At 64.5% G+C, this 46,473-nt stretch carries 41 protein-coding genes and 1 pseudogene; 29 read left to right on the forward strand and 13 right to left on the reverse strand.

The features are described from left to right. Positions 1-247 precede the first annotated feature (247 nt). On the reverse strand, positions 248-694 hold the full coding sequence (locus tag QMB55_RS04595) for a c-type cytochrome (protein WP_497587496.1): 447 nt from the start codon (positions 692-694) through the stop codon (positions 248-250). Positions 695-771: 77 nt separating this feature from the next. Then, positions 772-1,362 carry a flavin reductase family protein gene (locus QMB55_RS04600; RefSeq protein WP_497587497.1) on the reverse strand — a complete coding sequence of 197 codons (591 nt, stop codon included), beginning with the start codon at positions 1,360-1,362 and terminating at the stop codon, positions 772-774. 187 nt (positions 1,363-1,549) lie between these two features. Here QMB55_RS04600 and mutY point away from each other — a divergent pair, with 187 nt between their 5' ends. Then, positions 1,550-2,641 (forward strand): A/G-specific adenine glycosylase, encoded by a 1,092-nt coding sequence (gene mutY / locus QMB55_RS04605; protein WP_497587498.1) that lies wholly within the window; start codon positions 1,550-1,552, stop codon positions 2,639-2,641. A gap of 37 nt (positions 2,642-2,678) precedes the next feature. On the opposite strand, the gene QMB55_RS04610 is transcribed toward mutY, so the two are convergent. Further along, complete coding sequence (locus QMB55_RS04610; protein WP_497587499.1) at positions 2,679-3,458, reverse strand: FadR/GntR family transcriptional regulator; 780 nt, start codon at positions 3,456-3,458, stop codon at positions 2,679-2,681. Between the two features lie 264 nt (positions 3,459-3,722). On the opposite strand from QMB55_RS04610, the pseudogene QMB55_RS04615 reads away from it, so the two are divergent. The 8 genes and pseudogenes from QMB55_RS04615 to garD all read left to right on the forward strand — a co-directional run. Continuing rightward, positions 3,723-4,985: pseudogene (locus tag QMB55_RS04615) on the forward strand (MFS transporter); the annotation flags it as partial. Between the two features lie 69 nt (positions 4,986-5,054). Further along, the gene (locus QMB55_RS04620; RefSeq protein ID WP_497587500.1) at positions 5,055-6,452 is read left to right on the forward strand and encodes an enolase C-terminal domain-like protein; all 1,398 of its coding nucleotides are present in this window, start codon (positions 5,055-5,057) and stop codon (positions 6,450-6,452) included. A 21-nt stretch (positions 6,453-6,473) separates the two neighbouring features. After that, on the forward strand, positions 6,474-7,823 hold the full coding sequence (gudD, locus tag QMB55_RS04625) for a glucarate dehydratase (protein ID WP_497587501.1): 1,350 nt from the start codon (positions 6,474-6,476) through the stop codon (positions 7,821-7,823). A gap of 23 nt (positions 7,824-7,846) precedes the next feature. Further along, positions 7,847-8,617: a 2-dehydro-3-deoxyglucarate aldolase gene (gene garL / locus QMB55_RS04630; RefSeq protein ID WP_497587502.1), complete on the forward strand. Its 771-nt coding sequence runs from the start codon at positions 7,847-7,849 to the stop codon at positions 8,615-8,617. Positions 8,618-8,664: 47 nt separating this feature from the next. Next, positions 8,665-9,558 (forward strand): 2-hydroxy-3-oxopropionate reductase, encoded by an 894-nt coding sequence (gene glxR / locus QMB55_RS04635; RefSeq protein ID WP_497587503.1) that lies wholly within the window; start codon positions 8,665-8,667, stop codon positions 9,556-9,558. A gap of 29 nt (positions 9,559-9,587) precedes the next feature. Continuing rightward, entirely contained in the window at positions 9,588-10,853 is a 1,266-nt protein-coding gene (locus QMB55_RS04640) for a glycerate kinase type-2 family protein (protein WP_497587504.1), read from the forward strand. Between the two features lie 29 nt (positions 10,854-10,882). Beyond that, positions 10,883-11,683, forward strand: a complete 801-nt coding sequence (locus QMB55_RS04645) for an aldo/keto reductase (protein ID WP_497587505.1) — start codon at positions 10,883-10,885, stop codon at positions 11,681-11,683. A 22-nt stretch (positions 11,684-11,705) separates the two neighbouring features. Further along, positions 11,706-13,259, forward strand: coding sequence for a galactarate dehydratase (gene garD / locus QMB55_RS04650; protein ID WP_497587506.1), 1,554 nt, complete (start codon positions 11,706-11,708; stop codon positions 13,257-13,259). A 7-nt stretch (positions 13,260-13,266) separates the two neighbouring features. On the opposite strand, the gene QMB55_RS04655 is transcribed toward garD, so the two are convergent. Continuing rightward, positions 13,267-14,985, reverse strand: coding sequence for a response regulator (locus QMB55_RS04655; protein ID WP_497587507.1), 1,719 nt, complete (start codon positions 14,983-14,985; stop codon positions 13,267-13,269). Positions 14,986-15,132: 147 nt separating this feature from the next. Between QMB55_RS04655 and mnmG the strand changes: the two genes are divergently transcribed. From mnmG to QMB55_RS04720, 13 genes are all read left to right on the forward strand, one after another. Continuing rightward, complete coding sequence (gene mnmG, locus QMB55_RS04660; RefSeq protein WP_497587508.1) at positions 15,133-17,043, forward strand: tRNA uridine-5-carboxymethylaminomethyl(34) synthesis enzyme MnmG; 1,911 nt, start codon at positions 15,133-15,135, stop codon at positions 17,041-17,043. Then, entirely contained in the window at positions 17,040-17,714 is a 675-nt protein-coding gene (gene rsmG / locus QMB55_RS04665) for a 16S rRNA (guanine(527)-N(7))-methyltransferase RsmG (RefSeq protein WP_497587509.1), read from the forward strand. The genes mnmG and rsmG overlap by 4 nt, the downstream gene beginning before the upstream one ends. Before the next feature lies 1 nt (position 17,715). After that, a complete protein-coding gene (locus QMB55_RS04670; protein WP_497587510.1) occupies positions 17,716-18,525 on the forward strand; it encodes a ParA family protein in 810 nt (269 codons plus the stop codon). Further along, a complete protein-coding gene (locus QMB55_RS04675; RefSeq protein WP_497587511.1) occupies positions 18,522-19,370 on the forward strand; it encodes a ParB/RepB/Spo0J family partition protein in 849 nt (282 codons plus the stop codon). Before QMB55_RS04670 ends, QMB55_RS04675 begins: the two co-directional genes overlap by 4 nt. Before the next feature lie 102 nt (positions 19,371-19,472). Further along, a complete protein-coding gene (locus QMB55_RS04680; protein WP_497587512.1) occupies positions 19,473-19,859 on the forward strand; it encodes an ATP synthase subunit I in 387 nt (128 codons plus the stop codon). A gap of 2 nt (positions 19,860-19,861) precedes the next feature. After that, positions 19,862-20,725 carry a F0F1 ATP synthase subunit A gene (atpB, locus tag QMB55_RS04685; protein ID WP_497587513.1) on the forward strand — a complete coding sequence of 288 codons (864 nt, stop codon included), beginning with the start codon at positions 19,862-19,864 and terminating at the stop codon, positions 20,723-20,725. A 50-nt stretch (positions 20,726-20,775) separates the two neighbouring features. Beyond that, the gene (atpE, locus tag QMB55_RS04690) at positions 20,776-21,024 is read left to right on the forward strand and encodes a F0F1 ATP synthase subunit C (protein ID WP_497587514.1); all 249 of its coding nucleotides are present in this window, start codon (positions 20,776-20,778) and stop codon (positions 21,022-21,024) included. A gap of 39 nt (positions 21,025-21,063) precedes the next feature. Beyond that, positions 21,064-21,534, forward strand: a complete 471-nt coding sequence (locus QMB55_RS04695) for a F0F1 ATP synthase subunit B (RefSeq protein WP_497587515.1) — start codon at positions 21,064-21,066, stop codon at positions 21,532-21,534. Positions 21,535-21,539: 5 nt separating this feature from the next. Next, positions 21,540-22,076 carry a F0F1 ATP synthase subunit delta gene (locus tag QMB55_RS04700; protein WP_497587516.1) on the forward strand — a complete coding sequence of 179 codons (537 nt, stop codon included), beginning with the start codon at positions 21,540-21,542 and terminating at the stop codon, positions 22,074-22,076. An 8-nt stretch (positions 22,077-22,084) separates the two neighbouring features. Next, positions 22,085-23,623 carry a F0F1 ATP synthase subunit alpha gene (gene atpA, locus QMB55_RS04705; RefSeq protein WP_497587517.1) on the forward strand — a complete coding sequence of 513 codons (1,539 nt, stop codon included), beginning with the start codon at positions 22,085-22,087 and terminating at the stop codon, positions 23,621-23,623. Between the two features lie 13 nt (positions 23,624-23,636). Beyond that, the gene (atpG, locus tag QMB55_RS04710; protein ID WP_497587518.1) at positions 23,637-24,503 is read left to right on the forward strand and encodes a F0F1 ATP synthase subunit gamma; all 867 of its coding nucleotides are present in this window, start codon (positions 23,637-23,639) and stop codon (positions 24,501-24,503) included. A 33-nt stretch (positions 24,504-24,536) separates the two neighbouring features. Next, positions 24,537-25,937 (forward strand): F0F1 ATP synthase subunit beta, encoded by a 1,401-nt coding sequence (atpD, locus tag QMB55_RS04715; RefSeq protein ID WP_497587519.1) that lies wholly within the window; start codon positions 24,537-24,539, stop codon positions 25,935-25,937. Between the two features lie 66 nt (positions 25,938-26,003). Further along, positions 26,004-26,426: a F0F1 ATP synthase subunit epsilon gene (locus tag QMB55_RS04720; protein WP_497587520.1), complete on the forward strand. Its 423-nt coding sequence runs from the start codon at positions 26,004-26,006 to the stop codon at positions 26,424-26,426. A 112-nt stretch (positions 26,427-26,538) separates the two neighbouring features. On the opposite strand, the gene QMB55_RS04725 is transcribed toward QMB55_RS04720, so the two are convergent. Both QMB55_RS04725 and QMB55_RS04730 read right to left on the reverse strand, forming a co-directional pair. Then, a complete protein-coding gene (locus tag QMB55_RS04725) occupies positions 26,539-27,882 on the reverse strand; it encodes a GntP family permease (protein WP_497587521.1) in 1,344 nt (447 codons plus the stop codon). A gap of 46 nt (positions 27,883-27,928) precedes the next feature. Continuing rightward, the gene (locus tag QMB55_RS04730; protein WP_497587522.1) at positions 27,929-29,074 is read right to left on the reverse strand and encodes a glycerate kinase; all 1,146 of its coding nucleotides are present in this window, start codon (positions 29,072-29,074) and stop codon (positions 27,929-27,931) included. A 133-nt stretch (positions 29,075-29,207) separates the two neighbouring features. Here QMB55_RS04730 and QMB55_RS04735 point away from each other — a divergent pair, with 133 nt between their 5' ends. After that, the gene (locus tag QMB55_RS04735; protein WP_497587523.1) at positions 29,208-30,356 is read left to right on the forward strand and encodes a sugar diacid recognition domain-containing protein; all 1,149 of its coding nucleotides are present in this window, start codon (positions 29,208-29,210) and stop codon (positions 30,354-30,356) included. Positions 30,357-30,383: 27 nt separating this feature from the next. Here QMB55_RS04735 and QMB55_RS04740 read toward each other — a convergent pair whose 3' ends face one another. From QMB55_RS04740 to QMB55_RS04755, 4 genes are read right to left on the reverse strand one after another with little or no spacing between them, the layout of a single operon-like run. Next, complete coding sequence (locus QMB55_RS04740) at positions 30,384-30,968, reverse strand: ubiquinone biosynthesis accessory factor UbiJ (RefSeq protein ID WP_497587524.1); 585 nt, start codon at positions 30,966-30,968, stop codon at positions 30,384-30,386. 13 nt (positions 30,969-30,981) lie between these two features. After that, positions 30,982-31,851 (reverse strand): Tim44 domain-containing protein, encoded by an 870-nt coding sequence (locus QMB55_RS04745; protein ID WP_497587525.1) that lies wholly within the window; start codon positions 31,849-31,851, stop codon positions 30,982-30,984. 19 nt (positions 31,852-31,870) lie between these two features. Next, positions 31,871-32,611 (reverse strand): bifunctional demethylmenaquinone methyltransferase/2-methoxy-6-polyprenyl-1,4-benzoquinol methylase UbiE, encoded by a 741-nt coding sequence (gene ubiE / locus QMB55_RS04750; RefSeq protein WP_497587526.1) that lies wholly within the window; start codon positions 32,609-32,611, stop codon positions 31,871-31,873. A 60-nt stretch (positions 32,612-32,671) separates the two neighbouring features. Beyond that, entirely contained in the window at positions 32,672-33,100 is a 429-nt protein-coding gene (locus QMB55_RS04755; protein ID WP_497587527.1) for a gamma-butyrobetaine hydroxylase family protein, read from the reverse strand. A gap of 139 nt (positions 33,101-33,239) precedes the next feature. On the opposite strand from QMB55_RS04755, the gene phoB reads away from it, so the two are divergent. Beyond that, positions 33,240-33,929 carry a phosphate regulon transcriptional regulator PhoB gene (gene phoB, locus QMB55_RS04760; RefSeq protein ID WP_497587528.1) on the forward strand — a complete coding sequence of 230 codons (690 nt, stop codon included), beginning with the start codon at positions 33,240-33,242 and terminating at the stop codon, positions 33,927-33,929. Next, on the forward strand, positions 33,929-35,305 hold the full coding sequence (phoR, locus tag QMB55_RS04765) for a phosphate regulon sensor histidine kinase PhoR (protein WP_497587529.1): 1,377 nt from the start codon (positions 33,929-33,931) through the stop codon (positions 35,303-35,305). The genes phoB and phoR overlap by 1 nt, the downstream gene beginning before the upstream one ends. Here phoR and QMB55_RS04770 read toward each other — a convergent pair. The 3 genes from QMB55_RS04770 to QMB55_RS04780 form a co-directional block, all read right to left on the reverse strand. Continuing rightward, positions 35,251-36,876: a cyclic-di-GMP receptor FimW-related protein gene (locus tag QMB55_RS04770; protein ID WP_497587530.1), complete on the reverse strand. Its 1,626-nt coding sequence runs from the start codon at positions 36,874-36,876 to the stop codon at positions 35,251-35,253. The genes phoR and QMB55_RS04770 overlap by 55 nt on opposite strands. After that, positions 36,873-37,322 carry an HIT family protein gene (locus QMB55_RS04775; protein ID WP_497587531.1) on the reverse strand — a complete coding sequence of 150 codons (450 nt, stop codon included), beginning with the start codon at positions 37,320-37,322 and terminating at the stop codon, positions 36,873-36,875. Before QMB55_RS04775 ends, QMB55_RS04770 begins: the two co-directional genes overlap by 4 nt. 205 nt (positions 37,323-37,527) lie before the next feature. Beyond that, on the reverse strand, positions 37,528-41,397 hold the full coding sequence (locus QMB55_RS04780; RefSeq protein ID WP_497587532.1) for a DUF3683 domain-containing protein: 3,870 nt from the start codon (positions 41,395-41,397) through the stop codon (positions 37,528-37,530). A 151-nt stretch (positions 41,398-41,548) separates the two neighbouring features. Between QMB55_RS04780 and QMB55_RS04785 the strand changes: the two genes are divergently transcribed. From QMB55_RS04785 to QMB55_RS04800, 4 genes are all read left to right on the forward strand, one after another. Beyond that, positions 41,549-43,747 (forward strand): type I secretion system permease/ATPase, encoded by a 2,199-nt coding sequence (locus tag QMB55_RS04785; protein ID WP_497587533.1) that lies wholly within the window; start codon positions 41,549-41,551, stop codon positions 43,745-43,747. Further along, positions 43,744-45,174, forward strand: a complete 1,431-nt coding sequence (locus QMB55_RS04790; protein ID WP_497587534.1) for an HlyD family type I secretion periplasmic adaptor subunit — start codon at positions 43,744-43,746, stop codon at positions 45,172-45,174. Before QMB55_RS04785 ends, QMB55_RS04790 begins: the two co-directional genes overlap by 4 nt. A gap of 2 nt (positions 45,175-45,176) precedes the next feature. Further along, entirely contained in the window at positions 45,177-45,788 is a 612-nt protein-coding gene (locus tag QMB55_RS04795; protein WP_497587535.1) for a helix-turn-helix transcriptional regulator, read from the forward strand. Between the two features lie 116 nt (positions 45,789-45,904). Beyond that, positions 45,905-46,473 (forward strand): retention module-containing protein (locus QMB55_RS04800; RefSeq protein WP_497587536.1); only part of this gene is annotated, 569 nt, incomplete at its 3' end.

The following is a 46,473-nucleotide window of genomic DNA, read 5'->3' on the forward strand; positions in this document are numbered from 1 at the left end:
ACCGCCCACCGATTCGGCGGCGCCGGCAGGGGAGGCCCATCCGGGCCTCCCCTTCTTTTTTTATGGGTGGGCAGAATCCGTGTCCATTTTTTTGCCACAGAGAATCCGCAGTGGGTACGGTGCTGTTCTTGATGCGGTTGCCGGTGCGGCGGCAGTCAAGATGCCTGCCCACTGCTGCAGGGGATTTCCAAGACGATAAAAAGGGAGGCCGCAGCCTCCCCGTTTCTTGGTCTCGCCGCAGCGAGGGCTACTTCGACTTGCTGACGATGTATTCGACGGCAGCCTTGAGTTCTGCGTCGGTGAGGTCGGCGCCGCCGCCGCGTGCCGGCATGCCACCCTTGCCGTTGAGCGCCGTCTTGAGCAGCGCGGCGCTGCCGCTGGCAATGCGCGGAGCCCAGGCAGCTTTGTCGCCGGTCTTCGGCGCGCCTGCGAGGCCGGCGGCATGGCAGGTCTGGCAGATGGCGGTGTAGACCGCTTCACCGCTGCGCGGCTTGCCATCGCTGCGGACCACGGGGGCCTGGCGCATTTCGACGCGGGCTACGGGTTGCACGCGCAATTCGGCCTCGTCGCCGCCGGGGGCGCTGGCGTCACCCTTGCCGAGCTTGGAGAGCGGCCAGACGAGCAGCGACAAAAGGATGGCCACGCCGAGGGTGATCAGCATGATCGAACGGGATGAGTGCGGTTTCTTATCCATGAAAATCCCTTGAGGAGCGTTGTGTTCGGGATGGCGCACGTAGCAAAGGCAACATCGTACAGCTTTCGGGCGTTGATTCAATCCTGCGCTGCGCCATGCGCGGCCACCCGGGCATAGGCGCCGGCATGAAAAAGCAGCGGGGCCAGGCCGGGTTGCGAGGCGAAGCGCTCGACGCGGCCGACGAAAATGAGGTGGTCGCCGCCCGGGTAGATGGCCTCGTGCCGGCATTCGAACCAGGCGCAACAGCCTTCGAGCAAGGGGGTTCCCGAGAGACCGCTGCGCGTGTCGACACCCTCGAAACGGTCGGACAGGCGCGAAGCAAAGCGATTGGAGAGGGCTTGCTGGTCGGCGGCAAGAACATTGACCGCGTAATGGCTGGCGTCGCGGAAGGTCGGCAGGCTCGGCGAGTCGAGCGCGAGACTCCAGAGAATCAACGGCGGGTCGAGCGAGACGGAATTGAAGGAGCTGATCGTCATGCCGCGAGCGTGGCCTTCGGCATCGAGGGTGCTGAGCACGGTGACGCCTGTGGCGAAGCAGCCGAGCGCGCGACGGAAATCCCGGCAGCACAGGCCCTGTGCGGTCAGCGTGGCGCCGCTCGGACAGTCGGAACAGGGCGAGGGGCTTTCGGCCTGGGGGACGCGTGCGGCGGAATCTTGGGTGTGGGACATCGTGAGGTCTGGGGCTGAGCGAGGATGCTAAGATCGGAGCCAGGCCCGGAAGTTCAGGAACCGGCAAAAACCAAGTTCTTCCGGTTGTTTCAGGCCGCGCGTAGCCGGCGGAAAACGACCGGGGTACTCAGGATTATGGGCGCGGCATGCGACGCTGTCGAGCGGTGGGCCGCGAGAATGGAAGAGGATGAACGAAGCGTCGAACGGCGCGGCCCACCTTGCCGTGGACAGCGCTCAATTGCATGGATTTGCTGCACGCGTGATCGCGTGGCAGCGCAGCCAGGGACGGCACGACCTGCCCTGGCAAGGCTCGCGCGATCCTTATCGAGTCTGGCTTTCCGAGATCATGTTGCAGCAGACCCAGGTGACGACTGCGGTCGATTATTACCGGCGTTTTTTGACACGTTTCCCCAACGTGACGAGCCTGGCGGCGGCCCCGCTCGACGCCGTGCTCGAAGCCTGGGCCGGACTCGGGTATTACGCCCGGGCACGCAACCTGCATCGTTGTGCGCAGGCCGTCGTCGCGCAAGGCGGCGAATTTCCGCGCACGCCGGAGGCGCTCGCGGCCTTGCCGGGCATTGGCCGGACCACGGCGGCGGCGATTGCCGCCTTCTCCTTCGGTGCCCGCGCCGCGATCCTCGACGGTAACGTCAAACGGGTGCTGGCCCGTTGTTTCGCCATCGAAGGCTTTCCCGGCTCGCCGCGTGTTGAACGCGAGCTGTGGGCGCTGGCCGAACGCTTGTTGCCTGAAACGGGGATCGAGGCGTACACCCAGGGCTTGATGGACCTTGGCGCCGGGCCCTGTCGTCGGCGGCAACCTTTCTGCCCGTCCTGCCCGCTTTACGACGAGTGTCTGGCCCGGCAACACGGACGCCAGGCCGAGTTGCCCGAGCCGCGCCCGAGCAAGCGCCTGCCCGAGCGCGAAGCGGAATTGGCGGTGCTCAGCGATGGTGCGCAGGTTCTGCTCGAGCGGCGCCCGGCGTCGGGCTTGTGGGGCGGCCTGCTGGCCCTGCCCGAGCGCGATGCGTTGCAGCACGCCTTGATCGTAAGCGGGGAGGTTCTGGGGGCCGGCGAGGCGCTGCCGGCTCTACGTCATACCTTCAGCCATTTTCATTGGCAGCTGCGGCCACGGCTGTACTTCCTGCCTCGTTTGCCGCCCGCCTGCGGCGAACCGGGGCGCTGGGTCTGGCTGCCTTGGGCGGCGATCGACACAGCGGCTTTGCCGACGCCCATCCGGCGCATTTTGCGCGATGCACGTACGCGCTGTCGCGGCGAATGAGCCGGATGCGTGCCCCGTTTTTTAGGAAATGGCGAAGTTACGACGTCGTATGACTAGCAGCATTGAGTTCTTCGATCGCGGCGGTACTGTCGAGACCCGCTGCCGCGATGGCTTTCCGGAGGCGCTCGCGGCTGTTGGACAGGTGCATGCGCATGCAGGCGCGGGCCGTGTCGCTGTCTTTGCGCGCGATCGCGTCCAGGATCTGCTCGTGTTCCCGGTTTGCCCGGTGGAGATAGTTGGGCGCCGTTTCCTCTGAAAACCGTGAGGTGTCGAGCCGCGTCCGGGGAATCGTGGTGGTTCCCAGGCGACGGTACACTTCTTCGAAGTAACGGTTTTGAGTCGCCAGCGCGATTTGCAGATGAAATTCGAAATCAGCATCGATGGCGCGGTCGCCGCGCAGGATGGACTCCTCGAATCGATTCACCGCCAGACGGATGCGGCTCAGTTGCTCGTCGGTGCGGCGTTGAGCGGCAAGGCCTGCGGCTTCGGTCTCAAGGCTGATCCGCAGTTCCAGCATCGAGAGGACGTCACGGATGGTGACGACTGTCGTCGAATCGATGAGTGGGGTGTCCAGGGGCGGAATAAGCACGAAGGTTCCGATTCCGTGCCGGGTTTCGACCAGCCCTGCCGCCTGCAGGCGCGACACCGCTTCGCGGACAACCGTGCGGCTGACGCCATGTTCGGCCATGATCAAGGGCTCCGTCGGGAGCTTTGTTCCTGGGGGGTAGGTGCCTTGGCGAATTTTTTGAGTCAAGCTGTTCTTGACCTCTTCGGCGAGGGTCACTGATTTTTTTCGCTTCGGGGTTGTGGAAATCATTGCGAAATCATGCCGGAAGTTGATTCATGATGCTACCGCTTGCTTTTGCTTGAGAAGTCATTATAGTGCCTATAGTCGTACGACGTCGTATGTTATGTAACCGGGTCATGATGCTGGCGCTTGCTGCTTCAGCGGGGGCGCAACTACAAAAAAGGAGACGGTCGTGGATAGGCAAGCAGTTCAGGTGGAGCAGGCAGTATTCAACGCGGAAAACAAACGCAGCAAGGTGCGGTGGATGATTTTGGCCGCCTTGTTTTTCATCACGTGCATCAATTACGCGGACCGCGCCGCGATCTCGATTGCCGGACCGGCGATCACCAAGGAATTGGGCCTGGATGCAGTCGGGATGGGCTACGTGTTCTCGGCTTTCGGCTGGGCCTACGTGGCGGGGCAGTTGCCCGGGGGCTGGCTGCTCGACAAGTTCGGCTCGCGGCGGGTTTACGCCTGGAGCATTTTCATCTGGTCGCTGTTTACCTTCATTCAGGGTGGGGTGGCCTTTCTCGCCGGCACGGCTGCGCTGGTGGCGCTCTTTTCCTTGCGTTTCCTGCTGGGCGCGGCCGAGGCCCCGTCCTTCCCGGCCAACAGCCGCATCGTTGCGGCCTGGTTTCCGGGCAACGAACGCGGGACGGCGTCGGCGATCTTCAACTCGGCCCAGTACGCGGCACAAGTGTTCTTCGTACCCTTGATGGCCTGGCTCGTGCATTCCTTCGGCTGGCCCTACGTTTCTACGTGATGGGTGGCCTCGGCATCCTGTTTACGCTGGTCTGGAACGCAGTGGTCTATGCGCCGAAAGCACACCCGAAGGTCAATGAAGCGGAGCTGAAGTACATCGCTGACGGTGGCGGCCTGGTCAATCTCGACCAGGACCTCGACAAGAAGGACGGTGCGGCGAAGGCTGCCGACGGGCCGCAGCTGCACTTCATCAAGCAACTGCTCAAGAACCGCATGATGGTCGGCATTTACGTGGCGCAGTACTGCATCAACGCGCTCACCTATTTCTTCATCACCTGGTTCCCGGTCTATCTCGTTCAAGCCCGCGGCATGACCATCCTGAAGGCAGGATTTGCCGCAGTGGCGCCGGCTGCAGCGGGTTTCGTCGGCGGAGTGCTCGGGGGCATCATCTCGGACTGGTTCCTGCGCAAGAACTTCTCGCTGAGCGTGGCCCGCAAGACGCCGATCATCCTCGGCATGATCCTGTCGATGAGCATCGTCGTCTGCAATTACACGGACGACACCACGCTGGTGATCTTCTTCATGTCGCTGGCGTTCTTCGGGAAGGGCATCGGGGCCTTGGGCTGGGCGGTCAACTCCGACACCGCGCCGAAACAGATCGCCGGTCTCAGCGGTGGCTTGCTCAACACCTGCGGCAACATCTCGAGCATCACGACGCCGATCGCCATCGGCTACATCGTGCAAGGCACAGGTTCGTTCAACGGCGCTCTGGTCTATGTCGGCGTCCATGCCTTCATCGCCGCCCTTTGCTACCTCTTCGTGGTCGGCGAAATCAAGCGGGTCGAGCTGAAATAAGTCTGCATTGAGGCGCGCCGTGCGGCGCGCCTTAAGGGCTAAAAATCCTTCTCTGAATTGGAGACCATCATGACTGAGATTGCGTCGGGAACCCCCGTCGTGACCGAAATGCAGGTCATCCCCGTCGCCGGTTACGACAGCATGCTGTTCAACCTGTGCGGCGCGCATGCCCCGTACTTCACCCGCAACATCGTCATCCTCAAGGACAGTGCTGGGCATACCGGCATCGGTGAGGTGCCCGGAGGCGAAGGCATCCGTCAGGCGCTTGAGCGCTCGTGCGGCCTCGTGGTGGGCAAGTCGATCGGGACGTACAACAGCATCCTCAATGCCATCCGGCAGACCTTCGTCAGCGGCAAGGCTGCGCATCAGGCAACCGTGCATCAGGTGACTTCGGAGTCCGAGGCTCGGGTGCTCAAGCAGCCGCACGAGATCAACCTGCGCATGGACAATGTGATCACCGCCGTTGAGGCAGCGCTGCTCGATCTGCTCGGTCAGCACCTCGGCGTGCCGGTGTGCGAATTGCTTGGTGCCGGCAAGCAGCGGGATGCCGTGCGCATGCTGAGCTACCTGTTCTACATCGGCGAGCGGAGCAAGACGGATCTGCCGTACCTGGGCGATCGGAACGCGAAGGTCGAGTGGTATCGCCTGCGCCACGAAGTCGCCATGACACCGGCCGATATCGTCCGCCTGGCTGAGGCGTCCGCCGATCACTACGGCTTCTCGGACTTCAAGCTCAAGGGCGGTGTGATGCGGGGCGAGGAGGAGATCGAGGCTGTGGCGGCGATCAAGAAGCGCTTTCCGCAGGCGCGGGTGACCCTCGATCCGAATGCCGCCTGGTCGCTGGCTGAGGCGATCGCAGTGTGCAAGGGCCAGAACGACATCCTGACGTACGCCGAAGATCCCTGCGGTCCCGAGGCCGGTTACTCGGGGCGCGAGATCATGGCTGAATTCAAGCGTGCCACGGGCATTCCGACCGCGACCAACATGGTGGCGACTGATTGGCGCCAGCTCAATCATTCGCTCAAGCTCGATTCCGTCGACATCCCGTTGGCCGACCCGCATTTCTGGACGATGCAGGGCTCGGTGCGCGTCGCGCAGATGTGCGATGAGTTCGGGCTGACCTGGGGCTCGCACTCAAACAACCACTTCGACGTCTCGCTGGCGATGTTTACCCATGCCGCTGCCGCGGCGCCGGGCGACATCACGGCGATCGACACGCACTGGATCTGGCAGGAAGGCCAGGAGCGCTTGACCAAGGAACCGCTAAAGATCGTCGGCGGCTTGGTGCAAGTGCCGCAAAAACCGGGCCTCGGCATCGAGCCGGACATGGACCAGATCCTCAAGGCCAACGCGCTGTACAAGAAAGTCGGCAGCGGCGCGCGCGACGACGCAATGGCCATGCAATACCTGATTCCGGGCTGGAAATACGATCCGAAGCAACCGAGCCTCGGGCGCAAGCCGGCCTGAACTTATCCACGGGAGATCATCATGAGTCAAAACACCACAAGCGTAAGCGGTGCGCCGGTCATCACCGAGCTGCAAGTGATTCCGGTCGCCGGGCAGGACAGCATGGAGCTGAACCTGTCGGGCGCGCACGGCCCGTTCTTCACCCGCAACATCGTGATCATGAAGGACAGCGCCGGGAACACTGGCCTGGGCGAAGTCCCGGGCGGCGAGAAAATCCGCCAGACGATCGAGGATGCGCGTCCCTTGATTCTCGGCAAGACGCTCGGCGAGTACAACAACGTGCTCAACGCCATGCGCGCGGCCTTTGGCGACCGCGATTCGGGCGGCCGGGGCCTGCAGACCTTCGACCTGCGCACCACGATCCATGCGTTGACCGCCGTTGAATCGGCCTTCCTCGACCTGCTCGGCCAGTTCATGAACGTTCCGGTTGCGGCGCTTTTGGGCGAAGGCATGCAGCGCGAAGCCGTGGAGATTCTCGGCTACCTCTTCTACGTCGGCGACCGCAAGAAGACCAACCTCAACTACCGCAGCGAAGAGAACGCCGAGCACGAATGGTATCGGCTGCGTAACGAAGAAGCGCTGACGCCCGAGGCGATCGTCCGCTATGCGGAAGTGACGCACGACCTGTATGGCTTCAACGACTTCAAGCTGAAGGGCGGGGTGATGTCCGGCGAGGCGGAAATGGAGGCCATCGTGGCCTTGCACGAACGCTTCCCGCAAGCGCGTATCACGCTTGATCCGAACGGAGCCTGGTCATTGGCTGAAGCCATCCGGCTGTGCCGCGACAAGCACGGCATCCTCGCCTACGCCGAAGATCCAACCGGTGCCGAAGCCGGGTATTCGGGGCGCGAGGTAATGGCCGAGTTCCGTCGTGCTACCGGCCTGCCGACGGCGACCAACATGATCGCCACCGACTGGCGGCAGATGGCGCACTCGATTCAATTGCAATCGGTCGACATCCCGCTCGCCGACCCGCACTTCTGGACGATGCAAGGCTCGGTGCGCGTCGCGCAGCTGTGCAACATGTTCGGCCTGACCTGGGGCTCGCATTCGAACAACCATTTCGACATTTCGCTGGCGATGTTCACGCATGTCGGTGCAGCAGCGCCGGGCAAGGTGACGGCGATCGACACGCACTGGATCTGGCAGGACGGGCAGCGCCTGACCAAGGAGCCCTATCTGATCCGCGACGGCCTGATCCGCGTGCCGAAGAAGCCGGGTCTGGGCCTCGAGATCGACATGGCGGAAGTGGAAAAGGCACACCAAGCCTACAAAGCCATGGGCCTGGGAGCGCGTGACGATGCTGTCGCCATGCAGTTCCTGATTCCGGGCTGGACGTTTAATCACAAGAAACCGTGCCTCGTGCGCTGAAGACACGGCAGGAGAACGAAAGAATGAAAGCCTATACCGGAATCCCGAATACGTTTCGCCACGATCTGCTGGCGGGGAAAACGCTCATCGGTTGCTGGTGCTCGCTGGGCAGCCCGATCACGACCGAGGTGATCGGCCTGGCCGGGTTCGACTGGCTGCTGCTCGATGCCGAGCATGCACCGAACGATGTGCTGTCGCTGATCCCGCAACTGATGGCGCTCAAGGACAGCAGCAGCGCGCCGGTGGTGCGTCCGCCCTGGAACGATGCGGTGGTGATCAAGCGCTTGCTGGACGCGGGGTTCTACAACTTCCTGATTCCCTTTGTCGAGTCGGCCGACGACGCGCGTCGCGCCGTGGCGGCGACCCGTTACCCGCCGCACGGCATCCGCGGCGTTTCGGTGTCACATCGCAGCAACCGCTACGGCACGGTGCCGGAATACATGCAGGTGATCAACGACAACATCAGCGTGATGGTTCAGGTGGAGAGCCGCGCGGGCATCGAGGCGCTGGACGAGATCTGCGCCGTCCCTGGCGTCGATGGCATCTTCATCGGACCGTCGGATCTGGCCGCGGGTTATGGGCACCTGGGTCAGCCCTCGCATCCCGAAGTCCAGGCGGCGATGGCCAGGGTCTTCGAGTGCGCCCGCCAACATGGGAAACCGGTGGGAATTCTGGCGCCCGTCGACGCCGATGCGCGCCGCTATCTTGAACTGGGCGCCAGTTTCGTCGCGGTCGGCAGCGACCTGGGCGTGTTTCGCCAAGCCACCCAGGCCCTGCGGGACAAGTTTGTCTGAGGCACGTCGCGCGAGCAGCGTGCAATTCAATTCATAGGAGTGTTTCGATGAGTAAAGTGGGTTTTGTCGGTCTGGGCATCATGGGAACGCCGATGGCCGAGCATTTGATCAAGGCCGGGCATGAAGTGTTTCTGTTCAGTCTCCCGAGTGTGCCTCAGTCGCTGGTTGCAGTCGGCGGGATCGCCTGCGCCTGCGGTAAGGAGGTGGCGCAGAAGGCCGACATCATCATCACCATGGTGCCCGATACGCCGCACGTGGCTGCGGCGCTGTTTGACGCCAACGGCATTGCCGAAGGCCTTTCGGCCGGCAAGATCGTCGTCGATATGAGCTCGATTTCGCCGCTTGAAACGAAGGAGTTTGCCAGGAAGATCAATGCGCTCGGCTGCGAATACCTCGATGCGCCGGTTTCGGGCGGCGAAGTCGGCGCCAAGAATGCCACGCTCTCGATCATGGTCGGTGGCAGCGAAGCCGCGTTCACGACGGTCAAACCGCTGTTCGAGTTGATGGGCAAGAACATCACCCTGGTCGGCGGCAACGGGGATGGACAGACCGCCAAGGTCGCCAACCAGATCATCGTCGCGCTCAACATCGAAGCCGTCGGCGAAGCGCTGCTCTTTGCCGCCAAGGCCGGCGCCGATCCGGCCAAAGTGCGCGAAGCGCTGATGGGCGGTTTCGCTTCGTCGAAGATTCTCGAAGTGCATGGCGAGCGCATGGTCAAGCGCACCTTCAATCCGGGCTTCCGCATCGAATTGCACCAGAAGGACCTCAACCTGGCATTGAGTTCGGCGCGCCAGCTCGGTCTGTCGCTGCCCAATACCGCAACGGCGCAGGAACTGTTCAACAGTTGTGTCGCGCATGGCGGCCGGGCCTGGGATCACTCGGGCATGGTGCGTGCGCTCGAACGGATGGCCAACTTCGAGATTGGGCAAAAGAGCGAATAATCATCCTCGTTGGAGAAAGGACGGCGCCGATGAGCACGCACAATGCACGTGAACTGCTGGAAAAAATCTTCCGTGCAGCAATCGAGTCGGCGCAGCCGATTCACGGGATTCCCCTGTATCTGCCGGAGACTCCCGCCGGCAGGCTGGTGGTCATCGGGGCGGGCAAAGCCTCGGCGGAAATGGCGCGGGTGGTCGAGCAATACTGGCCCGAGCCGATTTCCGGCCTGGTCGTGACCCGCTACGGGCATTCGGTGCCCTGTGGACGCATCGAAATCGTCGAGGCGGCCCATCCGGTCCCGGATGCGGCCGGACTCGAAGCGGCCAGGCGCCTCATGGCGCTGGTCAGCGGATTGTCGGCCGACGATACGGTGCTTTGTCTCATCTCCGGAGGCGGCTCGGCCTTGCTGCCCTTGCCGCTGGACGGAATCAGTCTCGAGGACAAGCAGGCCGTCAGTCGCGAATTGCTCAAGTGCGGCGCGAGCATCCGCGAGATCAATTGCGTGCGTCGTCATCTCTCGGCGATCAAGGGGGGGCGGCTCGCGGCGGCGTGTTATCCCGCCAAGGTGGTCACCCTGCTGATTTCCGACGTGCCCGGCGACAATCCGTGCGACATTGCTTCCGGGCCGACGGTCGGCGATCCGACCACCTGTGCGGATGCGCTGGCCATCGTGCGCCGTTATGGAATTTCATTGCCTGAAAACGTCAGGCGGATACTCGAAAGTGGTGACGGCGAATCGATCAAACCCGATGATCTGCGCGTGGCTGAGTGTGAGACGCATCTGATCGCCACACCGCAGATGGCCCTCGAGGCCGCGGCCGAAGTGGCGCTGGCCCAAGGGCTGGACGTGCATATCCTGGGCGACAGTCTTGAGGGCGAAGCGCGGGACATCGGCAAGGCGATGGCGGGGATCGCCCGGCAGGTGGCACGTTGCGACCAGCCGTTTCAAAAGCCCTGCCTCATCCTTTCGGGCGGCGAGACCACGGTGACGGTGCGCGGGCAGGGCAAAGGCGGGCGTAACGTCGAATACCTGCTGTCCCTGGGGATCGCTCTGGACGGTTTGCCCGGCGTTTATGCCCTGGCCGGCGATACCGACGGCGCCGACGGACAGGAAGAGATCGCCGGCGCCTACCTGGCGCCGGACTCGCTGCAACGCGCCTGGGATCGAGGCATCCAGCCCAAGGAGGCCCTTGCGGACAACGACGGGCATGGGTTTTTCGGTGCCTTGGGCGATGCCATCGTTACCGGCCCGACGCTCACCAACGTCAATGATTTTCGGGCCGTGCTGATCGTATGAAACGCGTTGCCTTGCCTAGCGGAGAAGAGGTGCCGGCCCTGGGCATGGGCACCTGGATGATCGGCGAGGATGCGGCCCGGCGTAGCGAGGAAATTTCGACCCTGCAACAGGGCATCGAGCTCGGCATGACGCTGATCGACACCGCCGAAATGTACGGGGAAGGGGCGTCGGAAAAACTCGTCGGCGAAGCGATTCGCGGCCGGCGCGAACAGGCTTTTCTGGTCAGCAAGGTCTATCCCCACAACGCCGGGCGCAAAGCCGCGCAGCTTGCCTGCGAGCGCAGCCTGAAGCGCCTGGGCGTCGACTGCCTTGATCTTTACCTGCTCCATTGGCGTGGCGACGTGCCCTTCACCGAGACGATCGAAGCCTTTGTGGCCTTGCAGGCGCAAGGCAAGATTCGCCATTGGGGCGTCAGTAACTTCGACCTCGACGACCTGCAGGCATGGTGCGATCTGCCGGGCGGCGATGCCGTGGCGACCAATCAGGTTCTCTACAACCTGACCCGGCGCGGGGTCGAATGGGATGTGCTGCCGTGGTGTCAAACACGGCGTATCCCGCTGATGGCCTACTCCCCGATCGAACAATCGCGGCTGCTCAATCACCGTGCCTTCTGCGCGTTGGCCAGGCAACACGGCTTTACTCCCGCGCAGCTCGCAATCGCTTGGTTGCTGCGCCAGGATCGGGTGATCGCCATCCCCAAAGCCTCGACGCGCCAGCACCTCACTGAGAATTTTTCGGCACTGAACTGCACGCTCGACGCGACGGTGCTTGCGGCGCTCGATCGCTTGTTTCCCCCACCCGAGCACGCGACGGCGCTAGAAATGCTCTGAACCCACACTTCGGAATCCCACCATGAAAACCAGTAAGCCGCTCTACATCAAGGTGCATGCAACCGACAACGTGGCGATCGTCGTCAATTCTGGCGGACTGCCGGCCGGAACGGTCTTTGACGACGGCCTGACGCTGCGCGAGCACGTGCCGCAGGGGCACAAGGTCGCGCTCGTCGACCTGGCTCAGGATGCCGCGATCCTTCGCTATGGCGAAGTCATTGGCTATGCGGAGCAGGCGATTGCGCGCGGCTCCTGGATCGAAGAATCGCTGGTGCGGCTGCCCGAAGCCCCGCCGCTGGCGTCGTTGCCGCTGGCGAACAAGGTGCCGGTGCCCTTGCCGCCGCTGGAAGGGTACACCTTCGAAGGCTACCGCAATCCGGATGGCACCGTCGGCACCAAGAACATGCTGGCGATCACGACGACCGTGCAGTGCGTCGCCGGCGTTGTCGATTACGTCGTCAGGCGGATCAAGGCCGAATTGCTGCCGAAATACCCGAACGTCGACGGCGTCGTCGGGCTCAACCACCTTTACGGCTGCGGCGTGGCGATCAATGCGCCGGCGGCGGTCGTGCCGATCCGCACGATCCACAACCTGGCGCTCAACCCCAACTTCGGCAACGAGGTTTTCGTCATCAGCCTTGGCTGTGAGAAGCTGCCGCCGGATCGTCTTCTGGGTGAAGGTGGCCCGGGCACCCTGCCGATCAAGGTGGTCAGCGATGCGGTCGTCTGCTTGCAGGACGAGAAGTTCTCCGGCTTTCAGTCGATGGTGGTCGAGATCATGAAGCAGGCCGAAGTGCATCTGGCGCGGCTCAACCAGCGTCGGCGCGAAACTTGCCCGGCGTCCGACCTGATCGTGGGGCTGCAGTGCGGGGGCAGCGACGCGTTTTCGGGCGTCACCGCCAACCCGGCCGTCGGTTATGCCGCCGATCTGCTGGTGCGAGCAGGCGCGACGGTGATGTTCTCGGAAGTGACCGAAGTGCGTGACGCGATCCACCTTTTGACGCCGCGTGTGGTCAATCAGGACGTCGGCAAGGCCCTGCTGCGCGAGATGGCCTGGTATGACGACTACCTCGCGCTCGGGCAGACCGATCGCGCGGCCAACACGACGCCGGGCAACAAGAAGGGCGGCCTGGCGAACATCGTCGAAAAGGCCATGGGCTCGATTGCCAAGTCCGGCAGCAGCGCCATCGCGGGCGTGCTTGCGCCGGGCGAAAAAGTGGCCCAGAAAGGTTTGATCTACGCGGCGACCCCGGCCAGCGATTTCGTTTGCGGGACGCAGCAACTGGCGTCGGGGATGACCGTGCAGGTGTTCACGACCGGGCGCGGCACACCGTACGGCCTTGAGGCCGCGCCGGTGATCAAGGTGGCGACCCGCAGCGATCTGGCCGCCCGCTGGCACGATCTGATGGAGGTCGATGCGGGGACGATTGCCACCGGCGAGGCGACGATCGAAGAGGTCGGCTGGGAAATTTTCCGGCTGATCCTCGAGGTCGCGAGCGGGCGCAAGAAAACCTGGGCGGATCAGTGGGGCTTGTTCAATGCCCTGGCGGTGTTCAATCCGGCACCGGTGACCTGAGGACGGTCTACTCGCGCGCGCCGGTGGCAGGGCGGGGCGTGTCGATCCCGTATTTGCGCGCGATCTGACGGTAAAGCTCGCGCGCCGAGAGCACCTTGGGGCTGCGCGGGTCTTTGCCTTGCGCCAGTTGCAGGTAGCGCAGGCCGCGCTGTCCGAGCTCGGGGTCCCAGCCCTTGCGCTCGAGCAGGGTGAAGATGGCCTTGCTGGCGTTGACCAGGAATTGCAGGTTCGGAACCCGCTCGGCGGCTTCGATCAGCATCCGCACCGAGGCCTCGAGATCGCCGCTGCGCGCGGCCATCACGCCGCGGTTGTTGAGTTCGACGATTTCGCGCCCGACCTTCGCGAGCAGCGTCTGACCCGCGTCCTTCTTGCCGGTCTTGGTGAACACCCCCTGGATGTGCGCGATCATTGCGCGATCTTCGTGGTTCTCGGCGGCGACCTTGCCGAGGATGGCCTGGGCTTGCGCCTCGTTGCCGGCGGCGAGGCAGGCGTGCGCGAGGTCGACGGTAGTCTTTTGCGAGGCGGCATCCGCCGCGTCGACGCTGTGTTCTTCCTGCATGCGGGCGTGCAGGGCGAGCGCCTTGTCGAGCGCTTCGCGCGCCTTGGCCGGCTCACCCTCCTGGCCGCTGCACAGACTGTCCATGACCAGAGCGGCGAGTTCGCCTTGCGGATTGCCGCGCCAGTCGCGGCGAAGGTTTTGGGTGACGAGGCGGGCGCCGGCGACGTTGCCGCGGTCGAGCATCACCCGAGTCAGGTTGGTGTAGTCGTCGATGACGCGCAGACTCGAGCCACGCTGGCGCTCAAGCACCTTGCCGTAAGCACGCTCGGCGGCGTCAAGGTCTTCGTTGCGGGCGGCGACTTCGCCGACCAGGCGCTGACGCAGGGAATTGTTGGGCGAGATGTCGGCAGCCTGCTGCAGGAGGTTTTGCGCTTCGGCGAGCCGGCCCTGCTCTTCGCGCACGCTGGCGACGAAATCGTAGGCCGCGAGGTATTCCGGAAAATCCTCGATCAAGGCGACGCCCAGGGTTTCTGCTTCGGCGAACTGGCCGAGCCCGCGCAGGGCGATGGCCAAGCCCATGCGCGCCCAGGGCACGGCGGCGCCGGCCAGAACCTGCTGGTAGACGACCTGCGCTTCATCGTGCCGCCCGAGCGCGTTGAGGATCTCACCCTTGAAGCGCAGGGTGTCGAGGTGGAAGGGCGAATCCTGGGCAAGCAGCGCTTCGCACGCCGCGAGGGCATCGCTGTAGGCGCCTTCGTCGAGGTGACGGAGGACGCGGGCGAAGAAGCGTTTCTTGTGCAGCGCTCGGGTGAGCCGCGTTTGCAGTTGCTCGGCGGTGAAGGGCTTGATCAGGTAATCGTCGGGCGCCAGCTCGGCGACGGAAACGACGTTGCGGTAGGTACGTTCGGCGGTGATCAGCATGAACACCGTCGACAGCGAGATGAGGTGCTGTTCGCGCAGCTCTTCCAGCAGTTGCTGACCGTCGCGTCCGTCGTCGAGGTGGTAGTCGGAGAGGATGAGGTCGAAATCGTTGCCCTTGATCTGCCGCATCACCTCGGTGCTCGTCGCCGCGTTGTGAATGGCGGTGAAACCGAGCGTCGACAGGATGCTGCGCAGCGTGTGGCGCGCGCCGCTGTGACGGTCGACGAGAAGCACGCGCATGCGCGGGAAGTCCTTGCCGATCTTGGCCTGCAGTTCGGCGCCGGTGGTTTCGGAGGGGGCGGGCATGTGCGAACCTTACGCGACGGCCGTTTTTCGGGCAAGCGCCGGCCGAGAGTGGATCGGGGGCTTGGATGGCAATGAAACCTGTTATTTTTCAGCGAATTGGCGTAGAATCCGCTCCCTTCGTCGTTCGCCTTTCTCCTTCCTTCCCAGATGTTGTTTCCGGACCGTTTTGACGTCATCGTCGTCGGCGGCGGCCATGCCGGCACCGAGGCGGCACTCGCCAGCGCGCGCATGGGCGCGAAGACGCTGCTGCTCACCCACAACCTCGACACGCTCGGGGCGATGAGCTGCAACCCCTCGATCGGTGGCATCGGCAAGGGGCATCTGGTCAAGGAGGTCGATGCGCTCGACGGCGCAATGGCGGCGGCCACCGACGAGGCCGGCATCCAGTTCCGCATCCTCAATTCGTCCAAGGGGCCGGCGGTGCGCGCAACGCGCGCGCAAGCCGACCGCGTGCTGTACAAGCAGGCGATCCGCAGCCGCCTCGAGAACCAGCCCAACCTGACCCTTTTTGCGCAGGCTTGCGACGACTTGATCGTCGAGGGCGAGCGCGTTGCCGGGGTGGTCACCCAGCTCGGCGTGCGCTTTGCGGCACGCGCCGTGGTGCTGACCGCCGGGACTTTCCTCAATGGCCTGATCCACGTCGGCCTGCAGAGCGCCAGCGGTGGCCGCATGGGCGACATGCCGGCGATCCCGCTCGCGGCGCGCCTGCGCGACCTGCAGCTGCCCGCCGGGCGCCTGAAGACGGGCACGCCGCCGCGCTTGGACGGGCGGACGATCGACCTCGCGGCGCTCGAGCAGCAGCATTCGGACGATCCGCTGCCGGTGTTCTCCTTCCTCGGCAACGCCTGTCAGCACCCGCGCCAGCTGCCGTGCTGGGTGACCAGCACCAACGAGCGCACACACGAGATCATCCGCGCCAACCTCGACCGCTCGCCGATGTACGCCGGGGTCATCGAAGGCGTCGGGCCGCGCTACTGCCCGTCGATCGAGGACAAGATTCACCGCTTCGCGAGCAAATCCAGCCACAACGTCTTCCTTGAGCCGGAAGGTCTGGGAACACACGAAATCTACCCGAACGGGATTTCGACCAGCCTGCCTTTCGATGTCCAACTCGACCTCGTGCGTTCGATGCGTGGTCTCGAGAACTGCCACATCCTGCGCCCGGGCTACGCCATCGAGTACGACTACTACGATCCCTGCGGCTTGCAGGCTTCGCTGGAAACCAAGGCCATCGGTGGGCTCTTCTTTGCCGGCCAGATCAACGGCACCACCGGCTATGAAGAAGCTGCCGCGCAGGGTCTGCTGGCCGGCGCCAACGCGGCGCTGCAGGCGCAGGACAAAGCGGCGTGGTCGCCGCGGCGCGACGAAGCCTACCTTGGCGTGCTGGTCGACGACCTGATCACGCGCGGCGTTTCCGAGCCCTATCGCATGTTTACGAGCCGCGCCGAATTCCGCCTGAGCTTGCGCGAGGACAACGCCGACATGCGCCTGACCGAGCAGGGACGGGCGCTCGGGCTGGTCGGGGACGCCCGCTGGGCGGCCTTCTGCGAGAAGCGTGAAGCGATCGCACGCGAGGAGGAACGCCTGCGCTCGACCTGGGTGCATCCGCAGCGGCTGGCGGCCGGCGAGGCCGAGCGCGTGCTCGGCAAGGGCATCGAGCGCGAATATACGCTGTATGACCTGCTTCGCCGCCCGGACGTGAACTATGCCGATTTGATGACGCTGCGCCTCGGCGAAGCCAGCGTCGATGCCGGGCTCTCCGATCCGCTGGTCATCGAGCAGGTCGAAATCCAGGCTAAATATCGCGGCTACATCGACCGTCAGGCCGAAGACGTGGCCAAGAGCCGGGCCAGCGAAACCCAGGCCCTTCCGGCTGACCTCGACTATGCGCGCATCGGCGGGCTGTCGAACGAGATCCGGCAGAAGCTCGAACGCCATCGTCCGCAGACCATCGGCCAGGCTTCGCGCATTCAGGGCATGACCCCAGCAGCGATTTCGATCCTGCTGGTCTATCTCAAGCGCGCCGAACTGGCGAGCGATGTGGGAGCCAAGCCATGAGCGGGATGGGCGGAGCGGCGGCGCAACAGTTGGCGCAGGGGCTGGCGGCGATGGGGCTGGAGGTGCCGGCAGCGGCGCAGGAGAAGTTGCTCGCCTATGCCGCGCTGCTCGAGAAGTGGAACAAGACCTACAGCCTGACCGCACTGCGCGGCGCCGATAAGGCGGTCAGCCACCATCTACTCGATTCGCTGGCGGTGCTGCCGCACGTGCCGGCAGGGACGCTGCTTGACGTCGGCAGCGGCGGCGGCATGCCCGGCATTCCGCTGGCCATCGTCCTGCCCGAGCTGGCGGTGACGCTCATCGACAGCAATTCGAAGAAGACGGCTTTTCTGCGTCAGGCGGCGATCGAACTCCGCTTGTCGAACGTGAACGTTCACTGCGGCCGGGTCGAACAGTATCATCCGTCATTGCCGTTCTCGGCGATCACCTCGCGCGCCTTTGCCGAACTGGCTGATTTCGTCGTCCTCTCGCGCCACCTGCTGGCCGCAGACGGTGTCTGGTTGGCGATGAAAGGGGTTCGGCCGGAGGCGGAAATCGCCGCGCTGCCGGCAGGCGTGCGGGTGCGCGCGGTGCATCCGCTGCAGGTGCCCGGTGTGGAAGGCGAACGGCATGTGGTGATACTCGACAACGACGGCGCTGCAGTGCAAGCGTCGAGCATGGGGGGGAACTGAAGTGGCCAGAATCCTTGCAGTCACGAACCAGAAAGGCGGCGTCGGCAAAACCACGACGGCGGTGAACCTGTCAGCCTGCCTGGCCCTGCTCGGCGAGCGCGTGCTGATGATCGACCTTGATCCGCAGGGCAATGCTACGACCGGATGCGGTGTCGTCAAACGCGAGGCGCTCCCAACCGTCTACCAGATCCTGATCGGCAGCTCGACGCTCGCCGAGGCGCGCATCCAGACCGAATTTGGCTTCGACATCCTGCCCGCCAACCGCGAACTGGCCGGCGCCGAAGTCGAGCTGATCGACATTGCCGGGCGCGAGTTCCGTCTGCGCGATGCGCTCGCACCGGTGCTCGAAGACTACGATTTCATCCTGATGGATTGTCCGCCGGCGCTGAACATGCTGACGGTCAACGGGCTGGTCGCCGCTCAGGCGGTGATGATTCCGATGCAGTGCGAATACTATGCGCTGGAAGGGCTGACCGACCTCGTCGCCACCCTCAAGCTGGTGCGCGCCAACCTCAATCCGCGCCTGGAGATCGAAGGGCTGCTGCGCACGCTCTACGATCCGCGCTCGACACTGACCCAACAGGTGTCGGGCGAGTTGGTCGAGCACTTCGGCAGCAAAGTCTATACCTCGATCATTCCGCGCAACGTACGTCTGGCCGAGGCGCCGTCTTATGGCAAGCCGGTGATCGCCTTCGACAAGCAGTCGCGCGGTGCGCAAGCTTACATGGCGCTGGCGCAGGAAATCATCGGACGGCGCGACGGTGCGACGCCGCGTGTCGTTCCGCAGGAAGAGCAGGGAGTTCGGGCATGAAAATGAAGGGACTCGGTCGTGGCCTCGACGCCTTGCTGGCCGGCAACGAAAAACCGGGCAAGGAACAGCAGCGCTCGCTGCCGGTCGGCCGGCTCCAGCCCGGGAAATACCAGCCGCGGACGCAGATGGACCCGGCGTCGCTCGAAGAACTGGCCGCCTCGATTCGCGCCCAGGGGCTGATGCAGCCGATCCTGGTTCGTCCCGTCGGTGACGGGCAGGGGGGCGAACGCTATGAAATAGTCGCCGGCGAACGGCGCTGGCGTGCGGCCCAGATGGCGGGCCTTGAGGACGTGCCGACGCTGGTGCGCGAGATTCCGGACGAGTCGGCGTTGGCGATGGCGCTGATCGAGAACATCCAGCGCGAAAACCTCAACCCGCTTGAAGAGGCCCAAGGTCTGCAACGGCTGATCGACGAATTCTCGATGACCCATCAGCAGGCGGCCGACGCCGTTGGGCGTTCGCGTCCGGCGGCGTCGAACCTGCTGCGCCTGCTGCAACTCGCGCCGCCGGTCCAGGAAATGCTGATGCGCGGCGAGCTCGACATGGGGCACGCGCGGGCGCTGTTGCCGTTGTCCGCCGTGCTCCAGATTCAGCTTGCGCAGCGGATCGTGCAAAAAGGCTTGTCGGTGCGCGAAGCCGAGCGGCTGGCGCAATTGGCGCTCAAACCGCCGAAGGCGAGCGAAGAAGCGAAGCCTGATCGCGACGTCTTGCGTCTGCAAGAGGAACTTTCCGATTTCCTTGGTGCCAAAGTGGAGATTCGTACCAATAAGAAAGGTGCTGGCAAGATCCAGATTGATTTCGGTGATCTTGATCAGCTCGAGGGCATACTCCAGCGTTTGCGCTAGCTCATTAAATGCAATTGGCGTCGCCTATTGTCTTTTGTGGTAGCAAAGTGCTATAGTCCCAAAGTTTATCTCGTTGCAGCTGTTTTGTTTTGAGTCATTTGGTTGACTGAAATACAAAATAATTGCACGGTTTTTTGTGTTGAGCGCGTGTTCAGAGCTATCCTACTGCAAGTCGTCGCCACGCTTCTCGCTGCCGCGGTCTTTGCCGTGATGGCGGGCGCGCGGGCTGCGGAGTCGGCTTTGCTCGGCGGCGCTGCCTGCGTTGTGCCGAATTTCATGTTCGCCCTGCGGCTTTATGCGCTGAGCAAAAAGCCCGGAGCGTCGTACGCGGCGAATTTTTTCCTCGGCGAGTTCGTCAAAGTGGCTGCGACGATCGCGCTGTTGGTTTTGATCGTGAAAACATATGCTGATCTGCATTGGCCAGCCATGCTGATCGGTTTGGGGCTTGCGCTGCAAGCGGGGTTTTTGGCTTTTTTTAAGAAGTCTTGAATATGGCTACAGGTCACGAAGCTGCTGCGCCGACAGCGGGTGAATACGTTGTCCACCACCTGACCCAGTTGAACACCACCGGGCATGCCCAGACGTCGATCGTTGATTTCAGCGTGCTCAACCTCGATACACTGTTTTTCTCAGTGCTGACCGGGGTGATCGGCCTGTTCTTCATGTTCCGCATCTCGCGTGCGGCCACTGCTGGCGTTCCCGGGCGGGCGCAGGCAGCGCTGGAAATCCTGCTTGAAATGGTTGCCAACCAGGCCAAAGCCATCGTCCACAGCGAGGAATCGCGTAAATTCGTCGCCCCACTCGCGTTGACCGTGTTCGTCTGGGTCTTCCTGATGAATTCGATGGATTTCCTGCCTGTCGACGCGTTGCCGATGCTGTGGCAGAAACTGACCGGCAACCCGCATGCCTACCTGCGCGTGGTGCCGACTGCGGACCTCAACGGTACGCTGGGCATGTCGGTCGGGGTGCTGCTGCTCTGCTTCTGGTACAACATCAAGGTCAAGGGCTTCGGCGGTTGGGTGCATGAACTCTTTACCGCGCCGTTCGGCAACCATCCTTTGCTCTACCTGCCGAACTTCCTGATGCAGATGATCGAATTCCTGGCCAAAACCGTGTCGCACGGTATGCGTCTGTTCGGCAACATGTACGCAGGCGAACTGCTCTTCATGCTGATCGCCCTGATGGGCGCGACGCTGGGGGTCTCGGCCGGTCTCTCCGGCCCGTTGCTCTGGATCGGCCACGTCATTGCCGGTACCGGTTGGGCGCTCTTCCACATTTTCATCGTCGTGCTGCAAGCCTTCATCTTCATGATGCTGACCCTGGTCTATATCGGCCAGGCGCACGAAAGCCACTGATTTGTTTTAACCCACACTTAGTTAGTAACCCACCCACTCAAGGAGTCGTCATGGAAATCGTCCTCGGTAACGTTGCGCTGGCTTGCGGTCTGATCATTGGCCTGGGCGCCATTGGAGCGTGTATCGGCATCAGCCTGATGGGCGGCAAGTACATCGAAGCGTCGGCGCGTCAGCCGGAACTGATGAACGAGCTGCAGACCAAGATGTTCATGCTCGCCGGTCTGATCGACGCGGCCTTCCTGATCGGCGTCGGTATCGCCATGATGTTCGCTTTCGCCAACCCGTTCGTCATCAAGTAAGCGGGTCTCTCCCGTCAATCTCTTGCAGGGGAGAAAAGCGTGAATCTGAACGCAACACTGGTTGCCCAGCTCGTTGTGTTCTTCATCCTGGCGTGGTTCACCATGAAATATGTGTGGCCACCCATCATGAAGGCGCTCGACGAGCGCGCAGCGAAGATCGCCGAAGGGCTGGCCGCCGCAGAACGTGGGCGTCAGAGCCTCGATCTGGCCGCCAAGCATTCGGCGGAAACCGTGCGCGAAGGCAAGGACAAGGCGACGGAAATCATCGCCCTGGCTGAAAAACAGGCACAGCAGATCATCGAAGCGGCGAAAGAACAGGCTCGCTTCGAAGCCGAGAAGGTGGCTTCGTCCGCCAAAGCCGACATCGAGCAGGAGGCCGCCCGGATCAAGGAAGCCCTGCGCGAGCGCGTGGCCGACCTGGCCATCGTCGGGGCGGAGAAGATCCTGCGTCGCGAGATCGATGCTAAGGCACACGCCGACCTGCTCGCCGCGATCAAGAAGGACCTCTGACGCCCATGGCTGAATCTGTCACCATCGCCCGTCCCTATGCCCAGGCGGTCTTCCGCTTGGCCAAGGAAAGCGGGGCGTTGGCGACCTGGTCCGAACGGCTGCAACGGCTCGTCGCCATTGCGCAGGATCCGGAGATGGCCAAGGTCGTCGGCAACCCGCAATTTTCCGCCGCGCAAGTCGCCGCGCTCGTGCTTTCGGTGTGCGATGCGCACGCCGACGCTGAACTCAGCGCCTTTGTCGGCCTGTTGGCCGAAAACGAGCGCATCGAAGTGCTGCCGCAGATCCGCGAGCTCTTCGAGCAGTACAAGAGCGAGGAAGAAGGGGTCAAGGACGCGCTGATCAGCAGCGCCTATCCGCTCGATGCGGCGCAATTGAACAACCTGGTGAGCCAGCTTGAAACGCATTTCGGCTGCAAGCTCCAGCCTCGGGTCGAGGTGGATGCGGCACTGATCGGTGGGGTCAGGGTGGCGGTCGGGGACGAAGTCCTCGACGCTTCGGTCCGCGGCAAACTCGATGCCATGGCTACGGCGCTCAAGAATTAGGAGAAATCATGCAATTGAATCCTTCCGAGATCAGCGAGCTGATCAAGAACAAGATTCAGAATCTGGAAGTCGGGGCCGAAACGCGCACCCAGGGAACCATCGTTTCCGTGACCGACGGGATCTGCCGCATCCACGGCCTGGCCGATGTGATGCAGGGTGAAATGCTCGAATTCCCGGGCGGTTCGTTCGGCATGGCGCTCAACCTCGAGCGCGACTCGGTCGGTGCCGTGGTGCTCGGCGAATACGATCACATCAGCGAAGGCGACACGGTCAAGGCGACCGGACGCATTCTGGAAGTTCCGGTCGGACCGGAACTGCTGGGGCGCGTGGTTAACTCGCTCGGCCAGCCGATCGACGGCAAAGGCCCGATCAACGCCAAGCTGACCGACAAGATCGAAAAAGTGGCGCCGGGCGTGATCTGGCGTAAATCAGTGTCGCAGCCGGTGCAGACCGGCCTCAAGTCGATCGACTCGATGGTGCCGATCGGCCGCGGTCAGCGCGAACTGATCATCGGCGACCGCCAGACCGGCAAAACCGCGGTGGCCGTCGACACGATCATCAACCAAAAGGGCAAAGATCTCCTGTGCATCTACGTGGCGGTCGGCCAGAAAGCCTCGACCGTCGCCAACGTGGTGCGCAAGCTCGAAGAGCACGGCGCGATGCACTACACCATCGTCGTCGCAGCGACGGCCTCGGAAGCCGCCGCCCTGCAGTACATTGCCCCGTACGCCGGGTGCACCATGGGCGAATACTTCCGCGATCGCGGCCAGGACGCCCTGATCATCTACGACGATCTGACCAAGCAAGCCTGGGCGTACCGTCAAGTTTCGCTGCTCCTGCGCCGTCCGCCGGGCCGTGAAGCCTACCCGGGCGACGTCTTCTACCTGCACTCGCGTCTCCTTGAGCGCGCAGCTCGGGTGAACGAGGAATACGTCGAGAACTTTACCAACGGTGAAGTGAAGGGCAAGACGGGCTCACTGACGGCCCTGCCGGTGATCGAGACGCAGGCTGGCGACGTTTCGGCTTTCGTTCCGACCAACGTGATTTCGATTACCGACGGCCAGATCTTCCTCGATACCGACCTCTTCAACTCGGGCGTGCGCCCGGCCATCGACGCCGGGATTTCGGTGTCGCGTGTCGGCGGTGCGGCACAGACCAAGGTCATCAAGAAACTCGGTGGTGGCGTGCGTCTGGCACTGGCTCAATACCGCGAACTTGCGGCCTTCGCCCAGTTCGCCTCGGACCTCGATGAGGCGACCCGCAAGCAGCTCGATCGCGGCCGTCTGGTCACCGAACTGATGAAGCAGCCGCAGTACTCGCCGCTCGCGGTTTCGGAAATGGCGATCACCCTGCACGCGGTCAACAAGGGCCTCTTCGACGACGTCGAAGTCAAGAAGGCGCTCGACGTCGAAAAGAAGATGCATGCCTACATCAAGCAGCATCACGCAGCGCTGGTCGAGAAGATCGAATCGACCAAGGCGCTCGATGGCGACGACGAGCAGGCGCTGACCAAGGCGATCGAGGAGTTCAAGGCCTCGCTGGCCTGATCGGGAGAGTGCCATGCCGAGCGGCAAGGAGATTCGTAACAAGATCAAGAGCGTCGAAAGCACGCGCAAGATCACCAAGGCCATGGAGATGGTCGCGGCATCCAAAATGCGCAAGGCGCAGGACCGGATGCGCGCGGCCCGTCCCTACGGCGAGCGCATCCGGCGCGTGGCCGGCAACCTATCCCACGCGCTGAGCGATTACAGCCACCCCTTCCTGGAAAAACGGGAGACGGTCAAAGGCATCGGCCTGATCGTGGTCAGCTCCGACAAGGGCTTGTGCGGCGGCTTGAACACCAACGTTCTGCGTCTGGTGCTCAACCGCATGAAGGGCTGGGACAGCGAGGGCAAGAAGGTTCAGGTCACGGCGGTCGGCAACAAGGCGGCGGGTTTCATGTCGCGCCTTGGGGCCAACCTCGTTTCCCAGGTCGTCGGCCTCGGTGACACGCCGCACCTCGAGCGTCTGATCGGCCCGGCCAAGGCCCAGCTCGATGCCTACGTCAAAGGCGAGATCGACGTGCTCTACATCGCCTACACCAAGTTCGTGAACACGATGAAGCAGGAGCCGGTGCTGGAGCAACTGCTGCCGCTGTCGGGCGACTTGGTTGGCAGCGACACGCCGAATCGTTGGGACTACCTCTATGAGCCCGACGCCAAAGCCGTGATCGACGATCTGCTGGTGCGCTATGTCGAAGCCATCCTCTACCAGGCCGTGGCCGAGAACATGGCCTCCGAGCAAAGTGCCCGGATGGTGGCGATGAAGTCCGCCTCGGACAACGCCAAGAACGTCATTGCCGACCTCAAGCTGGTCTATAACAAGGCCCGCCAGGCGGCGATCACCAAAGAGCTTTCGGAAATTGTCGGCGGCGCGGCAGCCGTCTGACCGCGCGACTAACCAATGATTGGGGATATGACGATGAGTCAAGGAAACATTGTTCAGTGTATCGGCGCCGTGGTGGACATCCAGTTCCCGCGTGACGCGATGCCGAAGATTTACGACGCGCTGCAACTCGACAAATCCGAAGAGCACGCGGGCTGCGAAGCCGAACTGATGTTCGAAGTCCAGCAGCAGCTGGGCGACGGCGTGGTGCGGACCATTGCCATGGGTTCCTCCGACGGCCTGCGCCGCGGCATGAAGGTCAACAACACCGGCGCCGCCATTTCGGTGCCCGTCGGCGAAGCGACGATCGGCCGGATCATGAACGTGCTCGGTCGTCCGATCGACGAGGCCGGCCCGATCGAAACCAGCGAACGGCGTGCCATCCACCAGCCGGCGCCGAAGTTCGACGAGCTTTCGCCGTCGGTCGACCTGCTCGAAACCGGGATCAAGGTCATCGACTTGGTCTGTCCTTTCGCCAAGGGCGGCAAAGTCGGCCTGTTCGGTGGTGCCGGTGTCGGCAAAACCGTCAACATGATGGAGCTGATCAACAACATCGCCAAGCAGCACTCGGGGCTCTCGGTGTTCGCCGGCGTCGGTGAGCGTACCCGCGAGGGCAACGATTTCTACCACGAAATGAAGGACTCCAACGTTCTCGACAAGGTCGCGATGGTGTTCGGTCAGATGAACGAGCCACCGGGCAACCGTCTGCGCGTCGCGTTGACCGGCCTGACCATGGCCGAGCGCTTCCGCGACGACGGCCGCGACATCCTGTTCTTCGTTGACAACATCTATCGCTACACGCTGGCCGGGACTGAAGTGTCCGCGCTGCTCGGCCGGATGCCGTCCGCCGTGGGTTATCAGCCGACGCTGGCCGAAGAAATGGGCCGTCTGCAGGAGCGCATCACCTCGACCAAGGTCGGCTCGATCACCTCGATCCAGGCCGTGTACGTCCCTGCCGACGACTTGACCGACCCCTCGCCGGCCACCACCTTCTTGCACCTCGACTCGACCGTCGTGCTGTCGCGCGACATCGCCGCCTTGGGTATCTACCCGGCCGTCGACCCGCTCGACTCGACCTCGCGCCAGCTCGACCCGCAGGTCGTCGGCGAGGAGCACTACCGCGTCGCGCGGGCGGTGCAGATGACGCTGCAGCGCTACAAGGAACTGCGCGACATCATCGCCATTCTGGGCATGGACGAACTCTCGCCGGAAGACAAGCAGACGGTCTACCGCGCGCGCAAGATCCAGCGCTTCCTGTCGCAGCCCTTCCACGTCGCCGAGGTGTTCACCAACTCGCCGGGCAAGTACGTGCCGCTCAAGGAAACGATCCGCGGCTTCAAGATGATCGTCGAAGGCGAGTGCGACAGCATTCCCGAGCAGGCCTTCTACATGGTCGGCAGCATCGACGAGGCCTTGGAAAAGGCGAAGACGCTCTAAGGCCAAGCCCCTCAAAGCAACCGTTACCGGTTCCGCCCGCGGCGGAACCGGGTAGGGAAGGAAAACATGCCACTCAGAGTCCATGTCGACGTCGTCAGTGCCGAGGAGCTGATCTTCTCGGGCGAGACCGAATTCGCGGTCTTTCCCGGGGAAGCCGGCGAACTCGGGATCTATCCCCGGCATGCCCCGCTGCTCACCCGCGTCAAGCCGGGCACGGTGCGCCTGAAGAAGCCCGGAGTTGACGACTACGAACTCGTTTACGTCTCCGGTGGGGTGCTGGAAGTGCAGCCGACGCTGATCACCCTGCTCGCCGACACCGCGATTCGTGCCCACGACCTCGACGAGGCCAAGCTGCTCGAAGCCAAGCGCCGGGCCGAGGAAGCGCTCAGCAGGCGCGCCACGGACATCGATTTCGCCACCGCAGAGTCCGAACTGGCGCAGACCCTGGCCCAGCTCAAGACGATCAAGCACGCGCGCAAATCGCACTGAACCCGTTCTGCGCAGGAGGATTGCAGCCTCCGCTGGAATACACGAAGGCCCCGGAAACGGGGCCTTCGCTTTGGTCGGAAAGGGATGGCGCTGGCGCCGTCCCTTCGGTGGATCAAACCAGGATCAGCTTGAGGATATAGACGACGAGGATGCCGACCAGGCCTTGCACCAGGGTCGCCATCGAATGGCATTTATACGCCAGGTTGACCTTGAGGTCGGAGAACTGGGAAACGACCCAGAAGTACGAATCGTTGGCGTGCGAGACGACCATCGCGCCGCAGCCGACAGCCATCGTGGCCAGCACTGCGCCCATTGGGGTGGCGAGGCCGAGCGAGCCGAGCAGCGGGTAGACGATCGCCGAGGTGGTGATCAACGCCACGGTTGATGAGCCTTGTGCAGTCTTGAGCGCGGCGGCGATGACGAAGGGCAGGAAAATCCCGAGGTCGAAAGTCGACAGGCTCTTGCCGAGGTAGTCGGCGATCTTGCTGGCGGCGAGCAGGGCGCCGAGCGAGCCGCCGGCCGAGGTGATCATGATGATCGCCGCGGAGTCCTTCAGCCCGGTGCCGATCCAGCCGCTGAGCACTTCCTCGTTGAGCTTGGGAACGAGGAAGAAGCAGCACAGCATGCCAAGCAGCAGCGCGACCATCGGTTCGCCGACGAAATCGATGCTGGTCTTGAGGATTCCGGTGCCGAAAGGCGCGCCAGGGAACGCGGCGACCGACTTGAGCGCAATCAGGATGATCGGCAAGGCCAGCGGCAGGAAGGCCGCGGTGGCACTCGGCAGCACCTTGAAGCGTTCCAGAAGTTCCTCGTACGAGACCGAAGCGTCGGCGAGCACCTCATACTGACTGGCATAGCGGGTGGCCCACAGGTAACCGGCGAAGGTGACCGGAATGGCGACACACAGGCCGATGAAAATCACCATGCCGAGGTCGGCATTCAGGTTGTTGGCCGCGGCAATTGGCCCCGGGGTTGGCGGCACCAGCGTGTGCGTGGCGTAGAGGCCGGTGGACAAGGCCGTGGCCATCACCGCCATCGATACGCCGCTGCGCTTGGAGAGCGCCTTGTTGAGCGCCGACAAGATGACGAAGCCGGAGTCGCAAAAAACCGGGATCGAAGTGATGTAGCCGATGATGCTCATCGCGAGCGCTGGCCGCTTGGGGCCAACCCACTTGAGCACCGTCTCGGCGAGCGTCAATGCTGCGCCCGTCTTTTCGAGAAAGACACCGATGATCGTGCCGGCAATGATGACGATGCCGATCCGCTCGGCTGTGCCGCCGAAGCCCTTCATGATCACCTTGGAGACTTCGACCGGATTCATCCCGGCCGCGAAGCCGACGAAGAACGATGCGGCGAGCAGCGCGAGGAACGCATGCACCTTGAAGCGTGAAATGAGCACCACGATCATGACGATCGCGATGAGCAGGATGACCAGCAGCATTGGACCTTGAACCATGACCCCCTCCTGAGATGTAAAACGAAGTCGTTGACGCGAGGCTCTTCTACTGAAGCCTGGGCGCCGCCTTGATGATTCGGCAGAGACGGGCGGCCGCCGATTCGATCAAATCCGGACCGTTCGCCATGCACTCCTGGAGCGAGAGCGGTCGGTCGCAGATGCTGAAGACGGCATCGATCCCGTGTGCCAGAACATCGTCGGCACCGGAGCCGAGACCGCCGGAGATGCAAAAGACGGGAAGTCCGAAGCGCTTGGCGACCTTGGCGACGCCGACCGGCGCCTTACCGTAGGCCGTCTGGAAATCGGTGTTGCCTTCGCCGGTCAGGACGAAACTGGCGTCTTGAACGAGGGCCGGAAAGTCGACCGCCTCAAGCACGATTTCAACGCCAGGGCGCAGACGGGCCGGGGTGAAGTAAAGCATCCCGGCACCGAGACCGCCGGCGGCGCCGGCGCCCGCGACTTCGGCCACCTGGCGCCCGGTCGCTTGGTGTGCGCGTTCGGCGTAGTGGGCCAGGGCAGCGTCGAGTTCGGCGACCACTTCGGGGGTGGCGCCCTTTTGCGGCCCAAAGACTGCGGATGCGCCGCGCGGGCCACAGAGGGGGTTGTCGACGTCGCAGGCAACGGTGATCTCGCATTCGGCGAGACGCGGGTCGAGGCCGGAGACGTCGATTTCGCCCAGGTGCCGGAGTGCTGCGCCACCGTGCAGGTCGAGGTCGGTTCCCGCGGCGCTGAGGAAGCGTACCCCGAGGGCGCGCGCCATGCCGGCGCCGCCGTCGTTGGTGGCGCTGCCGCCGATGCCGAGGATGATGCGGCGCAGACCGGCGTCGAGGGCGGCGCGGATCAGTTCGCCGGTGCCGTAGGTGGTGGTGATGCGCGGGTCGCGTTCCTCGGGGGCCAGGAGTGGCAGGCCCGACGCGCTGGCCATCTCGATCACCGCGCTGAGACCGTCACCAAGGATGCCCCAGTGCGCCACATGCGGTGCACCAAGCGGCCCGGTGACGAGGGTATGGCGAATTTCGCCACCGGTCGCGGCGATGAGAGCCTCGACCGTGCCTTCGCCGCCATCGGCGATCGGGACCATGACCACCTCGGCGGCGGGAAACACCTGCCGGATACCGCGCTGGAATGCCTCGGCGACGGCGACGGCCGAAACGCTGCCTTTATAAGAGTCGGGGGCTACGACGATACGCATGACACTCCCAACGAAAAAGTAAGGGTAGGAGTATGCTATCTGGCATATAGGGGGCGAAGCATCTTGCGGGCGCACGAATAAAAACAAGCTTCTAGTGCCTCGCTTGTGCCAATGCACAGATCCGGGGGGCGGTATGCTGACGATACAACCGATGCTGGCGCAGGAGATCGTGCGCCGGACGATGGAGGTCATCCCGTTCAATGTGAACGTGATGGACACGCGCGGGATTATTCTCGGGAGCGGGACTTCTGCCCGCATCGGGCAGTTGCACGCCGGTGCCCAGCTCGTTCTGGCCCAGCGGCGGCCGATCGAGATCGACGAAAGCGCGATGCGCCACTTGCCCGGTGTCAAGCCGGGCGTGAATCTTCCGCTCTCGGTGCGCGGGCAGATCTGCGGGGTGGTCGGGCTGACGGGCGCGCCCGAGACCGTGCGGCACTACGGCGAGCTGGTGCGCATCACGGCCGAGATGATCCTTGAGCATGCCCAAATCAGCGTCGAACTGCTGCGCGAGAAGCGCTACCGGGAGGAGTTTGTCTTTCAGTTGCTCAAGCAAGGCAAATCCTCCGGCGAAGAGTTGGCCGCTTGGGCTTTGCGGCTCGGGGTGGACTTGAGCTTGCCGCGTGCGGCCATCGTCTGCGAGATGGGCGATTCGGGCTTGCAGTTGGACAAAGCCTTGCGCGTGATCGAGCAGTGGCAGGCGAGTTTTCTCGCGCAGCGGCCGGATGCCTTGGTTGCGGCGATGTCGCCGCGTGAGCTGGCGATCCTGATCAAGTTCGACGGGGAGCCGTCGAGCGAGCGAATTCCAGCGTATGCGCGACAGCGCCTGGCGCACATCGATGCCTTGGTTTCTGCCGGGCAGGAGGTGCGTCCGCAACTGGCACTCGGGGTCGCCCTGTCCGGGCCGGAAGGGATGGTGCTGTCCTACGAGTGCGCCCGGCGCACGCTGCGCGTCGGCAGGCAGCGCCAGCCGCAAGGTCGCCTGTACTCGTTCTACGACCAGAGCCTACCCGTGCTGCTGGGCGGTTTGGGCGAGGGTTGGCAGTCTGAACACCTGCGCCGTCCGTTGGTGCTGCTGGCGCGGGAAGACCGGCGCGGCGTCCTGCGCCGGACGCTGAATGCATGGTTCGCGGCCAGCGGTCATGCTGTGGCGGCGGCGCATGCCTTGCACGTGCATCGCAATACCTTGGAATACCGGCTGCGCCGGATTCGCGAAGTTACCGGACTTAATCCGGCGGTGTACGAAGAAGGGATGATGCTCTACATCGCCTTGCAGCTCGAATAGCGGACGGCTGCGGTGCGTGCGCTGCGTTCAGGCGCGGCTTTGCTGGGCTTCGAGACGGGCAATGCGACGCTCAAGGGCATCGGCCGTCAGCGCGAGGTCGCCGGTCGCGGTGCAGTGCCGATCTGCTTCCGGGCGCGAGGGGAGGGCGCGCGTTTCGTCGCGCAGGTGTTCGACCCAGTTACGCGCCAGTGCGTCGATGCTGCGCACGTGCGCCGTCGCCAGGGCACCGAGGCCTTTGGCTAGACGCGCGGCAAAAATGTCACCGATCCAAGGGGAGAGTTCGGCGGCGAGGTCGAGGCGCAGGTTGCGGAGCAGGAAGCCCAGGGTGTCGGCCAGATCGGCGCGGCCGCCGATGCGGGCGATCGAGAGCAGGGCATCGCGTCCTTCGCTGAGGCGCCAGAGTTGGTCGCCGGGCAGATCGATCTGGACGTCGGCTTCAGCGTCCGGTTGGGCTCGGCGCAGGAAACCGTGGGCGGTGATGGTACAGAAAAAGGAAAGCGCGCCTGCATTGAGGCGCGCATTGAGGCCCGCATGGGGCTTGAGCCGGCCGCGGGCCCAGTCTTCCTGCGTCAGAATCCGGTTGCAGAAAGTCAGGGCCGCGTCGACCAGCATGAGGCGAACAGGCTCAGGCGAGTTGCTGGATGCCAGCGACGACCCAGCCGGAGCTGCCATCGGCCGGCTTGGTCAGGTTCCAGACCTCATCAAACGCCGAGGCCGGGGCATTGGCGTCCTCACGGATCATGCCGCTGAAGTGCACGCTGGCGATGTGGCGCGGGCCATCGGTGACGACTTCGAGCAGGCTGGCGTTGAGCGTGACGACGTCGGTCTGCTGCGCGACTTTGCCACGTTCTTCAAGCTGCAGCTTGATCTCGGCGAAGATCTCGGGGCTGACGAATTCGCGCAGGTCGGCGAGGTTGCCGGCATCGTTGGCGGCTTGCAGGCGGACGAAGTTGAGCTTGGCGACGCGCAGGAACCCATCCACGTCAAAGCCAGCCGGGATGGTGGCCGCAGCGGTCGGGGCGGCAGGGGCCGCCGAGCCGTACTGCGGCGCGACCGGAGGCGGCGTCATGCCGGTGTTGCCTGCGCCAGCGTATTGCAACGGCGAGGACTGAGGTTCCGCCTTGCGCCGGAACAGCAACTTGAAGACGAAGACGGCGGCCATGGCCAGCAGCGCGATCATCAGGAAATTGGCCATGCCTTCGCCCAGGCCGAAGTGCGAAAGCAGGGCGGCGATGCCCAGACCGGCGGCGAGGCCGGCGATCGGGCCGAGCCAGTTACGCTTCGGCTGTGCGGGATTGGCCGTCGGGGCGGCGGAGGTCGGCTGGTTGGCCGGCGCGGGAGCGGCCTGCGCCGGAGCGGCGGGCTTGGGGGCCACCGCTTCGCGTTGCATGCCGACCGATTTGCCGCCGCCGAGACGCTTGGCGGCTTCGGCATCGCCGATGCCGAGCCCGAGCGCTACAACGAGCGAAAAAACGGCGATAAACACATTTTTCATCAATGACTCCGTAACAGTGTCAGTATTTAAAACCACAATGGAGGGCAACAACGCCCAGCGTCAGATTATCGTATTTGACGTTTTCAAAACCGACCTGTTCCATCATTTTTCGCAATGATTCCTGATCAGGATGCATGCGGATCGATTCGGCGAGGTAACGGTAGCTGGCCTCGTCCTGGGTGACGACCTCGCCGATGCGCGGAATGACCTTGAACGAGTAGAAATCGTAGAGCGGCGCCAGCGGCTTCCAGACGTGCGAGAACTCAAGCACCAGCAGGCGGCCGCCCGGGCGCAGGACGCGGTACATCTCGGCCAGTGCGGCGTCCTTGTGGGTCATGTTGCGCAGGCCGAAGGCGACGGTGACGCAATCGAAGTGGTCGTCGGGAAAAGGCAGGTGCTCGGCGTCGCACTGCGCCACGGGCAGGATGAGGCCCTTGTCGCACAGCCGGTCGCGCCCGCAGGTGAGCATGGCGTTGTTGATGTCGGTCAGCCAGACTTGGCCGCGCGGCCCGACCTTGCGGGCGAAGGCGAGCGACAGGTCGCCCGTGCCGCCGGCCACGTCGAGCACGCGCGAGCCTTCGCGCACGCCGCTGCGGGCGATGGTGTAAGCCTTCCAGGCGCGGTGCAGGCCGCCGGACATCAGGTCGTTCATCAGGTCGTAGCGTTGCGCGACCGATGTGAAGACTTCGGCGACGCGCCGAGCCTTCTCGGCTTCGGCGACCTGCTCGAAACCGAAGTGGGTGTTTTTGTCGGAGTTCATGCGGCTGCGTTCTAAGAGGGCGGACGCCCGGAGTTCAGCGAAGGCTGCAGGGCTTTGGGATCAGCGTTTGGGACCGCACTTGGGCGCGGGCTTGGGCGGAGGCGGTGGGGTGAGCGCGGGGTCGCGGCTGGCGCCTTCCTTCTCGAGTTCGGCGAGGTAGCCTTCCCAGAGTTCGTCGCGGTGCTGGCACAGGGCGTACAGGATGTCCCAGGAGTACAGGCCGCTGTCGTGACCGTCGGAGAACGAGGGCTTGATCGCGTAGTTACCGACCGGTTCGATGCCGACGATTTCGACGTCGCGCTTGCCGACCTGCAGCACCTCCTGACCGGGGCCGTGGCCACGGGCCTCAGCCGAGGGCGTAAAGACGCGCAGGAATTCGTGCGTCAGCTCGTAGCGCTCGCCGTTGTCGAAGGCCAGCTCGATGCGGCGAGTCTGTTGGTGCAGGGTGATTTCGGTCGGGATCGGGGTGTCGGGGGAGAGTCCGGCCATGTCGGTCATGCCTAGAAAAGGACGCGCTATCATAGCGCAAAGTGTGGGTACGACGGGCTTGTCACCAATCTGTAATGGGTGCGTAATAGACTGCGCGCCATCCACGCGCGTTCCCGCGCGCCCTAGAAGGAGCCTTCCCATGCCGGCCACCATCCTGATCGTCGAGGACGAACCGGCGATCCTCGAACTCGTCGCCGCCAGCCTGCGCCGCGTCGGGCACCGTCCCGTCCTCGCCGAAAGCGCGGAGCAGGCGCAGCGACTGGTGGACGATGCCTTGCCCGACCTCGTGATCCTCGACTGGATGCTGCCGGGGATGAGCGGGATCGAATACGCCCGGCGCTTGCGTGCCGAGGCGCGCACGCGCGAGTTGCCGATCATCCTGCTGACGGCGCGCAGCGAAGAGCGCGACAAGGTGGCCGGGCTCGATGCCGGGGCGGACGATTACCTGACCAAACCCTTCTCGCCGCGCGAACTCGAGGCCAGAATCAACGCCGTGCTGCGGCGCCGGGCGCCACAGGCAGGCGCCGACCGGATCGAGATCGCCGGCTTGTGCCTCGATCCGAGCACGCGCCGGGTGCAAGGTGGCGACCAGTCGCTCGATCTGGGGCCGACCGAATTCCGTCTGCTGCACTTCCTCATGGCACACCCCGAGCGGGTGCATACGCGCGCTCAGTTGCTCGACAAGGTCTGGGGCGACCACGTCTTCGTCGAGGAGCGTACGGTTGACGTGCATGTCCGGCGTCTGCGCGTGGCGCTCGAACCCTCGGGGCACGATCGTTTGGTCCAGACGGTGCGCGGCAGCGGCTACCGTTTTTCGTCGCAGGCGTGATGGCGCTGCCGACGGGAAGGATGATGCGGGCCTTGCTGCGCCGCGTGGCCGGACTGGCGCTGGCGCTGGCCGGCCTCGTCTTCGCGCCGCTAGCGATCGCGTTCGGCGTGCCTTGGGGGTTGGCCGGGACGCTGGTGGCGGGACTGCTGATTTACGGCTGGCACCTTTACCAGGTCCGGCGTCTGCTCCTGTGGGTAGGCGGTCCGCTCGATGCGGCACTGCCCGAGGCGAACGGCTTGTGGGGCGACGTTTTCTCCGCCCTGCACCGACGGGTGCGCAAACGCCTGGAAAAGGAACGTCAGCTCGCGCGGCGTCTGGAGCGCTTCGTGCGCGCCTTCCAGGCGCTGCCGGACGGTGTGATCGCCTTTGATCGCCAGCATCACATCGAGTGGATGAACGCCCAGGCCGAGGCACATTTCGCGCTGAACGAGGCGGAAGACCGCGGACAGGCGCTGACCAACCTGATCCGGCACCCGGATTTCGTTGCCTACCTCAACGCGGGCGATTTCAGCGAGCCGTTGATCCTGGGCAGTGCCCGCGTCTCCGGCCTGAGCCTGATGATCCAGGTGCTGCCTTACGACGAGGAAATGCAGCTGCTGGTCTCGCGTGACGTCAGTCAGTTCGAGCGCATCGAACGGATGCGTCGTGATTTCATTGCCAACGTCTCACACGAGCTTAAAACACCCCTGACCGTGGTGGCGGGCTTCTCCGAAATGCTGAATGAGGATTTCGAGGCCTTTTCCACCGCCGAAGTCCGCCACTATCTGGCGCTGATCGGCGACCAGAACGCGCGCATGCAACGGCTGATCGAGGATTTGCTGACCCTCTCGGCGCTCGAAACGGGGGGCGTGCCGCCGCGCCAGGAAAGCGTCGACATGCCGGCCTTGCTGCACAGCGTATGGCGCGATGCCGAGGCCTTGTCCGCCGGGCGGCATGCCCTCAGCCTGAGCGTTAATGCAGCGCCGCGGATGGAGGGCTGCACCAGCGAGCTGCGCAGCGCGTTCGGCAACCTGGCCGGCAACGCGGTGCGGTACACCCCGTCCGGCGGGCGCATCGAACTTCTTTGGCGCCAGTGCCCCGGGGGGGCGGAATTCGTGGTGCGCGACACCGGGATCGGGATCGCGGCCGAACATTTGCCACGCCTGACCGAGCGCTTTTACCGTGTCGATCGCGGTCGTTCGCGTGAGACCGGCGGTACCGGCCTGGGTCTGGCGATCGTTAAGCATGTGCTGACCCGGCACGGCGGCGTCCTCGACATCGCCAGCACCCCGGGTGTCGGGAGCGAGTTCAGCGCCCGTTTTCCCGCGCAGCGCTTGAACGCTCAGGCGGATACGGAAGACGCGGTACCGTCGGGGGCGAAGGCGGCCAATTCGTAGTCCGGCCCGCTGTCGAGCAATTGGGTGAGGCGCACCTGCGCTGGGCCATCGCTGTAAATCTCGATGATTCGTCCGGGCCGGAACCAGCCCGGGTGGACGATGATCGATGCGGTTTCGGCAATGCCGGGCAGGGCTGGGAGCAGGAAGGCCCGCTCGTAACGGCCGTGGCTCTCCGGCGGCGCATCCTGGCGGCGGGCGGCGATCGCGGTCGGGCAGCCGGGCAGCATCTGGATTCCGGCGATGAGGCCGCCGCCTTTTTCCTGCATCAACCAGGTGGTTTTGGCGAGCAAAAAACGATGGCCGTCGTGCGGGCGCAGGGCGAGCAATTGACCGTGCGCCATGCGCTTGCCCGAGACGCTGCGCAGCAGGCGGAAGCCGTTGGCCGACTGGTTGACGACTTCCCAAGGGTCGAGCGCGTAACCGAGCTGGACTTGCCGTGTCTGCAGGGTCTGTTGCGGATCGTCCTGGAAGCGGAAGACGAACATCGTCTCGAATTCACGGCGCGAGTAATTGCGGATGTTCTCGGGCTGCTCGAATTCCTTGCCGGCCACGTAGTAGTGCATTTCCTCGAAGCCGGTACAGATTTCCGAGATGCCCGTCGTGGCATGGCGCCGGTATTTGCGCGGCGCGCGTGCTTGAGTCCAGGGGCGGGCCAGCGCCTCGAGCAGGCGATTGCACTGGAAGGGCGTGTAGCCTTCGCACAGGGGGACGTGTTCGGCGGGCGATTTGTGCCGCAGGTGGCGGCGTAAATCGCTGATCTGGAGTGCCAGGCGGGAGGTGTCGAGGCGGCGCAGGTGCTCGGTCTGCAAGCATTCCGCCGCCGGGCGCAAGGCGGTGTCGTGCATCAGGTCGATCACGAAGGCCGGCGTTCCTTCTCCGGGTACGACCGGCTGCAGCATGACCAACGGTGACCAGGCGAGCGCCCAGCGGCGAGTGAGCGCCTGCTCACGTGGACTCTGGTTGAAACAGCCGGCCATGTCGCAGAGCAGCGGCGCCAGGTAGGCGGCCAGGCAGTGCGTGGTCTGGCGCGCGTCCTGCGGATCGAGAACGGGGTGGGTGGCCAGCGCCCATTCCTCGGCGCTGGCGTAGTAGCCGTGCAGCTCGAGCCACAGACCCCAGGGGTATTCGCGGTGCGCGCGTTGGTGTTCGAAGATCAGCTGGCCTGTGTACCAGAGGCAGCGGTGCAGCAGGGTGGCGACGCGGTGATCTTGGTTGGCGGTGCTTTCCGCTGCCGGCGGCGTCAATTCGCCGCATTGCGCATAGCCGCGGATGATCCGTTGCCAGAGGCCGACGACGGTCTGGAAGGGCGTGTCTTCGAATTCGCTGAAAGGCAGCGGCTTGCTGACGTAGCGCCGGGCCAACTCGTCGGTGACCTGGGCGAGCGGCAGGCGGGCGTGCTCAAGAAGCAGGAAATAGGTTTCGAGGTCCGGCGGCGCGGTCTGCAGCGCCAGGAAGATGGTGTTCAGGTCGGCAGCGGCTTGCGTCGGGTCGGCGAGTGGCAGGCGCGCGAGGAGTTCGTTTCCGGTCCGCAGGTCGGGGATGACGAGATTGGACGGAGCGGAAACGTTCATGGTGCGTCGTCCTCGGGGGGGCCAAGGTGCAGGATGAGGGCGCGACGCAGCGCCTCGCTGTCCGCCGCGGGGCGGGCCAGCGCCGGGTGCCGGCGCGCGGGCGCCCAGATCGGGTCGGGAAAGCAGCGGTCGTTGCGCCAGCGCGGGATGACGTGCCAGTGCAGGTGCGGCGTCTGGTTGCCGAGACTGGCGAGGTTGATCTTGTCGGGTCGGAGGGTTTCGCGCAGGGCGGCTTCGACGCCGAAGACGATCTCCATCAGCGAGCCGCGCTCAGCGGGCGCAAGATCAGTCATCTCGGGGATGTGGCGACGCAGAACGACGCGACAGTATCCGGGGTAGTCATCGTCGTCCACCAGGACGATGCGGCAGCTGGCGTTGCGCCAGAGTATTTCCTCTTGATCGCGGTCGCTCGTGCACAGCACGCAGCCTTGCGATGTGTCGCTCATCGACGGCTCCTTGTCCGGCGGCGCGGTCCTCGTGGTGCCGTCCGCGCTTTCCGGCCTGAAGCCTAGGTCTCCGGGGCCGGAGGGGCAAGGAAATAAGTCACGCTGGGCGGGCTGAATGTGAGCATCGGCGGGCCTTGGCGGGCAGCTGGAGGGCGCGCAGGGGGGCGCGCTGGGGGGCGGTTGGCCGCCCCCCCGGCGCGGTGACTCAGAGCAGGATGCGTTCGATTCCGCCCGCGTTGGCTTTGCCGACGTAGTCGGCCATCCAGTTTTCGCCGAGCAGCTTGCGCGCCATTTCGACGACGATGTAGTCGGCCTGGGTGCCGGCGTCGTCGTTATAGCGCGACAGGCCCTGCAGGCAGGACGGGCACGAGGTGAGCAGTTTGACGTCGCCGGCGAAACCGTCGGCACGCAGCTTGGCCGCGCCTTGCTCGATCACTTCCTGCTTGCGGAAGCGGACCTGGGTCGAGACGTCGGGGCGGGTCACCGAGAGCGTTCCGGATTCGCCGCAGCAGCGCTCGGAGAGTGCGACCGGCTGGCCCATCAGCTGGTTCGCCGCCTTGATGCCCGACATGGTGCGCATCGGCGCGTGGCAGGGTTCGTGGTACATGTAGCGCACCCCGTCGACGCCATCGAGGCGAACGCCCTTCTCGAGCAGGTATTCGTGGATGTCGAGCAGGCGGCAGCCGGGGAAGATCTGCTCGAACTGGTACTTCACGAGCTGATCCATGCAGGTGCCGCAGGAGACGATCACCGTGTTGATGTCGAGGTAGTTGAGGGTGTTGGCGACGCGGTGGAAGAGCACCCGGTTGTCGGTGGTGATCTTCTGCCCGAGGTCGGCTTCGCCGGCGGCGATTTGCGGGTAGCCGCAGCACAGGTAGCCGGGCGGCAGCACGGTCTGGGCGCCGACGTGGTAGAGCATGGCCTGGGTGGCGAGGCCGACCTGCGAGAACAGACGCTCGGAACCACAACCGGGGAAGTAGAAGACGGCGTCGCCGTCGTAGTCCGCGGCATTGACCTTGCGCGGGTCGCGGATCACCGGGACGATCTTGTCGTCTTCAATGTCGAGCAGCGCGCGTGACGTGCGTTTCGGCAGCCCGCCGGGCATCGGCTTGTTGAGGAAGTGGATGACCTGGGCGCGCACCGGCGGTTTGCCGACCGTGCTCGGCGGCTGCTTGGTCTGGCGCTGGAGGACGCCGAGGCCGAGCGACTTGACGAACTTGTGCGCCAGGCGCTGGCCGGCGTAGCCCCACTCGATCATGGTCTTGCGCATCAGGCGGATCGTCGCCGGATCGGTCATCGTCAGGAAGGCCATGGCCGCGGCCTTGGCGGGGACGATTTTCTTCTTGCCCTGTTCGCGCAGGAAGTTGCGCATGCGGATCGAGACGTCGCCGAAGTCGATGTCCACCGGGCAGGGATTGACGCACTTGTGGCAGATCGTGCAGTGGTCGGCGACGTCGTTGAACTCGTCGAAATGCTTGAGCGAGATGCCTCTGCGGGTTTGCTCCTCGTAAAGGAAGGCTTCGATCAGCAGCGAGGTGGCGAGGATCTTGTTACGCGGCGAGTAGAGCAGGTTGGCGCGCGGCACGTGGGTCGAGCACACCGGCTTGCATTTGCCGCAACGCAGGCAATCCTTGACCATCGTCGAGATGTCGCCGATCACCGACTGTTCCATGATCAGCGATTCGGTGCCGAGCAGCGAGAACGACGGGGTGTAGGCGCGCGACAGGTCGCCGCCGGGCATCAGCTTGCCCTGGTTGAAGTGGCCGTTGGGGTCGATGCGTTGCTTGTAGGCGCGGAAGGGGGCGATCTCGGCTTCGCTCAGGAATTCGAGCTTGGTCATGCCGATCCCGTGCTCGCCCGAGACGACGCCGTCGAGTGCGCGCGCCAGGGCCATGATGCGGTCGACGGCGCGGTTGGCCGTCTGCAGCATGGCGTAGTGATCGGAGTTCACCGGGATGTTGGTGTGCACGTTGCCGTCGCCAGCGTGCATGTGCAGGGCGACGAAGACGCGCCCGCGCAGCGTTTCCTTGTGCAGTCCGGTGAGGCGTTCGAGCACCGGGCGGAACAGGTTGCCGTCGAAAATCGTTTCCAGCAGCGGCTTGAGCTCGGCCTTCCACGAGGCGCGCACTGAGTGGTCTTGCAGGCGGTGGAAGAGCGTCGGCTGCGGCGCCTTGTTGCTGAGGGCGCCGGCTTCGATGCCACGGGCCGCGAATTCGGCTTCGGCGGCGACGAGCGGCGTGTCGAGGTGGTCAAGCAGCCATTGCCAGCGTTCGCGCACGCCAGCGATGGTTTCGAGCGCGGCCTGGCGGCGGTCGCCGATCAGCACGGCGCGGTCGAGGTCGGCATCGCCCTGGTGCAGCGGCAGTTCGCCGGCGAGGAAGTCGGCGAGCGCGTCGCACAGGGCGATCTTGTTGCCGAGCGAGAGTTCGATATTGATGCGCTCGATGCCGTCGCAATAGTCGCCCATGCGCGGCAGCGGGATGACCACGTCCTCGTTGAGCTTGAAGGCGTTGGTGTGGCGGGAGATGGCCGCGGTGCGCGAACGGTCGAGCCAGAATTTCTTGCGCGTGTCGGCGTCGATGGCGATGAAGCCTTCGGCCGAGCGCAGGTTGCACATGCGGACCACCTCGGAGGCGGCGGCCATCACCGCGGCTTCGTCGTGGCCGACGATGTCGCCGATCAGCACCATCTTCGGGCGCCCGTGGCGCTTGGCCTTCGTGGCGTAGCCGATGGCTTTGACGTAGCGCTCGTCGAGGTGCTCGAGGCCCGCGAGCAGCACGCCCTGGGCGTTGCCGGCGCCACCGGGCTTGAAGTGATCGGTGATCTCGACGATTGCCGGAACGGCGTCGCGCACCTGGCCGAAGAACTCGAGGCAGACGGTGCGCGTGACCGGCGGCATCTGGTGCAGCACCCAGCGCGCGGCGACGATCAGGCCATCGGTGCCTTCTTTCTGCACGCCGGGCAGGCCGCACAGAAATTTGTCGGTGACGTCCTTGCCGAGGCCCGCTTTGCGGAAGGTGCTGCCCGGGATTTCGAGGATTTCGACTTCACCGCGCGGCGTCTTGCCGTCGGCCGCAAAACGGCGGATTTCGAAGCGAGCGAGCGCTTGCTCGTGGATCTTGCCGAAGTTGTGGTTGAGGCGGGTGACTTCGAGCCATTGACCGTCGACGTCGACCATCTTCCACCAGGCCAGGTTGTCGAGCGCGGTGCCCCACAGGACGGCTTTCTTGCCGCCGGCGTTCATGGCGATGTTGCCGCCGACGCACGAGGCGCTGGCCGAGGTGGGGTCGACGGCGAAGACGAAGCCGGCGTTGGCGGCGGCGTCCGAGACGCGGTCGGTGACCACGCCAGCGCCGCTGCGGATCGTCGCGTAGGGGCGGTCACAGCCGGGCAGGGTCTGCATTTCGACCGGGCCGAGGTCGATCAGTTTTTCGGTGTTGATCACCACCGAGCGCGGGGTGAGCGGAACGGCGCTGCCGGTGTAGCCGGTACCGCCGCCGCGTGGGATGATGGTCAGACCGAGTTCGATGCAGCCGCGCACCAGGGCGGCAATTTCTTCCTCGGTGTCGGGGTAGAGGACGACGAAGGGGTATTCGACACGCCAGTCGGTGGCGTCGGTGACGTGGCTGACGCGCGCCAGCCCGTCGAAGGCGATGTTGTCGCGCCGAGTGTGGCGGTTGAGGGCCTTGAGCACGCGCTTGCGCAGTGCCGCGGTGTCCTCGAAATGACGCTCGAAGGCGTCGACCGCCGTGCGGGCGGCGGCGCACAGGCGCAGGACGGCGTCGTTGCCCTGGCGGCGTTTGTCGATCTCGCCCAGGCGGTGGCGCAGCGCGCCGATCAGCGCATTGCGGCGCTCGCGGCTGGTGAGCAGGTCGTCTTCGAGGTAGGGGTTGCGCTGCACGACCCAGATGTCGCCCAGCACTTCGTAGAGCATGCGCGCCGAACGCCCGGTAACCCTTTGGCTGCGCAGTTCGTCGAGAATCGCCCAGTGTTCGGCGCCGAGCAGGCGGATGACGATTTCACGGTCGGAAAACGAAGTGTAGTTATAGGGGATTTCGCGCAGGCGTGTGTTCATGGCGTTGCTGTGCATCTAAAGGCGGCATTCTAACTGATCGACCGGAAAAGCTTGCCAAATGTGACTTCCTCCCTTGTTTGCGGCACGGGATATGCAGTTACAATGGCTGCGACTGTTTGGCTGGTCCGCAACGGCGGACGCGAGTATTCCCTTGACTGCTAACGACGCAAAAAGTGCAACCGAAAACGGCGGTCTCGCACGCGAAGGCTTCGCGCTGCGCGAGGATCTGCTGCACCACGATCCTCTGCTCGCCTGCCTGGTCGAGCTGACCCACCTGCATGGCCGCCCGAGCACCCGGGCGGCGCTTTCGGCCGGCCTGCCGCTGGAGAACGGCTGCCTGACGCCGTCGCTGTTTGCGCGCGCCGCTGCGCGCGCCGGCCTGTCGAGCAAGATCGTGCGCCGAGCCTTGCCCGACATCGATCAGGCCCTGTTGCCGGTGATCCTGCTGCTCAAGGGCGACGAGGCGTGTGTCCTGCTCGGCTGGAGCGCCGACGGGGTGAACGCCCGCCTGCTCTTCCCGGAAAGCGGGCAGGGCGAGGTGACGCTGGCGCGCGAGGAACTGCTGGCGCGCTATCTCGGCATCGCCCTCTTTGCGCGGCCTCGCTTCGCCTTCGACGCCCGCGCGCCGGAGGTGGGCAAGGTCGTGCAGCGGCACTGGTTCTGGGGGGCGATCTTCGAGCAGTCCGGGGTGTATCGCGATGTGCTCTGGGCGGCCCTCCTGATCAACCTGTTCGCGCTGGTCATGCCGCTCTTCTCGATGAACGTGTACGACCGCGTGGTTCCGAACAACGCCACCGACACCTTGTGGATGCTGGCCCTCGGCCTGCTGCTGGTGTTCGGCATGGACTTCATGATGCGCCTCCTGCGCGGGCACTTCATCGACCTGGCGAGTGCGCGCATCGACGTGAAGCTCTCGGCGCTAATCATGGAGCGCGTGCTCGGGATGCGCCTCGAGGCCAAGCCCGCGTCGGTCGGTTCGTTTGCGTCCAACCTGCGTTCGTTCGAGTCGGTGCGCGATTTTATCGCCTCGGCGACGGTGACGGCGCTGATCGACTTCCCCTTTGCGCTGATCTTTTTGCTGGTCATCCTCTGGATTTCCTGGCCGCTGGTGCTGATCCCGGTGATCGGCCTGATTGCCGGGCTGATCTACGCCTACGTGATTCAGCACAAGATGCACGAGCTGTCGGAAACGACTTACCGCGCTTCGGCGATGCGCAATGCGACCCTGGTCGAGAGCCTGACCGCACTGGAGACGATCAAGACCCAGGGCGCCGAGGGCGTGGTGCAGAACAAATGGGAGGGCGCGACGGCCTTCCTCGCGCGCACCAACGCCCAGACCCGGCTGTTGTCGGCGTCGGCGAGCAACGGCGCGCAGATCATCGCCCAGCTGGTCAACGTGATGCTGATCGTCGGCGGGGTCTATCTCATCGAAGCGCGCATGCTGTCGATGGGCGGCCTGATTGCGGTGACCATGCTCGGCGGGCGGGCGATCGCGCCGCTGGCGCAGGCGGTCGGCTTGCTGATGCAGTTCCAGGGTGCCCGCCTGTCGCTGGAGACGCTGGACAAGCTGATGGCGCAGCCGGTCGAGCGCCCCGATGCTACGGCCTTCGTGCATCGCCCCGAGCTGGCCGGCGAAATCGAGTTCCGCAACGTCTCGTTCACCTATCCGCAGCAGGCCGAGGCCGCCCTGCAGAATGTCTCGCTGCACATCGCTCCGGGCGAGCATGTGGTCATCCTCGGGCGTACCGGTTCGGGCAAGACGACGCTGCAGAAACTGATGCTGGGCTTGTACGCGCCGTCCGACGGCGCGGTGCGCATCGACGGTATCGACCTGCGCCAGCTTGATCCGGCCGACCTGCGCCGCAACGTCGGCTTCGTCGGTCAGGACGCGACACTGTTCTACGGCACGCTGCGCGAGAACATCGCCATCGGCGCGCCCTACGCCGACGATTCGGCGATCGTGCAGGCGGCCGAGGTGGCCGGGCTCACCAAGTTCGTCAACCGCCATCCCAAGGGCTTTGACATGCTCATCGGTGAGCGCGGCGAGTCACTCTCCGGCGGGCAGCGCCAGGAGGTGGCGATCGCCCGCGCGGTGCTGCTCGATCCGCCGGTGCTGCTCTTCGATGAGCCGACGAGCGCGATGGATTTTTCGACCGAGCACGCCTTCAAGGAGCGCTTGCGGCGTTACGCGGCGCACAAGACGGTGGTTATTGTCACCCACCGCACCAGCCTGATCGACCTGGCGACGCGCATCATCGTCGTCGACGAAGGCCGGATCGTCGCCGACGGGCCGCGCGAGCATGTGGTCGCGGCCTTGCAGGCCGGGCGCGTCGGAAAGGCCGGACAATGAGCGCGCGCACCACGCCGCGCCTGATCGCCGCCGGCAAAAAAATCGTCGGCGCGCTCGAACGCGTGCGCGTTGGCGTTCAACCGCGTGTCGACGCCTGGTTGGCGCGCATGGCGGTGGCTGAAAAGCAGCGCGAACAAGGCGGTTTCGAAGCCGACACCGACTACGCCATCCTGCAGCAGGAGCCGCTGCGTGCGCGCATTTTGCTGCGCAGCATCGGCATCGCCGTGGCGATCGGGGTGATGTGGGCGGCGGTGAGCCGGGTCGATGAGGTGACGCGGGGCGAAGGCAAGGTGATTCCGTCGCGCCAGCTGCAGGTCTTGCAAAGCCTGGACGGCGGCGTGGTCGAGGAAATCCTGGTGCGCGAGGGCGACATCGTCGAGGCCAACCAGATCCTGCTGCGCATCGACCCGACGCGCTTTACTTCCTCGGTGCGCGAGAACCGAGTGCAATACACGGCCCTGGTCGCCAAGGCTGCGCGCCTGCGTGCGCTCTCCGAAAGCGGGGAGTTCAGCGTGCCGCCGGAAGTCGAGAAGGAAGACCCGAGAACCGTCGAGGAAGAGCGGCGACTGTTTGAATCGCGGCGCAGCGAGCACGAAACGGCGCTGGCCATTGCCCGGCAGCAGCTTTCGCAGCGCCAGCAGGAACTCGTCGAACTGCGTGCCAAGCACGAACAGGCGGCCAAGGCCTACGAACTCTCGGCCAAGGAGCTTTCGGTGACCAAGCCGCTGATCACTTCGGGGGCGGTTTCGGAGGTCGAAATCCTGCGCCTCGAGCGTGACGTCGGGCGTTTCCGCGGTGAGCGCGACATGGCCTCGGCGCAGATTTCGCGCGTGCAGGCGGCGATCACCGAGGCTAACCGCAAGATCGAGGAGGTTGGGTTGGCCTTCCGCAACGAGGCCGGAAAAGAGCTGGCTGAAACGATGGCCAAGCTCAACAGCCTTGCCGAAGGCAACGTCGGCCTGGCTGACAAGGTGACGCGCGCGGTGCTGCGCGCGCCGGTTCGAGGGACGGTTAAGCGCCTTTTGATCAACACCGTCGGCGGGGTCGTCCAGCCGGGCAAGGACGTCGTCGAGGTGGTGCCGCTCGAAGACAATCTGCTGCTCGAGGCCCGCGTCCAACCGCGCGACATCGCCTTCCTGCGCCCCGGCCAGAAGGCGATGGTGAAGTTTACCGCCTACGATTTCTCGATCTACGGCGGGCTCGAAGGCAAGCTCGAGCACATCGGTGCCGATTCGGTCGTCGACGAAAAGGGCAATGCCTTCTACATCGTGCGCGTGCGCACCAACCAGCCTTCGCTCGGTAACAACCTGCCGGTGATTCCGGGCATGGTGGCCGAAGTGGACATCGTGACCGGCGAAAAGAGCGTGCTCACCTACCTTCTCAAGCCGGTCTTGCGCGCCCGGGCGCGCGCCTTCACCGAGCGCTGAGCATGCCGGTGATTTTTCTCTCCCTGGACGCCCGGCAGCGCGAGGCGTGGAGCGAAGCCTTCGTGGAAGCGCGGTGCGCGCGCTTTGACGCGCCGACGATTGCGGACGGTCAGGCACCGGTGTTTGCCTTGTTGCCCGGAGGACAGGCGCCCGAGCCGTGGCTCCGGCACTTGCGCAAGCGCCTCGGCGCCCGGCCGCTGATCGTCCTCGCCGACGAGCCGAACGACGATGACGCGCTGGCCGCGCTGGCCGCTGGCGCGGCCGGCTATTGCAATGGCCATGCGGCGCCCGAAGTGCTGCGCCAGGTCGAGCAGGTGGTGCGCCACGGCGGGGTCTGGGTCGGGCAGGGCTTGATGCAGCGCCTGCTCGGCGCCACCGCGCGGCTCATGCCGGCGCCTGTGAGCGGCGAGGCGTGGCGTCCGCGGCTCTCGCTGCGCGAACAGGAGGTTGCGCAGCTGCTGGCGCGTGGGAGCAGTAACAAGGAAATCGCCCGCCAGCTCGAGATCACCGAGCGTACGGTCAAGGCCCATGTCAGCGCCATGCTCGAGAAACTCGGCGCGCGTGACCGCCTGCAGCTGTCGCTGATCGTCAACGGTGTTGAAACGCCGCGCTGATCCGTTCGTCCCTCGCATTTCCAGGCGCGGCCGCCGATTGTACTTCGGTACAGTAGGCGGCCGTTTCGCCTTTGGCTATCGTCTCGCAATCCGTCATTCCGTCTTGCGAGTTCATCATGGCCAACACCGTTCCCGTCGCCCGCGTTTCCGCCCTCCAGGGTCAAGCCTACGCCAAGGACAAGGCCGGCAACCTGCGCCCACTGCAGGTCGGCGACCCGATCTACGAAGGGGACGTGGTCTTGGCCGCCGAGGGCAGCCGGGTCGAGCTGGCGAGCGACGACGGCCGCAGCCTGGTCCTGCGCGCCAACGAAGTGCTGACCGTCGACGCGGAAGTCGCCGGCGCGGACAAACCCGACGCTACTGATGCCGCGCTCCAGGTTGGCGGCGCCGACGTCAACCGCGTCATCCAGGCGATCAACCAAGGCGGCAGCCTCGATGCACTGCTCGAAGAGACGGCCGCCGGCGACAGCGGCAGCGGCGCCGACGGCGGGCCCTCGTTCGTACGGTTGTTGCGCATCAGTGAGAGTGTCGATCCGTTGAATTTCGAATTCGACAGCGCGAGGGCTGCGGTGGTGGATGAGGTTTTGAGCGGTGGCGACAGTGGCGGGATAAGTGGGGGGAGAGCTTTTGCCGACGCCAATGAAAACGTCACGATTGACGAAGACAGCAGCGCCAGCGGCAACGT

It is taken from the genome of Propionivibrio sp., assembly GCF_041441355.1.
GTDB lineage: Bacteria > Pseudomonadota > Gammaproteobacteria > Burkholderiales > Rhodocyclaceae > Propionivibrio.

Bases quoted from the DNA above. Each gene is read 5' to 3' on its own strand.
- QMB55_RS04595 (WP_497587496.1), bottom strand. From the start codon at position 694: ATGGATAAGAAACCGCACTCATCCCGTTCGATCATGCTGATCACCCTC.
- QMB55_RS04600 (WP_497587497.1), bottom strand. From the start codon at position 1,362: ATGTCCCACACCCAAGATTCCGCCGCACGCGTCCCCCAGGCCGAAAGC.
- mutY (WP_497587498.1), top strand. From the start codon at position 1,550: ATGAACGAAGCGTCGAACGGCGCGGCCCACCTTGCCGTGGACAGCGCT.
- QMB55_RS04610 (WP_497587499.1), bottom strand. From the start codon at position 3,458: ATGATTTCCACAACCCCGAAGCGAAAAAAATCAGTGACCCTCGCCGAA.
- QMB55_RS04620 (WP_497587500.1), top strand. From the start codon at position 5,055: ATGACTGAGATTGCGTCGGGAACCCCCGTCGTGACCGAAATGCAGGTC.
- gudD (WP_497587501.1), top strand. From the start codon at position 6,474: ATGAGTCAAAACACCACAAGCGTAAGCGGTGCGCCGGTCATCACCGAG.
- garL (WP_497587502.1), top strand. From the start codon at position 7,847: ATGAAAGCCTATACCGGAATCCCGAATACGTTTCGCCACGATCTGCTG.
- glxR (WP_497587503.1), top strand. From the start codon at position 8,665: ATGAGTAAAGTGGGTTTTGTCGGTCTGGGCATCATGGGAACGCCGATG.
- QMB55_RS04640 (WP_497587504.1), top strand. From the start codon at position 9,588: ATGAGCACGCACAATGCACGTGAACTGCTGGAAAAAATCTTCCGTGCA.
- garD (WP_497587506.1), top strand. From the start codon at position 11,706: ATGAAAACCAGTAAGCCGCTCTACATCAAGGTGCATGCAACCGACAAC.
- QMB55_RS04655 (WP_497587507.1), bottom strand. From the start codon at position 14,985: ATGCCCGCCCCCTCCGAAACCACCGGCGCCGAACTGCAGGCCAAGATC.
- mnmG (WP_497587508.1), top strand. From the start codon at position 15,133: ATGTTGTTTCCGGACCGTTTTGACGTCATCGTCGTCGGCGGCGGCCAT.
- rsmG (WP_497587509.1), top strand. From the start codon at position 17,040: ATGAGCGGGATGGGCGGAGCGGCGGCGCAACAGTTGGCGCAGGGGCTG.
- QMB55_RS04675 (WP_497587511.1), top strand. From the start codon at position 18,522: ATGAAAATGAAGGGACTCGGTCGTGGCCTCGACGCCTTGCTGGCCGGC.
- atpB (WP_497587513.1), top strand. From the start codon at position 19,862: ATGGCTACAGGTCACGAAGCTGCTGCGCCGACAGCGGGTGAATACGTT.
- atpE (WP_497587514.1), top strand. From the start codon at position 20,776: ATGGAAATCGTCCTCGGTAACGTTGCGCTGGCTTGCGGTCTGATCATT.
- QMB55_RS04700 (WP_497587516.1), top strand. From the start codon at position 21,540: ATGGCTGAATCTGTCACCATCGCCCGTCCCTATGCCCAGGCGGTCTTC.
- atpA (WP_497587517.1), top strand. From the start codon at position 22,085: ATGCAATTGAATCCTTCCGAGATCAGCGAGCTGATCAAGAACAAGATT.
- atpG (WP_497587518.1), top strand. From the start codon at position 23,637: ATGCCGAGCGGCAAGGAGATTCGTAACAAGATCAAGAGCGTCGAAAGC.
- atpD (WP_497587519.1), top strand. From the start codon at position 24,537: ATGAGTCAAGGAAACATTGTTCAGTGTATCGGCGCCGTGGTGGACATC.
- QMB55_RS04720 (WP_497587520.1), top strand. From the start codon at position 26,004: ATGCCACTCAGAGTCCATGTCGACGTCGTCAGTGCCGAGGAGCTGATC.
- QMB55_RS04725 (WP_497587521.1), bottom strand. From the start codon at position 27,882: ATGGTTCAAGGTCCAATGCTGCTGGTCATCCTGCTCATCGCGATCGTC.
- QMB55_RS04730 (WP_497587522.1), bottom strand. From the start codon at position 29,074: ATGCGTATCGTCGTAGCCCCCGACTCTTATAAAGGCAGCGTTTCGGCC.
- QMB55_RS04735 (WP_497587523.1), top strand. From the start codon at position 29,208: ATGCTGACGATACAACCGATGCTGGCGCAGGAGATCGTGCGCCGGACG.
- QMB55_RS04740 (WP_497587524.1), bottom strand. From the start codon at position 30,968: ATGCTGGTCGACGCGGCCCTGACTTTCTGCAACCGGATTCTGACGCAG.
- QMB55_RS04745 (WP_497587525.1), bottom strand. From the start codon at position 31,851: ATGAAAAATGTGTTTATCGCCGTTTTTTCGCTCGTTGTAGCGCTCGGG.
- ubiE (WP_497587526.1), bottom strand. From the start codon at position 32,611: ATGAACTCCGACAAAAACACCCACTTCGGTTTCGAGCAGGTCGCCGAA.
- QMB55_RS04755 (WP_497587527.1), bottom strand. From the start codon at position 33,100: ATGGCCGGACTCTCCCCCGACACCCCGATCCCGACCGAAATCACCCTG.
- phoB (WP_497587528.1), top strand. From the start codon at position 33,240: ATGCCGGCCACCATCCTGATCGTCGAGGACGAACCGGCGATCCTCGAA.
- phoR (WP_497587529.1), top strand. From the start codon at position 33,929: ATGGCGCTGCCGACGGGAAGGATGATGCGGGCCTTGCTGCGCCGCGTG.
- QMB55_RS04770 (WP_497587530.1), bottom strand. From the start codon at position 36,876: ATGAACGTTTCCGCTCCGTCCAATCTCGTCATCCCCGACCTGCGGACC.
- QMB55_RS04775 (WP_497587531.1), bottom strand. From the start codon at position 37,322: ATGAGCGACACATCGCAAGGCTGCGTGCTGTGCACGAGCGACCGCGAT.
- QMB55_RS04780 (WP_497587532.1), bottom strand. From the start codon at position 41,397: ATGAACACACGCCTGCGCGAAATCCCCTATAACTACACTTCGTTTTCC.
- QMB55_RS04790 (WP_497587534.1), top strand. From the start codon at position 43,744: ATGAGCGCGCGCACCACGCCGCGCCTGATCGCCGCCGGCAAAAAAATC.
- QMB55_RS04795 (WP_497587535.1), top strand. From the start codon at position 45,177: ATGCCGGTGATTTTTCTCTCCCTGGACGCCCGGCAGCGCGAGGCGTGG.